This window comes from Clostridium fungisolvens (assembly GCF_014193895.1).
GTDB lineage: Bacteria > Bacillota > Clostridia > Clostridiales > Clostridiaceae > Clostridium_AR > Clostridium_AR fungisolvens.
On the sequence record NZ_BLZR01000003.1, the window covers coordinates 1 to 43425 of the forward strand.

At 31.3% G+C, this 43425-nt stretch carries 31 protein-coding genes, 2 tRNA genes and 1 riboswitch; of the genes, 26 read left to right on the forward strand and 7 right to left on the reverse strand.

Annotated features, from left to right (window positions below; all coding sequences use genetic code 11):
• The first annotated feature begins 24 nt into the window (after positions 1-24).
• The 3 genes from bsdtw1_RS23130 to bsdtw1_RS23140 all read left to right on the forward strand — a co-directional run bounded on the left by bsdtw1_RS23130 (position 25) and on the right by bsdtw1_RS23140 (position 2343).
• Positions 25-99, forward strand: a tRNA-Asn gene (locus bsdtw1_RS23130).
• Between the two features lie 381 nt (positions 100-480).
• Positions 481-897 (forward strand): helix-turn-helix domain-containing protein, encoded by a 417-nt coding sequence (locus bsdtw1_RS23135; protein ID WP_183280016.1) that lies wholly within the window; start codon positions 481-483, stop codon positions 895-897.
• Positions 898-2343, forward strand: coding sequence for an MFS transporter (locus bsdtw1_RS23140; protein ID WP_183280017.1), 1446 nt, complete (start codon positions 898-900; stop codon positions 2341-2343). It begins immediately after the preceding gene.
• A 94-nt stretch (positions 2344-2437) separates the two neighbouring features.
• On the opposite strand, the gene bsdtw1_RS23145 is transcribed toward bsdtw1_RS23140, so the two are convergent.
• Complete coding sequence (locus tag bsdtw1_RS23145; RefSeq protein WP_183280018.1) at positions 2438-3976, reverse strand: methyl-accepting chemotaxis protein; 1539 nt, start codon at positions 3974-3976, stop codon at positions 2438-2440.
• A 27-nt stretch (positions 3977-4003) separates the two neighbouring features.
• On the reverse strand, positions 4004-5008 hold the full coding sequence (locus bsdtw1_RS23150; protein WP_183280019.1) for a ketoacyl-ACP synthase III: 1005 nt from the start codon (positions 5006-5008) through the stop codon (positions 4004-4006).
• 94 nt (positions 5009-5102) lie between these two features.
• Positions 5103-5186: riboswitch (cyclic di-GMP riboswitch) on the reverse strand.
• Between the two features lie 844 nt (positions 5187-6030).
• On the opposite strand from bsdtw1_RS23150, the gene fusA reads away from it, so the two are divergent.
• The 8 genes from fusA to bsdtw1_RS23190 all read left to right on the forward strand — a co-directional run bounded on the left by fusA (position 6031) and on the right by bsdtw1_RS23190 (position 19089).
• On the forward strand, positions 6031-8127 hold the full coding sequence (gene fusA / locus bsdtw1_RS23155; protein ID WP_183280020.1) for an elongation factor G: 2097 nt from the start codon (positions 6031-6033) through the stop codon (positions 8125-8127).
• A 176-nt stretch (positions 8128-8303) separates the two neighbouring features.
• Positions 8304-8540, forward strand: a complete 237-nt coding sequence (locus bsdtw1_RS23160) for a hypothetical protein (protein ID WP_183280021.1) — start codon at positions 8304-8306, stop codon at positions 8538-8540.
• A gap of 189 nt (positions 8541-8729) precedes the next feature.
• The gene (locus bsdtw1_RS23165) at positions 8730-9677 is read left to right on the forward strand and encodes an ROK family protein (protein WP_183280022.1); all 948 of its coding nucleotides are present in this window, start codon (positions 8730-8732) and stop codon (positions 9675-9677) included.
• A 206-nt stretch (positions 9678-9883) separates the two neighbouring features.
• Complete coding sequence (locus tag bsdtw1_RS23170) at positions 9884-10024, forward strand: hypothetical protein (RefSeq protein ID WP_183280023.1); 141 nt, start codon at positions 9884-9886, stop codon at positions 10022-10024.
• A gap of 634 nt (positions 10025-10658) precedes the next feature.
• Positions 10659-14324 (forward strand): methionine synthase, encoded by a 3666-nt coding sequence (metH, locus tag bsdtw1_RS23175; protein ID WP_183280024.1) that lies wholly within the window; start codon positions 10659-10661, stop codon positions 14322-14324.
• A 61-nt stretch (positions 14325-14385) separates the two neighbouring features.
• Positions 14386-15630: a competence/damage-inducible protein A gene (locus bsdtw1_RS23180; protein WP_183280025.1), complete on the forward strand. Its 1245-nt coding sequence runs from the start codon at positions 14386-14388 to the stop codon at positions 15628-15630.
• Between the two features lie 403 nt (positions 15631-16033).
• Positions 16034-16987 carry a CPBP family intramembrane glutamic endopeptidase gene (locus bsdtw1_RS23185; RefSeq protein ID WP_183280026.1) on the forward strand — a complete coding sequence of 318 codons (954 nt, stop codon included), beginning with the start codon at positions 16034-16036 and terminating at the stop codon, positions 16985-16987.
• A 545-nt stretch (positions 16988-17532) separates the two neighbouring features.
• A complete protein-coding gene (locus tag bsdtw1_RS23190; RefSeq protein ID WP_183280027.1) occupies positions 17533-19089 on the forward strand; it encodes an ABC-F family ATP-binding cassette domain-containing protein in 1557 nt (518 codons plus the stop codon).
• Between the two features lie 95 nt (positions 19090-19184).
• Here bsdtw1_RS23190 and bsdtw1_RS23195 read toward each other — a convergent pair whose 3' ends face one another.
• Positions 19185-20108 carry a metallophosphoesterase gene (locus bsdtw1_RS23195; RefSeq protein WP_183280028.1) on the reverse strand — a complete coding sequence of 308 codons (924 nt, stop codon included), beginning with the start codon at positions 20106-20108 and terminating at the stop codon, positions 19185-19187.
• Between the two features lie 274 nt (positions 20109-20382).
• Positions 20383-20859, reverse strand: coding sequence for a CBO0543 family protein (locus bsdtw1_RS23200; protein ID WP_183280029.1), 477 nt, complete (start codon positions 20857-20859; stop codon positions 20383-20385).
• A gap of 229 nt (positions 20860-21088) precedes the next feature.
• Between bsdtw1_RS23200 and bsdtw1_RS23205 the strand changes: the two genes are divergently transcribed.
• The 3 genes from bsdtw1_RS23205 to bsdtw1_RS23215 all read left to right on the forward strand — a co-directional run bounded on the left by bsdtw1_RS23205 (position 21089) and on the right by bsdtw1_RS23215 (position 24186).
• Positions 21089-22780, forward strand: a complete 1692-nt coding sequence (locus tag bsdtw1_RS23205; RefSeq protein ID WP_183280030.1) for a methyl-accepting chemotaxis protein — start codon at positions 21089-21091, stop codon at positions 22778-22780.
• Positions 22781-23015: 235 nt separating this feature from the next.
• Positions 23016-23441: a hypothetical protein gene (locus tag bsdtw1_RS23210; RefSeq protein ID WP_183280031.1), complete on the forward strand. Its 426-nt coding sequence runs from the start codon at positions 23016-23018 to the stop codon at positions 23439-23441.
• A 322-nt stretch (positions 23442-23763) separates the two neighbouring features.
• Complete coding sequence (locus bsdtw1_RS23215; protein ID WP_183280032.1) at positions 23764-24186, forward strand: YjdF family protein; 423 nt, start codon at positions 23764-23766, stop codon at positions 24184-24186.
• A 156-nt stretch (positions 24187-24342) separates the two neighbouring features.
• Here bsdtw1_RS23215 and bsdtw1_RS23220 read toward each other — a convergent pair whose 3' ends face one another.
• Both bsdtw1_RS23220 and bsdtw1_RS23225 read right to left on the reverse strand, forming a co-directional pair.
• On the reverse strand, positions 24343-24774 hold the full coding sequence (locus bsdtw1_RS23220; protein WP_183280033.1) for a hypothetical protein: 432 nt from the start codon (positions 24772-24774) through the stop codon (positions 24343-24345).
• A gap of 191 nt (positions 24775-24965) precedes the next feature.
• Positions 24966-25688: an NAD-dependent protein deacylase gene (locus tag bsdtw1_RS23225; protein ID WP_183280034.1), complete on the reverse strand. Its 723-nt coding sequence runs from the start codon at positions 25686-25688 to the stop codon at positions 24966-24968.
• A gap of 165 nt (positions 25689-25853) precedes the next feature.
• On the opposite strand from bsdtw1_RS23225, the gene bsdtw1_RS23230 reads away from it, so the two are divergent.
• From bsdtw1_RS23230 to bsdtw1_RS23280, 11 genes are all read left to right on the forward strand, one after another.
• The gene (locus bsdtw1_RS23230; protein ID WP_183280035.1) at positions 25854-26912 is read left to right on the forward strand and encodes a L,D-transpeptidase; all 1059 of its coding nucleotides are present in this window, start codon (positions 25854-25856) and stop codon (positions 26910-26912) included.
• Positions 26913-27336: 424 nt separating this feature from the next.
• On the forward strand, positions 27337-29709 hold the full coding sequence (locus tag bsdtw1_RS23235) for a DUF8726 domain-containing protein (RefSeq protein WP_183280036.1): 2373 nt from the start codon (positions 27337-27339) through the stop codon (positions 29707-29709).
• A complete protein-coding gene (locus bsdtw1_RS23240; RefSeq protein ID WP_183280037.1) occupies positions 29709-30638 on the forward strand; it encodes an ABC transporter ATP-binding protein in 930 nt (309 codons plus the stop codon). Before bsdtw1_RS23235 ends, bsdtw1_RS23240 begins: the two co-directional genes overlap by 1 nt.
• 2 nt (positions 30639-30640) lie before the next feature.
• Positions 30641-31567 (forward strand): ABC transporter permease, encoded by a 927-nt coding sequence (locus tag bsdtw1_RS23245; RefSeq protein ID WP_183280038.1) that lies wholly within the window; start codon positions 30641-30643, stop codon positions 31565-31567.
• 31 nt (positions 31568-31598) lie between these two features.
• Positions 31599-33197 carry a DUF8809 domain-containing protein gene (locus tag bsdtw1_RS23250; protein ID WP_183280039.1) on the forward strand — a complete coding sequence of 533 codons (1599 nt, stop codon included), beginning with the start codon at positions 31599-31601 and terminating at the stop codon, positions 33195-33197.
• A 122-nt stretch (positions 33198-33319) separates the two neighbouring features.
• Entirely contained in the window at positions 33320-34303 is a 984-nt protein-coding gene (locus tag bsdtw1_RS23255) for an AAA family ATPase (RefSeq protein WP_183280040.1), read from the forward strand.
• Between the two features lie 12 nt (positions 34304-34315).
• Positions 34316-35188: a DUF58 domain-containing protein gene (locus bsdtw1_RS23260; RefSeq protein WP_183280041.1), complete on the forward strand. Its 873-nt coding sequence runs from the start codon at positions 34316-34318 to the stop codon at positions 35186-35188.
• The gene (locus bsdtw1_RS23265) at positions 35185-36984 is read left to right on the forward strand and encodes a vWA domain-containing protein (protein ID WP_183280042.1); all 1800 of its coding nucleotides are present in this window, start codon (positions 35185-35187) and stop codon (positions 36982-36984) included. The genes bsdtw1_RS23260 and bsdtw1_RS23265 overlap by 4 nt, the downstream gene beginning before the upstream one ends.
• 35 nt (positions 36985-37019) lie before the next feature.
• Positions 37020-39920 (forward strand): VWA domain-containing protein, encoded by a 2901-nt coding sequence (locus bsdtw1_RS23270; protein WP_183280043.1) that lies wholly within the window; start codon positions 37020-37022, stop codon positions 39918-39920.
• Between the two features lie 190 nt (positions 39921-40110).
• Positions 40111-40186 (forward strand) — tRNA-Phe (locus bsdtw1_RS23275).
• A 179-nt stretch (positions 40187-40365) separates the two neighbouring features.
• The gene (locus bsdtw1_RS23280; RefSeq protein ID WP_183280044.1) at positions 40366-40593 is read left to right on the forward strand and encodes a hypothetical protein; all 228 of its coding nucleotides are present in this window, start codon (positions 40366-40368) and stop codon (positions 40591-40593) included.
• A gap of 246 nt (positions 40594-40839) precedes the next feature.
• Here bsdtw1_RS23280 and bsdtw1_RS23285 read toward each other — a convergent pair whose 3' ends face one another.
• Positions 40840-41517, reverse strand: a complete 678-nt coding sequence (locus tag bsdtw1_RS23285) for a uracil-DNA glycosylase (protein ID WP_183280045.1) — start codon at positions 41515-41517, stop codon at positions 40840-40842.
• Between the two features lie 325 nt (positions 41518-41842).
• Between bsdtw1_RS23285 and bsdtw1_RS23290 the strand changes: the two genes are divergently transcribed.
• Positions 41843-42796 carry an L-lactate dehydrogenase gene (locus bsdtw1_RS23290; protein WP_183280046.1) on the forward strand — a complete coding sequence of 318 codons (954 nt, stop codon included), beginning with the start codon at positions 41843-41845 and terminating at the stop codon, positions 42794-42796.
• Positions 42797-43425 lie beyond the last annotated feature (629 nt).

A 43425-nucleotide genomic window follows, 5' to 3' on the forward strand; every position in this document is an offset into this window, starting at 1 on the left:
TGTATCTTTAATAAGATACAATATTCCGCGATAGCTCAATGGTGGAGCACTCGGCTGTTAACCGATAGGTTGGAGGTTCGAGCCCTCTTCGCGGAGCCATTTGTACATAACGCCAGTATATCTGGCGTTTTTTTATTGTCTTAAAATTTATATTGAAATATTACATTTTATATCCACATATTTTAAGTGGAATGGCTATAATATGTGGATAATTCAGTGTAGAGCCATTTATTATGGGGATAAATAATTATATATTTAAAATTTAAATGTTAATATATACGATTAAAAGTTTTAGGAATTTTTTCATTAGTAAAATTAGCATATTATAATTGTTTATAAAAGTCTAAATATGAATATGAAAGTAATCTATTAATATTTGAAAGAAGCATCTGAAGTAAACGATTTGTTAAGACATATACACAAACTATAACATTGACGTTAATGTTATAGTTTATTAAAATGATAAACGGAGGCGAAAATATGAATCAAAAGTATTATCAAATAGATGAAGTTTCAAAAATCACTGATCTTACTAAGAGGTCAATAAGGTACTATGAAGATATGGGGTTATTTACGCCTACAGCAAGAACAGATTCAGGATATAGGATGTACAGTGATGAAGATATAAGTACAATCAATGAAATAAAAGAGCTTAGATCTAAGTTAGGGTTAACGATACCAGAGGTAAAGCAGATATTAGGATTAAGGAAAATATTAAATAAGATATGGTCTAAAGATATTACGGATAAAGAGCATATTAATGAAGCACTAGAAAAGGTAAACACTTTAGTAGAGACTATTGATGAAAGAGAAAAGATATTAAGAAGAGTAAAAGATAATTGTAATAATAGTTTAAATAGATTAATAACACTACTAAATGAGAAAGAGGAAGAGTAAATGAAGAAAGATAATTACAAATGGATAGCGTTGTCCTGCACTACAATCGGTGCATTGCTATCAGTTATGAGTGGTAGCACTCTAATGATAGCATTACCTGTGATAATGAAAGATATAAATGCTGGAATGGGTATAGTTACTTGGGTTCTTATGGGATATATGCTAGTTTTAACAATACTAGTTCCTTCAATAGGAAGAGTAGCTGATATGGTTGGTAGAAAAAAGTTGTATGTTAGTGGATTTGCTGTATTCACAATAGCTTCTTTTTTATGTGGATTAGCACATAGTGGTTTAACACTACTTATATTTAGATTAATACAAGGGATAGGCGGTTCACTAATGGTAGCTAATAGTACAGCTATAGTTACAGATGCATTTCCAAAGAAGGAGTTAGGAAAAGCTCTTGGAATTAATACCATGATAATAAGTGTTGCAAGTGTTATAGGGCCTATATTAGGTGGGTTTCTAGTTAACTTTGGATGGAGAAGCATATTTTATATAAATGTACCAATAGGGATTTTAGGAACTATTTGGGCAGCAGCTCAATTAAAGGAAGTAGCTAACTTACCAGAAAAACAAAAGTTTGATTTTAAAGGAACTATAGTGTTTACATTAGGTATGCTATCACTGCTTATTGCATTAACCTTGGGAAGTTTTTCAGGATGGTTTAATCCAAATGTAGTGATTTTAATAGTAGCATCAGTTATATTAATTGCATTGTTTGTTAATATAGAAAGTAAAATTAAATACCCAATGTTAGATATGAGATTATTTAAGAATAGAATATTAGCATTTGCATACGCAAGCAACTTTTTTAATGGGATAGCTAGAGGAGCAGTAACGTTCTTATTAGTATTCTATTTTCAAGGGATAAAGGGAATTGACCCAATAATAGCAGGTATGTTATTAACTCCGCTTGCAATATCAATGATGATAGTATCACCTATAAGTGGAGTATTATCTGATAAGTATGGATCAAGAGCATTAAGTTCAATAGGACTTGCAACTTCTGCAGTAGGACTAATAGGATTTATGTTTATAAAAGAGAATTCATCTATGACAATGTTAGTTATATCAATGCTTATAATGGGGTTAGGGTCTGGATTATTCTTCTCTCCAAATACTAACGCCATAATGGGTTCGGTGCCAGCAGATAAAAGAGGTGTAGCTGCAGGGGTAAGAACTATGCTAAATAATGCTGGAACAGTTTTAAGCATAGCCCTTTCTATGGCTATAATAGCTTCAAGCGTGTCTCCAGAAGCTATGCAGGCCCTATTTGTTGGTACTCAAGTGGGAGCTGAAGGAATAGCTATTGGAAAGTTTATCGGTGGACTCAGATTAGCTTTTACTATATCATTTATATTTAGTGTAGTAGCAGCTCTATTATCTTACTTAAGAGGACCAGAACCAGCATGGGAAGAGAGCGAAGAAGAAAAGGTTGCATAATAAAAACTATAAATAAAGATAGGCTGTCCGTGATAAGTTTAATACTTATAGGGACAGCCTATTGGCTATTATAACTAATTTATAGTTATAAGTTTTAGTTCTTGTTAGTTAATGTATTCATTTCCTTAGCTAAATCTCTTAGGTATTCTGAACTTGCAGCTATCTCTTCACCAACAGCAGCATTTTGGTTTACTGAATCGGACACTTCTTTAAATTTATTTATTGTTTCTTCAGTAAGTTCAGATATCTTAGAATTAAATGAAACAACGTTTTCTGTTTCAGTAATCATTGAGGATGCTAACTCACTGATAGTAGTTATATTAGTATTAGATACCTTCAGTTTATCAACCATAGTGGATACATTATCAACAGCATTAGTCAATATAGTATTACCAGTGGAAATTTGAGCATTATTTTCAGTCATTAGTCCTTCCACTTCTCGTATTTTTTCTTTAAATTCACTTAATATTGAACCTATATCAGTTAGAGAAGTTCTACTATCTTCAGCTAATTTTCTAACCTCATCAGCAACTACGGCAAATCCTTTACCTAATTCGCCAGCTCTAGCAGCTTCTATAGAGGCATTTAAGGCAAGAAGATTTGTTTGCTCTGATATATCACTTATTATCCCTATAATACTATCTATTTCAGCTGATTTTTCTTCAAGAACTTTAGAAGCTTCGAAAGTATTTTTTATTCTTATGCTTATATGGTTTATTATATTTAGAGCCTCTCTTAGAGATTTGTTATTCTCATTAGATAATGAAATAATTTCATTAGAAAATGCTTTAGTACTATCAACCTTACTAGAAACATTCTTATTTATGTCAAGTAAGTTAGATAATATGGTTTCATTCTTTTGAGAGTTATTTAACATGTGGTTTGCATCATTATTAATATCGTTACTTAAAGAGGCTATATATTGAAGAGATTTTGCTTCTTGATCAACAGCTGTTGATAAGGTAGTACTTGAATTTAATAGCATCTCTGAGAACTCACTTATTTGAGAGAATAAATTAAAGATATGTTCATTTTTTTCTTTTATATCTTTTTCATTATTACTTATATCTTTAAGTAATAATGAAGAGAAATATGTAAAAATATATATAGCAAAAGAAGTAAGGGTTATCACAATTATTCTAATAATTATTTCTCTTAAAAAAACTTGGTTTTCAGGCAGTAAATTTGAATTACTAAAGAATATATACACTTGTGATAGTACGCTAGCTCCCACTGAAATAAGAGTTAGCTTGTGATCAAATAAAAGTGCACTTAATAGTATGAAGTAGAATACTACTATCCATAATTCCTTAGATGGAACCATCCAAGCCAAATAAATATAGTTTACATAACATATAATCACTAAGCTAGCTTTTAAAAAAGTTAACCCTCTCTTCCATGATTGGGCATCCTTCATAGCCCATTTGTATCCTAATCTAAAAAGTATAACCTCAAATAAGGTTAGAGCCATTAAAATATATAATGAGCTCCAACTTATTTCAGGATATAAATTCATTGCCTTCATACCTATAAATAATGTTCCTGCCATTAATGCACTAACAGAATATATTATTAATACAAATTTTAATGTTTTTTTCTGAAAGTCAATTATACTACTTGATAAGGCTTCCATTCTTATCCCCCTGTTTCTAAAAATTAATTACCATTTATAGATTAGAGAAGACATAGTGTAACCAGCTGCAACAGAACAAAATATTAGAATATCCCCTGACTTAAAACCTTCAATAGATAATTTATCATCTAGTGCCATGATTGGGCTTGCACAACCAGTATAGCCATATCTATCACCGATAAATATAGCCTTAGATTTATCTACACCCAGTTTTTCAATAGTTTGATACAGATCATATTTAGAGAATTGTGATATAAAATAATGAGAAACTTGCTTTGGAGTAAGCTTATAATCTCTTAGTAAGGAGCTTATAAGTTTAGTCCATTCATCAGAAAGAAAACTAAAATCGAAAGGATCCCATTTTAATCTTCGATCATAATTTGAAGTTTTTTCATCAGTTATTTTTGACAAACCACAATTAGGAAATCTTATATTTTCATTATAACTATCATCAGTGAATACCCTAGAACCTAAAAATCCTCTTTCTTCCTCCTCTTCTACAATTTCAAGTATAATAGCTGCAGCTCCATCTGATATACCTTGATAAACAACTAAATCATCTTCTCTAGAAAATGGTAACATGTTCATTGAACCTAATACAAGAATTCTTTTATATTTATCGTCTAATTTTAAAAATCTTGAAGCAATGTCGATTGCTGTAAGCATACCTATACAATCATTATTTATATCAAAAACATTTGTAGCATTTTCTGCCTTTAGTTCATTTTTTATAATTAGCGCACAACATGGTGTAAGAAATTCAGGAGTATCTGATGCTGATATTATTGCATCAATATCTAATGGGGTAAGATTACTTCTTTCTAAAGCCACTTTTGCAGCTTCCACCGCCATTGTAATGCTTGTTTCGTCTGGAGAAGCTATAGTTCTTCTGTCTCTTCCCATTTTCTCCATAAGTCCTATTGCATGATTTTCCGTTCCAAATCTTTTATAGTGTTCTATATAGTAATCGTTATATAGTGTCTTTTCAGGATGATAACTTCCTACTCCTTTTATTATTACGTTTTTTACCATAATATCTCCTCCGTATAATTAAAATTTTTAATTTAAAATAATATTAAAAATAAAAATGGACAAATTAAAACTTGTCCATTTTTAATCTAACAAACTTAGTAGCCTGGCAATCATAAATCAAATTCTTAGATCCATAGCTTTGCGTCCCAACCTTTCGATAGGTTTGCCTTTATTAAGTAAAAATAGATAACATTATTAATATAAGGATTTGGGTAAAATTACTAATTACGACTATTTTACCAAAGATTACACAAAATGTACATAAATACACAAAAAATTAACATTTAATTCAATGCATGTTATTTTTAAATAAAAAATTTTAAATATAAGGTATAATTTATAGATTTATTCCAATAATTAGTTATATAGAAAATGTTTTCAGAATTTTTTGAAAATAAGAAGGATAATAATTTAAGGAAGAGAATATTATTTATTATAATAATATAAAAAAGGTATGAATACATTTATTAGTAACTAATTCTATTTTATTCTTTATGAATTTATAACTAAATTATATATGAGGATAATTATCCGAATACACTAAGACATAATATAAGTTAAAGAATAAAAAAGAAGAATATGCCGCCTGTAAGATTCTTCACATACGCTTAAGAAAAGGCAGATGCGCAAAAAAATTTACTAAAGAAGATCGCTTTAGCGAATTTTTTACAAGCGATATAAAGGTTGAATACTTTATAGGATTATCCCGTCATATGATACACAACATCTATAAAATTAAATCTATCAATTTAACTTTCAACACATTAATATTAAATCGTTTATATTTACCATTAATACATTCTGTTCAAAAAGAAAATATTTTTAGCTTTGAAAATCTTTAGCTAGTTGATATGAGTTTTTTTAGTTTCGGTAAGATATTAAAAGATAAGTACAGTATCTTGCAAAATAAATCTCAAAAAGATATCAATCAACTACTGCTTTATATACAGCTAAAGTCTAAATTTTAATGGAAGGTAGGTGAATATCTTAACTTTATAGATTATGAAGTTAAGATAAAATGTATGAAAGACTATAAAACTGATAATCTAAGAAATGTAGGTATAATTGGACATAGTTCATCAGGGAAAACAGCCCTAGCAGAAGCTTTATTATATTATACTAAAACCATTGATAGATTAGGAAAGATAGAAGAAGGCACAACTACAAGTGACTATGATGTTGAAGAAAAAAAGAGGGGAATCTCTTTATCTGCTTCTGTTATTCCATTTGAATGGAATGATAAAAAGATAAACCTTGTAGATATTCCTGGTTATTTTGACTTTGTAGGTGAAGAAATACAAGGGATTAGAGCTATAGATGTTTCCATGATTGTAGTTTGTGGTGCCGCCGGAATACAGGTTGGTACGGAAAAGGCATGGGAATATTGCAATAAGATGAAGTTACCTAGAGCATTTTTTATAAACAAGTTAGATAGAGAAAACTCAGATTATGATAAAGTATTAGCTGATCTAAAGAGTAAATTTGGTATAACAGTAGTTCCAATACAATATCCAATTGGAAAAGAAAGCGAATTTACAGGTGTAATAGATGTAATAAAAAGAAAAGTTAAGGTTCATGATAGAAAGAATAATAAAGTTGAATTAAAAGAAGTTCCAGAGGAATATTTAGATAAAGTTCAAGAGTGTAAGCAGATGATTATGGAAGCTGTAGCTGAGACTGATGAAGAGCTTCTAGATAAATATTTTAGTGAGGGAGAATTAACCGATGAAGAGATATATAGAGGGTTAATTAACGGGTGCTGTACTGGAGAGATAGCTCCAGTTATGTGTGGTAGCTCACTAGAAGTAATTGGTATGGGAGCGCTTATTGAAGATATAGTTGGTTGTTTCCCTTCTCCAGATAAGATGGTGAGAAGTGGATATAAAAAGTTAAACGATAACAATAATCCTGTTAAGATAGATGATGAAAAGCCTTTTTCAGCTTTCGTCTTTAAAACTGTAGCTGACCCTTTTGTAGGAAAGTTGTCTATATTTAGAGTGCTGACAGGAAAGGCTGTGGCTGATTCTATAGTATATAATTCCTCTAAGGAAAGAAATGAGAAGATGGGGAATTTATATTTCTTAAGAGGAAAAAATCAGATGCCAACAAAAGAAGTTACTGCTGGGGATATAGGTGCTGTAGCTAAGCTTCAGTATACTGCAACTGGTGATACAATTTGTGATAGCAATAATAAGGTGATATATGAGCCGATGGAATTTCCAGATCCAGTTATATCTATGGCTGTACTTCCTAAGAGTAAGGGTGATGAGGATAAGATATCATCGGCACTTACAAAGTTATTAGAGGAAGATCCTACGTTTAGGGTATCTAGAGATGTAGAAAATGCAGAAACTATAATTTCAGGGGTTGGAGAGACGCATCTTGATGTTATTGCATCTAAATTAAAAAATAAGTTTGGCGCAGAGGTTATTCTTCAAAATCCAAAGGTGCCATATAGAGAAACTATAAAAGGCATTGCTGATGTACAAGGCAAGCATAAAAAACAATCTGGCGGACACGGTCAATACGGCGATGTAAAGATTAAATTTGAACCTAGAAATGATGGCTATGATGAACTTCAATTTGTAGATCAAGTAGTAGGAGGAGTTGTTCCGAGAAATTATATACCAGCTGTAGAAAAAGGGCTTAAAGATTGTATACTGCATGGAGTTTTGGCTGGATATCCAGTTATAAGATTAAGGGCAACCTTACATGATGGTTCTTATCACCCAGTGGATTCTTCAGAAATGGCATTTAAGATTGCAGCATCTTTAGCTTACAAAAAGGGTGTTGAGATGGCAAAGCCAATCTTGCTTGAACCAATAATGCATTTAGAAGTTATGGTTCCAAGTGATTATATGGGTGATGTTATAGGAGATATAAACAAAAAGAGAGGAAGAGTACTCGGTATGGAGCCTGTAGATGGAATGGAAAAAGTTACAGCTGAAGTTCCTATGGCAGAACTTTTCAAGTACGCTACTGATCTTAGATCAATATCTCAAGCTAGAGGAAGTTTTAGATGTAATTTTGAAAGATATGAAGAGGTACCAGCTCTAGAAGCAGATAAAATAATAGAGAATTCTAAAAAGTTAAGAGAACTACGAAGTGAAGCTTTATAATATTAAAAAAATATAAAACTTAATACATGTTAAAAAAAGATTGAGTTAATATTAAGTATTTACTCAGTCTTTTTTACTGCATTAAGTATACTAAAATAAAAATTAATCAAACAAAGGAATATTAATCATATTTTTATCTATACTAATAGTAAAAACTTATATCTAGGGGGTTGCAAATGTCAGATTATAGAATGGATATTAGAGGAAGCATCGGACTTAGCGATTATAGCAATATTTATGATTATATTGGTGTAGTAGATAATAAAGATAACTTTACGATAACAGTAGATAATTGTGGAAATGAGAGCATACAAGTTATATGTAAGATGTTGTCAGATAGTGATTTTTACATAAAAGATCAGGGGTATGACAATCATGGCAGATACTATATTAATGCTTATAAGAATAAATAAGTTTAATTTTATGAATTTAATAGAAAATAATATTTTCAATATATACAATATTCTAATGAAAATTTAGGAATATTGTATAAATATTATAAGGTGATAAAATATACAATAATATTAATTGTATATATGTTATAATATTGTTGTAAAATTTTAAGAAAATTAGGTTTTATCTTAGGATATGGGGGGAAAATAATGAGTAACTATGTTATAGGTATAGACTTAGGTGGAACAAAAATCAGTACTGCCTTGTCTGATTTTAATGGAAACGTTGTAAGTCAATCAATAATCGCAACTGATGCACATGAAGGAGAAGCTGCAGTTTTAGGTAGAATAATTAAGACTGTGGAAGACGTTATAGAAAATGGAAAGGTAGATGTTGTTCAGGTTAAGGCAATTGGAATAGGATCTCCTGGTCCACTAGATGCTAAAACTGGAATAATAATAACTACACCAAACCTTCCTTTTAAGAATTTTGATTTAGTATCACCTATTAGAGAAAAATTTCAAATTCCAGTATACTTAGATAATGATGCTAATGTTGCTGCTATAGGTGAATTCATGTTTGGTGCAGCAAAAGGCACTGAAAATATGGTATACTTCACAGTTAGTACTGGAGTAGGTGGCGGAGCAGTACTTAATGGAAAGATATACAGAGGGAATACAAGCAATGCTCTTGAAATTGGACATGCTACTGTGGCACCAGATGGACCAAGATGTAATTGTGGAAATATAGGCTGTTTAGAAGCTACATCATCAGGTACTGCTATAGGAAAAAGAGCTAAGGAAGCTTTAGAAAGCAAAGTAGATACATCACTTAGAAAGTACAAAAGTGTAACTTCAGCTGAAGTTTTTGCTGAAGCAGCTGCTGGTGATGCAATATCACAAGATATAATAAATAATGCATTAAATTACCTTGGAATAGGTGTAGCTAATGCAATTTCTATATTTGATCCTGAAATGATCATAATAGGTGGAGGGGTATCAAAAGCAGGTAAGATAGTTTTTGATAAAGTTCAAGAAGTAGTAAATAAGAGATGCTTTAAGAATATGGCTGAAGCATGTAAGATAGTTCCTGCAGGTCTAGGAACAGATGCAGGTGTTATAGGTGCAGTAGCTCTAGCTATTATGGAAAGTAAGTAATATTAAACAGAGCCTAATTATTAAAAGAGTTTGAAGCTTATGAAGCTTCAAGCTCTTTTTTGCTGTATAAAAAATTTAGCAAGTTTTTTAATGGTTTCATTTAAGGTAAGTTAAAAATACTATGAATATTTGAAATAGAAAGTACATAAATTAAAGAGTGAAGAGAGGGACAAAGTTCCAGAAAACAAAAGAAGGAGTGATGAACTATGCCAAAGGATAGTCAAGTTGATAACAAGTTAACTAGAAAACTTAAGTCAAATTGGGATACAACTTTAGCAGATGAAGAGCCAAAGAATAGTAATAGAAATGCTAAGAGACAGTCTATAAAGCCAGGCTCTGGGCAATAAATTCTTTTTCCCATACATAGCTTACTTTTGAATATACTTTAAAGGTTTTGTTACTTAACTGATAATCATATCAGTTTTTATTTGTACCCCTTCTCACAAATAAAGACTGTATAATTCCATAAGTAAGCTTTGAGAGAAAGAGTTTTTTTAATACTGCTCACCGTAAATTTATTTTACGGTGAGCAGCTTTATTATATGTGCAAATCTATAAATCATACAATAGTAGTGAATTAAGTTTCGACAGAGGAACTCTTTAGGATTCATAACTCAACTATTAATTTATACGTGCTCGATAATCCCCAGAAGCCGGTATTATCGGACAAGTATAAATTAAGTTTCGATATATGAATCCTTTAGGGTTCCAACTTCAACTATTAAGTTATACATGTCTGATAATCCCCAGAAGCCGCGATTATCAAACATGTATAACTTAAGTTTTCGTAATGGAACCCTTTAGTCACTACATGATAAGTCAGTATTATAGTATAATAAGTATAGATACCCAAACTTTAGTTGTAATTTTATTTTTAAAAATCATAAGAACTATGATTTTTAAAGTATTATAATTTGAGTATACATAGGGGGCGTATCGATATACACATTAAGTGTAAGAATAAATATTTTGGAGGTAGCAATGAGGGGGCACTTATTCGCAGATAACAGATTTATTAGAAGCTTAGAGGAAGGAATTCTAGTTCTTGATGGGGCAATGGGAACTATGATACAGAAATATAAGCTTAAAGAAGAGGACTTTAGAGGAAGTAAAATACAATCACATAAAGAACAAAAAGGAAATAATGATGTGCTTGTACTTACAAAACCTGAAATAATAACGAGTATACATAAAGCGTATTTAGAAGCAGGGGCAGACATAATAGAGACTAATACTTTTAATAGCAATATTATTTCTCAAGAGGATTATGGCCTTCAGGATATGGTTTATGAGCTTAACTATACTGGAGCTAAGCTTGCTAAAGCGGCAGCAGATAGTTTATCTACAAAGGATAAGCCAAGGTATGTAGCTGGATCAATAGGGCCAACAAATAAGACCTTATCTATGTCTCCGGATGTGGAAAATCCAGCTTATAGAAGTGTTACCTTTGATCAGGTTGTAAATTCATATAAGATACAAGTATCGGGATTATTAGACGGTGGAGTAGATGTACTACTTATCGAAACTATTTTTGATCATCTAAATGCAAGAGCGGCATTAATAGCTGCAGAAGAAGTATTTAAGGAAAAGAATAAAGTACTTCCAATAATGTTATCAGGAACTATAAATGATAAAGGTGGAAGACTTCTGTCTGGTCAAACTTTAGGAGCATTTGTTAAGTCAATGAGCAGTGACTATGTTATATCTATAGGACTTAATTGCTCTTTTGGGGCTAAGGATCTTGTACCTTTTGTAAAAGAGTTATCAAAAGAACATGATTTATATATATCTTTATATCCAAATGCAGGTCTGCCTAATATTTTAGGTGAGTATGATGAAACTCCAGAAGTAACCTGTAGTTATCTAAAGGAATTATTTGAAGACAAATGTCTAAATATAGTTGGAGGATGTTGTGGTACAACACCAGAGCATATAAGAGCAATAAAAGCATTGGCAGAAAACTATATGCCAAGAACTTTAAATGAACAAAGAAAGATCAGCACTTATGCAGGTTTAGAGCTACTAGAGGCAAAAGCTGAAAATAATTTTATAAACATAGGTGAAAGACTAAATGTAGCCGGTTCAGCAAAGTTTGCAAGACTAATAAGAGAAAAGAAATATGAAGAAGCACTGGCAATAGCAAGAGAACAAGTAGAAAATGGTGCTCAGATTTTAGATATAAATTTTGATGACGGAATGTTAGATGGAAAAGAAGAAATGGCATATTTTTTAAGGCTTTTGGCTTCTGAACCAGAAATAGCATGCAAACCTATAATGATTGATTCTTCTAGGTGGGAAGTAATTACAGAAGGATTAAAGTCTATTGGAGGAAAGTGCATTGTAAACTCTATTTCCTTAAAAGAAGGAGAAGAGGAGTTTATGAAAAAGGCTTCTATAATAAAAAGTTTTGGAGCTGCTGCTGTCATAATGGCTTTTGATGAAAAAGGTCAAGCTGATAGTTATGAAAGAAAGATTGAAATATGTAAGAGAGCATATGACATATTAACAGAAAAGGTTGGATTCCATTCGGAAGATATAATATTTGATCCCAATATACTAGCTATAGCAACTGGAATTGATGAGCATGACAATTATGCTGTTGATTTTATAAACGCTACAAAGTGGATTAAAGAAAACCTCCCTAATGCAAAGGTTTCTGGAGGAGTATCTAATTTAAGCTTTTCCTTTAGAGGTAATAATTTTATTAGAGAGAGTATGCATGCAGTATTCTTATATCATGCTATAAAGTCAGGAATGGATATGGGAATAGTCAATCCTGGAATGATAAGAATATATGATGATATACCTAAAGATGTTTTAGAATTAGTAGAAGCTGTAGTTCTTAATAAGAGAAGTGGTGCTAAAGAAGATTTATTAGAGCTTGCAGATAAATATAGAAATAATGAAGAAAAGCAAGATGAAAAAGTAAAGCTATGGAGAAATGATGAAGTAGAAAAAAGGCTAAGCTATTCTATTGTAAAAGGCATAAGTGAATACTTGGAGGAAGATTTACAAGAAGCAAGAATAAATACATCACGAGCGCTTAATGTCATTGAAGGTCCACTTATGGATGGAATGAAGGTTGTTGGAGACTTATTTGGTGATGGGAAGATGTTTCTTCCACAGGTAGTAAAATCAGCTAGAGTGATGAAAAAAGCTGTAGAGCTATTGCTACCATTTATAAAAGAAGATAATTCAGATGAGAGCAGCAAGGCTGGAAAGGTGCTTTTAGCAACCGTAAAAGGCGATGTTCATGATATAGGAAAAAACATTGTAGGTGTGGTATTGGCCTGTAATAATTTTGAGATAATAGATTTAGGCGTTATGGTACCCTGTGAAGAAATTCTTAGGGTAGCTAGAGAGGAAAAGGTTGATGTTATAGGACTTAGTGGACTTATTACACCTTCACTTGAGGAAATGGCACATGTTGCTGAAGAAATGGAAAAACAAGGTTTCGATATACCATTGTTAATAGGTGGAGCCACTACCTCAAAGATTCATACTGCTTTAAAAATAGCTCCAAAGTATAGCAAAGGTGTAATTTATGGTGGAGATGCATCTAAAACCGTTGAAATAATGAAAAACCTTATGAAGGATAAGTTAGCTTATTTAGAGAATATAAGTAATGAGTATAAGGATATAAGAGAAAATTATAAGCAGATGGCTACGGCAGATAATATATCAATTGAAGAAGCGAGAGCGAATAAATTTAAAATTCAATGGGATGAAGAAGATATTGATATTCCTGAGTTTATTGGGGTAAAAGAAGTAAAATACTCAGTAAAAGAACTTAGAGACTATATAGATTGGACATTTTTCTTCATAGCTTGGGAGATGAAAAAGACTTATCCTGAGATATTAGATGATGAAATCTATGGAGAAGAAGCGAAGAAGTTATTTGAAGAAGCAAATAATATGCTTGATGAATTAGAGATTAATAATAGAATATCACCAAGGGGAGTATTCGGAATATTTAAATCTAACTCTGTAGAAGATGATGTTGTCTTGTATGATGGTGATTATAAAGTAGAAGTGTTTAATTTTCTTCGTCAACAGAAAAAAGCTAAAGAAGGAAAGCATATGTGCTTATCTGATTTCGTAGCTCCTAAAGAAAGCGGAAAGACAGATTATATAGGAAGTTTTTTAGTTACTGCTGGCAATGAAATCTATGATTATGAAAAAGAACTTAAAGAAGCTGGGGAAGAGTATAAAGCAATTATGCTTAAGCTTTTATGCGATAGATTGGCAGAAGCTGCAGCTGAAAAGCTTCATGAAGACATAAGAAAGACATACTGGGCGTATGATAAGAATGAAAGCATTACTAAGAAAGAATTGTTCCAGGCTAAATACAGAGGTATAAGACCTGCCTTTGGATATCCTTCACTAAAGGATCAGAAGCAAATGGAAAAAGTATTTAAACTTTTAAAAGTTACTGAAAGAACAGGTGCGACACTTACTGAAAGTTACATGATGAACCCAGTTGCATCAGTGTGTGGATTGTATTTTGGGTCTAAGCATGCTAAATATTTTGATTCATTTAAGTTTTCTAAGGATCAACTTATAGATTACTGCAATAGAATTGATGAACCTATAGAAGATGTGGAAAAGAGACTGAATAATTATCTTCATCCAAAATATAACGGGTAATCATATGCCTTAATAAGTATATATAGAGTGGAAATTTACATGAAGAAAGAAGGTAAGGGACATGAGGGCAGAAATAATTTCTGTGGGAACAGAGATACTATTAGGAGATATATTAAATACAAATGCTCAATTTTTAGCTAAAGAGCTGGCAGCAATAGGTATAGATGTTTATAACCAAACAGTAGTTGGAGATAATGAAGAAAGAATGCTTAAAGCTTTTAAAAATGCTTTTGAAAAATGTGATTTAATAGTTGCTACAGGGGGACTTGGGCCAACTCCAGATGACTTGACAAAGGAGACTGCTGCTAAGTTTTTTGAACAGGAACTTGTTGTTCATGAAGAATCATGGAAACATATAGAAAGCTATTTTAATAAAAGTGGAAGAATCATGGAAGGAAGTAATGCTAAGCAGGCATATTTTCCAAAAGATGCAGTAGTACTACCTAATCCTAATGGAACGGCTCCAGGTGCTATATTAAAAAAAGATGAAAAGATGATAGTAGTATTGCCTGGTCCACCTAAAGAAATGAAGCCGATGTTTATTAATCATGTTGTTCCATATCTACAGCAATATTCTGATACAATACTAGTATCAAAGGTGCTTAGGATTTTTGGTATTGGTGAAGGAGTTATGGCAGAAGAAATTTCAGATATAATAAATGGTCAAAGTAATCCCACTGTTGCTCCTTATGCCAAAGAAAGAGATGTAACTCTTAGAATAACTGCTAAAGCAAGAGATGAAGAAGAAGCTAGAAAGCTAATTAAGCCAGTTGAAGATAAAATAAGAGAAAGGCTTAATGATAATATATACGGTGAAGATGATGTAACCTTAGAAGAGGTTGTGGCTAAAATGCTTGTAAGTAATAAACTTACTATAGCTACAGCAGAGTCTTGCACTGGAGGACTTATTGCAGCTACTCTTATAAATTATCCTGGAATATCAGAAGTGTTTATGGAAGGTGCAGTGACTTATTCAAATGATAGTAAAATGCAAAGACTCGGGGTAAAGTCAGATACATTAGAAAAGTATGGTGCTGTAAGTGAAGAAACCGCTGGAGAAATGGCTGAGGGTATAGCTAAAAAAGCTGGTACAAGAGTTGGGATATCTACTACTGGAATTGCAGGACCTGGTGGCGGTTCAACTGATAAGCCAGTGGGACTCGTTTATATGGCAATTCATATAGATGGAACTACATTAGTTAGAAAGTTTAATTTTCAAGGAAGTAGAGAAAGAATTAGACAAAGAGCTACAATGAACGCGCTAGATTGGCTTAGAAGAGAACTTATAAAGAAGTTTAATAACTAGCCTCTTGGCTGAAATTAAGTAATTATGCATCCAATGCTTTAATGAGCTTACGCAAAGAATTAATATGATTTTGTCATGTTTTCAACAATGTTCTTAAACATAGCCTAATATTAAATAAAGACTTATCAGCAAATAGAAATGATAATACTAAGGTGCTAAATAATTAATTGGTAAGATATTTTAATTTTTATAAAATAAAAATTCCTCTTAAAGTGAGGAAAACCACCACTAAAAGAGGAATTTTCTATATTAAATAAAATGGGGGAGAGGCAATTTAATATAAAAGTTATCTACAATAATAATTGTCTCCTAAAAGGAAGAAAATATACATCGGCAGAAAAATAAATGCATAAATAAAAACATAGGTTATGGTATTTATGAGTAAGAGATTAAGGAGAGATTTATGAAACCTGTATTTAAATCAAATTTATATTTTTTAATAGTATTGTTTGTATCAATGATAGGTCCATATATAGTAAGAAGACCGCTTGCACTTTTAGGCTTGAATTATGGAGAACTTCTAATGACTGTGCACGCCATATTTTTTATATTGCCTGCCATAATATATGTTATAGTAACTAAGGCTCCAGTAAAGCAAACCTTCAGGTTTAATAAAGTAAGCTTAAAGGAAATAGGCTATGCAATCCTAATAGCTCTTTTAGCACAACCTATAATGACTTTATTTTCATTAATAACTTCATTTTTCTTTGATAATGATGTTGCAAAAGCCATGGACGTTATGAAAGATCTCCCATATTGGATGATGCTTTTAGTTGTAGCGGTTACACCTGCTATTACTGAAGAGATAACGATGAGAGGTATAGTCTTATCAGGATATAACCACAAGAGTAAGATAAAAGCTTCATTGATGATAGGCTTGCTATTTGGTATCTTTCACTTAAATGGGCAACAGTTTCTTTATGCAGCAGCATTAGGCGCACTCTTTGCTTACATGGTAAGAGTAACCAATAGTATATTTGTATCTATGATATGCCACTTTACAGTAAATGGATTTCAAGTAAGTCTACAGGCTATACTTTCACCATTTACTAAGCTTGTAGGCAATAGACAAGATTACTCTTTAAGAAGTTTACCTATGAATGATAAGATAAATATGGTTCTTACATGGGGGTTTGTAGCAGTTATCTTTGCAGCTTTGGTTGCAATTTTAATTAAGAAACTAAAAGAGGCTGCAGAAGAAAGAGGAGTAGTTGATAGTTATGACTTACTAACTAACTATGGAAGAGAATCTATCAGTGGAGCAGGTGGTGTAGCTTTAGAGAAAGACAATATAATAAATATACCTTTTATAGCTACAGTAGTTATCTACTTAATATATATGATATTTTTTGCGTAGTATTTAAATTAAGTACTGCTCTAAACTAATTATAAGTTTAGAGCAGTTTTTTACTGTACAGAAAAGTCGCTTCAGTGACTTTTTCACTGCAAAGTAAAGAGAAAAGTTTTTATGGCTGTTAAACCTAGAGGTTTTCACTGTCTAGAAGTTTGGGTTATACAGTGAAAAATAAAACTTATTCGCCTGCCAAGTTTTCCTCATATGCATTCAGAAAGGCAGATGCGCAAAAAAAGCTCACTGAAGAAAGTCACTTCAGTGACTTTTTTATATGTAAACAATTTATATATATAATATAGTAAGAATTTCTTTTGACAATAGTCTATTGAATACCTTAAAATATTGATGTTATTATTAAAAATTTAGGCGCATTTAAAGTACTATGTTGAAATTAAGCGATTAGTCATCCGATGCTTTAATGAGCTTACGCAAAGAACAAAATAAAGAATATATGATTATAAAATTAAATAAATATAAAATTATATAAATATATAGTATTTATGCAGGTTTTAGGGAAGAAAGTTTATTATAAGAAGAGGAGAAATATAATGAGTATACTTACAGTAAAAAACCTTAGTCATGGCTTTGGTGATAGAGCTATATTTGAAGATGTATCTTTTAGACTTCTAAAGGGAGAGCACATAGGTTTTATCGGTGCTAATGGTGAAGGTAAATCTACATTCATGAATATAATAACAGGAAAGCTTATGCCTGATGATGGTAAGGTTGAATGGAGCAATAGGGTTAGAGTTGGATATATGGACCAGCACGCTCATCTTGAAAAAGGAAACTCAATTAGAGATGTACTTAGAGGAGCATTTCAATATCTTTTTGACCTAGAAAAAGAGATGCTAGATATGTATGATAAGATGGCTGATGCTACGCCTGAAGAGCTAGATAAAATGATGAATGACATAGGAACAATCCAAGATATGCTTGACCATAATGGATTCTATGTTATAGATGCTAAGATTGATGAAGTTGCTGGTGGACTTGGATTAAAAGATGTAGGTCTAGATAAAGATGTTATGGATTTAAGTGGAGGACAAAGAACTAAGGTTTTATTATCTAAGCTTCTTTTAGAAACTCCAGATATACTTCTTTTAGACGAGCCTACTAACTATTTAGATGAAGCTCATATAGAATGGTTAAAGAGATTCTTACAAAGTTACGAAAATGCATTTATATTAATATCACATGATATTCCATTCTTAAACAGTGTTATAAACTTAATTTATCATGTTGAAAATAGACAGCTTAATAGATATGTTGGGGATTATGATAACTTTAAGAGAGTACATGAAGCAAATAAGAAACAGTTAGAATCTGCTTATGAAAGACAACAACAAGAAATAGCAAAACTTGAAGACTTTATAGCTAGAAACAAAGCTAGAGTAGCTACTACTGGAATGGCAAAAGCTAGACAAAAGAAATTAGATAAGATAGAAAAAATAGAACTTACGGCTGAAAAACCAAAGCCAGAGTTTAATTTTAGAAGCGGAAGAACTTCAGGAAAGCTTATATTTGAGACTAGAGATTTAGTTATTGGATATAATGAACCATTATCAAGACCACTTAATTTAAGAATGGAAAGAGGTCAAAAAATAGCTCTAGTAGGTGCAAATGGACTTGGAAAGACTACTCTTCTAAAGAGCCTTATGGGAGAACTTAAATCCTTAGGCGGAGAAGTTGAGTTAGGTGATTATCTACAAATGGGATACTTTGAACAAGAGATAAAAGATGCTAACTATAACAGTTGTATAGATGAAGTATGGGGTGAGTTTCCTGCATTTACTCAGTATGAAGTAAGAGCTGCTCTTGCTAAGTGTGGTCTTACAACAAAGCATATTGAAAGTAAGGTAGTTGTACTAAGTGGAGGAGAGCAAGCTAAGGTAAGATTATGTAAGCTTATAAATAAAGAAACAAATCTATTAATCCTAGATGAGCCTACTAACCATTTAGATGTAGAGGCTAAGGATGAATTAAAGAGAGCTCTTAAGGCATATAAGGGAAGTATATTAATAGTATGCCATGAGCCTGAATTCTATAGAGATGTGGTTACTGATGTTTGGAACTGTGAAGAGTGGACAACTAAAATTGTTTAATGATTCAATATGGCTTTAGAATTGTATAGAAAATAGTGTTAGAAAAACAGCATTGATACTGAAAAGTATTATTGCTGTTTTTTTATACCATTTGCTTAATCTATTCTATTATTTCTTAAATCAAAGGTTTCTATTGGTTCTGGACCTCTTAATATTCTTCTTTTTATATGAAGGTCACCGGATGAATCAGTGCCGATTTTCCATTCAACTAACATAATCTCTCCATTTATTATTTCAATACCTTGTATTCCACTTGCTCGCACACATGAACCGTCATTGAAATAAGGTAATTCGTTGATTTTTGGAAAGTGTGGTCTATGAGTATGCCCACAAATGAGCATAATTTTATTTTTTTTAATCCAGCTACTATAAATGCGTTCAATTTTGTGAATTTTTTCAGCATTCTTTACAGGGCTTGCAGGATTTATAAAACCTATTGAATGAAGAAACCTCCAAAAATACCTTACTGAAAGCATATTAATATGCCATAAGGTATCATTCATTCTATCTCCTTGATGACCATGAACAGTTAGTATTTCCTGTCCTGTAGTTTTATGCTTAAACACTACTGCTTCATATGGAGTGAGGCCAGGAAATAGCTCTATTTCTTCTTCGTTGTAATCATCGTAGAATTTATAATAATTACTTTCTACAAAATCTTTATATTTTAATTGTATATTGTGATTACCATATAACATGATCAATCTATTTAGGTCAAAGAATCTTTTAAATAAAGAGTATACCTCATCATGGGCCAACCTTATGTGCTTAAAATTAGAGTGCTCCCAAAGCTCATCACCATCTCCAACTTCCACATAAGTATAGCCATTATTAAAATAAAATTCTAATGCAAATAGAAAGATATTTTGATTTTTTGCAAATTCATCTGATGGTGTACAATCTCCTCTATGACAATCGCTGAAAAAGATATACTTAGAATTGTTATCAAAGTATTCAATTTTCGCATTATTATAAGCTTCCGTTAATCTCTTTGCTGCTAACTTCTTCTCTAATATCATTTTGTGCACCTCTTTTAAGACTTATCGAATTAACCTTATATTAACATAAGAACAATTTAAATATATATAGTTAATCTACCCCTTTGAATAAAAATATATTTAAAATGATATTTTCTTAATCTATAGAAATTCATTATTACCTTTACTAACAATAACAAATACTATATCAAAAGATAGTATTATTATGGATATTTAAAGAGGTGCACACCTTGAAAATATAATGATAAGACGTTTAAGATTTAAAGATCAGTGGACTCGATTTTTAGCTAATTATTTATTTATCCTTTTGGTTTAATTTAAAAAACCATGTATAGTATTTTCTAGTTAAATAAAAGGTGAGAAAAAGTGTAATCCATGTTATGTACCAATCCCAATGTATATATTTTATGATACTAGTATGTTTTTCTACAAATATCTCTAGAATTGTTATTGTGGTGCAAAAATAGAAATAATAAAGGAATTGATTAAAAGTATTTTTCTTTTCTGGATAGTTAACATTAAATATGGCACATATAGAAGGATATATGAAATACTCGAAGGTAAAACTTGTTTTATTAGCAGATGGAAAAAGTCTAACCGGATATTCTATAAGCCCCAATTGTACCACTAATAAGCCTAATATCCATGTAAGTAACTGTTTAAAGAAAAAGGCAACATGAGCTTCTCGAATTTTATTTTTGGGAATAAATTTCAACAATAAACCAATTGTTACAAGCCACCCAATGAGTATAAATATATAGTTTTTATCCATTAACAAATCCTCCGATACCATATTGTTTAATATTTACAAACATTAATTATGTTATTCTCATTTTTATTAAGTATGATTAAAGTTTTATTCAAAATCACATAAGCTTCACACAAAGTTTTGATAAAAATTCAGTACTTATGTATTAATATACAAACTATAGTGTTCATAATTAAAAAGGAATGTTGATAGAAATAAAACTATAAAAATTAGTGGTAACTAGGAGGCTTATATGTTAGCAAAATTAAAGAATTTTAAATTGAAAAACTTAATTATATCTCTAACAATTTCAGCAGTTATATCCACAATAGTCGTAGGTGGCTTTGGTTATTTTAATATGAAGAACCTAGATACCCAATTGGGGGTTATGTACTCAGAGTACTTAATTCCAGTGTCCGATATTGGAGAAATAAAGAGTAATTTTTACCAAGTAAAGGCTACAGATATTGAAGCTATGGCGAATAAGACAAGTGGAAGTGAATTTTTAAGTAGTATTAAAACCTTTAGACAAAATATTGATAAATATTTAAATGATTATGAAAATACTAAATTAGATGATCAAGAAACGGTTTATCTAAATAATTTTAAGTCTGCTTACAGCTTTTTCTCCAAGATGTGGGATAGTAAAGCAACTGGTAATTCAAATCAATATACAAGTCAAATTACAGAACAAGAAAGTAAATTGGAAACTAATTTAGATAAATTACTAAGTTATGATGAAAGTATTGCACAAGCAAACAAGGAAACAAGTACAAAAGCAGCAGTTTTAAGCGAAAAGTTAATGATAACTATATTTGCAATATCATTGGCTATATTCACCGTAATTGCATACATAGTAATATTAGTTATTAATAAATCATCAAAAGAAATCATAACAAATTTGCAACAAGTTTCAGAAGGTAATTTTAGCTTAGATATAGAGGGGAATAGTAAGACAGAATTTGGACTTATGAATTCTGCATTAAAAAAGACCATATTAAATATATCTCATATGATAAAAAGTGTAAAAAACACTGCTGGTAATATAAACAATCAAGCAGGGAATTTATCTGCAGTATCAGAGGAGATGGCAACATCCTCTAAAAGTGTAGCAGCATCTATTGAAGAAGTTTCAAGATCAAATGAATATCAGTCAATAGCTTTAACTGATATAAATATAGTACTTGGTGAATTTGGAGGTCGTATTGAAAATATAGTAAATGCTATAAAGACCATAGATAATAATTCGAGAGATATTAATCATATGGCTAACGAAAGTGATGTTCAGTTAGAAACATTAATTGAATCGGTAAATGATTTAGCTGTTTCATTCCAAAGCTTTACTGAGAGAATGAACACTTTGGGGGTTAAAATTGGAAAGATAAATGATATTACTAATTACATAAACAATATTTCAGAACAAACTAATCTTCTAGCGCTTAATGCTGCAATTGAAGCTGCAAGAGCTGGAGAGAATGGAAAAGGATTTTCTGTTGTTGCTGCAGAGATAAGAAAACTGGCGGAGGAAAGTAAGATTTCTACTGAAAATATAAGTAAACTTACTTCAGATATAGGACATGATACTTCGGAAATATTAAATATAACAAATTCTATGAATGATAAACTAAATGAGCAATCAACTGTAGTTGAAACATCTTTAGACTCATTTAAAAAGATTATTTCAAGTGTAGAAATGATAATACCAGAAATTGAACAAGTGACTAAAGCTGCTTTGCATCTAAATGAAGAAAAAGATAATATAACGGAGAAGGTTGGTAGCACCTCTTCATTAGCACAAGAGATAAATGCTGCATCAGAAGAAATGACGGCTTCATCAGAGGAAGTTTATAGTGCAACAGATGAGGTAGCAAAGTCTGCTTCTATCTTAGACAATGCTACAGAAGAAATGATGCTATACGTGAGTAAGTTTAGATTACAGGAATAAATACATAACAGGAAGTAATCATTGAATCAAGTTTTATAAGCAGCCGTGATGTTAAATATCAAGGCTGCTTTTTTATTATTTATTTGATTGGAGAAAATATAGAAAATAGATTCATTACATTATCATAAACTTAAAAATATCAAAACAATAAAAGGATAAATTTTCACCACTTTGACATAATAAAACTGATACTAAAGATGTACTAATTTGAATATTTTTAGAAGGAAGTGGTTAAATGAAAATAGAAGCGTATTTTGATAGTATAAAAACAGCAAAGGAAACTGTTGAAAAGCTTAGAGAAGATGGATTTAGAGGAGCTTTTGTAGATATAAATGAGCATAATAACGATGCGTATTCACAGAGAGGAATGGTAGGATCAGATGAATTACCAACTTTATCATCAGCAGTTTTAGGTGAAGATAACAGCAACTCTCCTATAGCTGCAGCTAGTCCAATGGCAAGTGGTATGGGAGGGTTCGAAGAAATAGCAAATATAAATTGTAAGGTAGTAGTTGAAGCAGACGGCAAAAACGAAGAGGATGCAAGAAATTTAATAAAAAGTATGGGTGGAACCACTAAGGAGCTTAACACTGGAAGAATACCTGGTGGACTTGATAATATAAATGAAGATGCGTTAGTCTTAAAAAATTTAGAGGATTAGAATTTGAAGAGATGGTGTGAGGATACTGTCTCTTCTTCTTTGAAAGTAAATACTCCATGATAGTTGAGTTTAATACTCACAGTTTAATTAAGATGTTAAATAAAGATAGGCTCAATATAAGTGAATACAAATCAAAACTATCTGATGAAGTAGAAGATTGAAAATGCACATTATATATAATAATAATTGAGAGATAAAAACACAGTTTCTGTTGGTAGTCAGAGCCTGCGTATATTGGCTATTAGGTATTTATGCGTAGCAGTAACCTGCCCTCCTGGGGTTGTCCGTTCTCTTTAATAATAAATTACAGGAGGATTTAATTATGGAATCTATAATTAAATTAACAGTTCTTTTTAGCGACCCATTTTGGGTTGGTATTTTTGAAGTTATGGAGGATTATGAGCTTAAGGTGTGTAAGGTTACCTTTGGAGCTGAACCAAAGGACCAAGAAGTTCATGAATTTATACTAATGAATTTCTACAGATTAGATTTTGGTGGTTCAGTAAAACTAGAGAAGAAAGATCTTACCATAAAGAAACAAAATCCTAAGAGACTTCAAAGAAATATAAGAAAAGAGACTGATGCTAAGGAAATTGGCACAAAAGCTCAAATTGCAATGAAGCTACAGCATGACCAATTGAAGCTGGAACATAAAAATAAAACTAAAGAACAAAAGCTGCAGGAAGAGGAAAGAAAGTTTAGTATAAGGCAGAGAAAAAAGCTTGATAAGCATAAAGGACATTAAATTTTCCATAATACTTTTCAAAAGTTTTAATATGTGCTATTATATTAAAGCACTTTATTACCCATGCAGTTGCATAACGGGAAAAGAAAAACATCTACAATTAAGTAGGTGTTTTTCTTTTTTTATTATTTAGATAAATCTGTCTACAATTATATATTATCTATTCATCACATCTTGTGAACTGCTGAAAAGTAGTGAAAAATCTGATTTTCTAAGCCAACCCTTAGAGTTGAAATCAGTATTTAATGGTAGAGATACAAAATACCATATCTGATTACTTACTTCAGCTTCTTCAAGAATTCTAACTTGAAGCTTTTGAGTTATCTTGTTTATAATAGGACCTTTTTCTAAGGGCGAAAGCATTAAAAAAACTCCTTCAAGAGTAACGCCATTAGAGGTTGTGGTATTTAAGTATCTTATTGAAATATTAGTAAGACTTGAGTTTAAGGAATTATATTTTTCTCTTAATGCCTTATGTTGATTAGATAGCAGTAAATACTGTTGCCTAGAAAAACTAAGTTTTCTATCGAAATATAAATACATGCAGGCAATAACTAAAATTAATAAGAAGATTATTATCAGTTTCAAAGATTCCACTCCCACAAAAGAAATATCATTAGATTATATTAATATTTTTCCTAAAAAATGTGGGAAATATATAATACTATATACAGTTACAAAATGTTAATTAAATTTCTGCAGGTTTCTAACTTAAGTTATACATGCTAAAAATAGGAATGATTTAAAACATGCATAACTTAATATTTCATAATTGAAGATTATACAACTGAACTCAAGACTTTGCCAATTGAATCATGAATAACTAAATTAGCTTTGCTATCGGCAGAAGTAGTACTCTTATTTATCAACACTAGATTTTTACCCCTAAAGTAGTTTATAAGTCCAGCAGCAGGATAAACAACAAGAGAAGTTCCCCCTATTATTAAAGTATCTGCTGCTGCAATAGCTTTAACGGCTCCATTAATAATATCCTCATCTAATCCTTCTTCGTATAAAACTACATCAGGTTTAACTGTTCCTCCACACTTAGTACAGGTTGGTATACCCTTAGATTCTAAAATAAACTTTTCATCATAAAAAGCATGACATTTAGTACAATAATTTCTTAGAACTGATCCATGGAGCTCAAAAACATTTTTAGAACCAGCAGCTTGATGAAGTCCATCTATATTTTGAGTGACAATTGCCTTAAGTTTGCCCATCTCTTCTAGTTTTGCTAAGGCCAAGTGTCCAGCATTAGGCTTTGCGTTAGGATATATTAATTTATCTTTATAGAAACTGTAAAAGTCCTCAGGATATCTTATAAAAAATGTATGGGATACTAGTTGTTCAGGTGTGAAAGTCATATTTAACTTTTCGTTGAAAAGTCCATTAGAACTTCTGAAATCAGGTATACCGGACTCAGTACTCATACCAGCACCACCAAAGAAGACAATGTTATTAGAATTATCTATGATTTCTTTTAATTTATCTGAATTCATAAAAATCACCTCATTAAAATTATATCACAAGTATTGAAGTAGTATTAATATATCTGTTATTATTAACTGTAGTGTATAGGTTACATAATGTTTAAAAAAGTTACCTTTCTTAGATTGAAAGGGTTTATCATAGAAAGATAAAATTTATTTCAGGGGGAATAGGCCTTGCGTTTGAAGAAAGTTTTAACAACGGCTGCTTTAGCTACATGCATAATAACAGGATCGCTTTTTTATTACAGCAAAAATGTACAAGCTCAAAAATCAAAGGAAGCGTTTAGTGCTTTAAAAGCTGATTATTTAAATGAACGTATTGATTACAAATTGCTTAGTACTAAAATTAATGACTTAGAAAAGACAGGTTCGTATAAAGCAGATGATAGTGAAATTAAGAGTTTAGAAACACTAGAGAATCAAAGAAACGAATTTAAGAATATAGAAGAACAGTTTGCAAAAAAAGATTATAATCATGTTTTACCTGCAATAGCAAGTTTAGAAAAACAAATTGGAGATAAGGTACTTAAAGATAAGCTGTTAGAGCTCAAGAGTGCGGTAGAAGATTCTATCTCAGATGATTTAAATCAAGATATAACTGATTCTAAATATGATGATGGACTAAAGTTCTTAGATGAAAATAAAGAATATTTATCTAAAGATTTTTTAGATAGCAGTAAAAAGCTTATTGAAGACGCAAAAGTAAAGGCTGAAGAAGAACAGAAGCAGTTAGAAGCAGATAGAAAGGCAGCAGAGGAAAAGGCCAAAAAATCTGTTAGTCCTGCTATTGCTGCATACCTTAATGGATATACACCTAACCCTGATAAGGAAAATGTTGTGAAGAACTATTCAAGTAGATCTAAATTTTTAGTTTGGGTGGATCTTCAAAACCAGAAAACAAATGTATTTGTAGGCAGTAAGGGTGATTGGAAGCTTATAAAAGAACTAGATTGTTCTACTGGTGCAGTAGGAAGCGAGACTCCAAAGGGGATATATAAGGTTTCAGCAAGAGGTGACTGGTTCTATAATGCAAGCATAAATGAAGGAGCAAAAAACTGGGTTCAGTTTTTTGGTAATTACCTTTTCCACTCTTGGCCTATGGACAAAAATAAAAATATCACTGATTATACTTTAGGTAAACCTGTATCTCATGGATGTGTAAGATTAAGTCTAGAAAACTCTAAATGGATATTTAATAATATACCAGGTGGTACTACAGTTTATGTTAATTAAGGTGAGCTTATAAAGTTATAAGTAACATGACCATATAATCTAATAAACATTTTAAAAAGTCTATTGCAGCATTTTAAAAAGCTAGTAATAGACTTTTTTACTGTAAAGAAAAATAAAAAAATTATTGCTACCTAAGCTCAGTAATTTCAGTTATTTATTATAGCTTTTTAGGTAGTGCAGTAAAAAAGAAAATATATTCGCCTGCCAGATTTCCCTCATATACATTCGGAAAGGCAGATTCGTAAAAAACTCACTGAAGAAGATCGCTTAAGTGAGTTTTTTATTTTTTATGAAATAAAATATGAATTTTCAGAAATTTGTAAGCAAGTTGTAATAAAAACTGATACAATACTATGATATAATGGTGGTAAATTTTAACTTATATTGCAATAATGCTTATATATTATAAGAAAGTAGGGGAACTATGAGAAAAGTAGTCAATAGAGTGTTAATTTTTATTCTTGCAATTGCATTAATTATCCCTTTAGTTCTAGTAAAAGGTGAGACTGTTAAAGCCGATACTAAGAAAGGTATAACAGTAAAAACCACTGTGGGGTTTAATGACAAATACAAAATAGGTTACTATACACCTATAAATATATCCATAAAAAATGATTATAAGGATATACAAGGAACTGTTGAAGTTAAGGTTCCTACCTCAGAAAATAAATATGATAGCTATTTAAAAAATATTAGTCTTCAAAAAGGAGCTGAGAAAATTGTTACCATCAATGTTCCTGTAAAGCAAGCCTTTTTGAAATATGAGGTGTCAATAAAAGATGGTAATGATGAAGTGTATAGTGAAGAAATTAAGGTTGGAAACTCTACAAATCAAACTGTAAAGTTTGTAGGAATTTTAAGTGATGATTTTGACAGTTTAACATATCTTAATAAAATTCCAGCACCAAAGGGTGTTACTTTATCAACAGAATTGATAAAGCTAGATGAAAATAAATTTCCGGATTATCTTCAGGTGCTTCAATCTTTTGACATAATAGTAATCAATAATTTTGATAGTTCTAAATTATCTAAAGAAGCTTATGAAAATCTAAAGAGTTGGGTAAAACTCGGTGGAACCTTGGTGATTGGTACTGGTACTAATTATAACAAGACTCTAAGTTTATTTAAGGATGATTTTATAAAGGGACAGCCTGGAGAGATCACAAAGGTAAATACGTCTAAGATATATAGCATAGCTACCAATGGAGATAATAACAATCCAGTTTCAGTAGAAAATTTAAATATACAGCTGGATGGAAGTAACACAAATATACAAGAAGGAAATTCGAAACTTCTTCAGACAATTAATATAGGTTCTGGAAATGTTGCTATAGCAGGTTTTGATTTTGGACTTAAACCTTTTGTTGGCTGGGCAAATAACAGTTCTTTCGGAGAAAAGATTTTTAGTATGATAAATCCAAGTTTTATTAATAATGCTAAATTTGATAATAGTTATATGAACACATATTTCTCTGTAAGCGAACTAGTAAACAATTTAATGACTAAAAAAGCAGATATAAACATGTATCTTTTAGTACTAATAATCTACATTGTTTTAGTAGCTCCAATAAGTTATTTTATACTTAAAAAGTTAGATAAACGTGAATTCATGTGGATAACAGTTCCATGCATTGCTATAGTGTTCGGAGTTATAGTCTACTTTTTAGGGAGTGGGACAAGATTAAGCGATATAGTGGCAAATAACGCTAATATAATAAATATGGATTCAAAAGGAACAGCTACTAAAAACACATACGTAGGGATATTTACACCAAAGAAAATGACTGTTGAGGTATCAAGTAAAGAAGGTCAAAAGCTAGAGTCTGTAGATAATCCTAATTATAATGGAAATCCAGATAATGCAAAGAAAAATGAACTTGATACTTTAATAAGAGAAGATAAAGGAACTCTCGAATTTAAAAATAAAAGTGTTCTTGCTACTAGAACCGTGAAGATACCATCTACTAATATAAGCATTGGAAAGATAGATGCTGATGTATCTATAGACGGAGATGAGATAAAAGGGGATATTAAGAATTCTACTTCTTATGATTTTGAATATTGCTATTTAATAACTCCTAAGTCTTACTATATTCTTGGAGCTGTCAAGAAGGGCGATAGCGTAAAGCTAGATAAAAAAACAGGGGATTATAATGGTGATATAAATCAACTAACCTATGAGAATAAAATTTATAAAATGGGTAGCCCTAATGTTAGTGATGAGGATAGATATAATGCCAGCTTATTTAGAATGTCATATTCTGAATCAATGCAAGCAACAAGAGTTAAAGATATTTCTATCATAGCGATAACAAAAGATAGTATTTCAAAACCATTGGTGGTAAATGGTAAAGATTCAGTAGTTAAGGATAGAACCATAATAAGAATGCCATTACAACTAAATTTCAAGAATGGTGATACAATTCAGTACCCAATGGGATTTGTAAATCATAGAGTAGTTGAAATGTCCACTACAAATTATGATCCATATGGAGAAGCTTTCTATGGTGCTGGAAATCCTGAGATAGTATATGATATAGATAAAAATATCACTGTAACAGACCTAAAATTAGACTCGAGTTCAACTAGCAGTAATATAGGAAGTTCTAATGCAGCTTTAGAAGTGTATGACTATAAGCAAAATAAGTATGTATCTTTGACTTCTAATAGTTTTAGTGGCGATGATGTGAAAAAATATTTGAATAATGATAATGAATTAAAGATTAAATTGAGTGTGAATAATAATGGTGCACCAGCTCAAATACCTGAGATATCTGTAAAAGGGAAGGTGAAATAATGTTAGAGATAAAAGATCTTTATAAAACATACGGAAAGTTTCAAGCTGTAAGAGGTCTAAATCTTGAAATTCCCAAAGGAGAGATATTTGGATTTGTAGGCCCAAATGGTGCTGGAAAGACAACTACAATGAGAATAATATGTGGTTTATTAGATGCTACTTCTGGTAAAGTTACGGTAGATGGGATTAATGCATTGAAGGATACAAGACTCTTAAAAAGTAAAATAGGATATATGCCTGACTTTTTTGGAGTATATGATGATCTTAAGGTTACAGAGTATTTGGAATTCTATGCATCAATATATAATATAACAGGTGCTGAGAGCAAGAAAATCTGTATGGATTTATTGGAACTGGTAGACCTAGTAGACAAGAAAGATTTTTATGTAGATAACTTATCAAGAGGTATGAAACAAAGGCTTTGTTTGGCTAGAAGTTTAGTTCACAATCCAGAGCTTTTAGTACTAGATGAGCCAGCTTCAGGCATGGACCCTAGAGCAAGAATTGAGATGAAGGAAATACTTAGAACATTAAAAGGAATGGGAAAAACAATATTAGTAAGTTCTCATATACTGCCAGAGCTAGCAGAGCTTTGTACTTCTATTGGTATCGTTGAGAGAGGTCAAGTGGTTGTAAATGGTACTGTAGAGGAAATAATGAAAAAGATATACCACACTCAAACCATAAAGATTAAGGTTTTAGATAAGGCAGAAGAGACTTTAAGGATACTAAAAGAATACCCGGATTTAGATAATATAAATGCTGTTGGTGATAATATAGTAGAAGCTTCTTTTAAAGGTGATGACAGGTACATGAATGAGCTGCTAGTAAGGCTTATAAATAATAATATTCCTGTTGTATCTTTTAATCAGCTTGATGGAAATCTTGAGGATATCTTTATGAAAGTAACTGCTACTTTGGAGGAATAGTGATGAAGATGAATATTAATAAAAGCAGTTTTAGAATAAATCCAGTATTACTTAAAGAATTAAGAGTTAAGATGAGAGGTTGGAGGGCGCCTATATTAATAGGGGTTTACAATCTAGTATTAACTTTACTTACCATACTTTTTCTTAAAACCATTATGAACCGCGGTACAATGACTGCAGATCAAGTATTTACAACTTATGGTTTCATGTCTGCAGCTCAATTTGGTCTTATCAGTTTAATTGCTCCGGCTTTAACCGCAGGAGCAATATCTGGGGAGAGAGAAAAACAAACTTTAGATATACTTTTATCTACTACCTTAAAGCATAGATCTATAATCTTAGGGAAGCTATTTGCATCACTAAGTCATATAATTCTTCTGATATTAAGCTCGGTACCGATATTTTCAATAATATTTTTATTTGGAGGAATTGGTATAAGTGAATTGCTACAGACCTTCTTATTTTATATCGTACTTGCAATAACCTTAGGAAGCATTGGACTTTTCTTTTCAACATTTATAAGGAAAAGCACTGCTGCTAATGTATTGTCTTATGCTTTGATTGTATTCTTGTTCATAGGAACGCTGTTAATAACAGTATTCTATGTCCAGCTAGTTATTCAACCTACGCTGCTTAATAAATCGTATGATCAAACCTTTTGGCTCATGTATTTAAATCCAGCAGCTTCATTTATTACGCTTTTAGTAAGTCAGTTTGGTGTAAGTGGTCAATCAATCTTTCCGGGATTTTATATATCAAGTAATAGTCAAAATATGTGGGCTATTAATATAGTTATAGATTTAGTTTTATCAATATTATTGCTTACAGCGTGTTCATATAAACTAAATCCAGCAAGAAGAAAGTTTTCTATAGATAAAAAGTATGATGAGCTTCACAAGGATGATATTAGTGAAGAGGCGGATAAATAAATTTTAGTAAAAATTATAGGGGGGTGGCATATTGGATAGCCCATATAGAGAGATAATAGCTAGATTAAAAAAAGTAAGAAAAAGAGTATATGTAGAAAAGTTTCTCAGAAATTTTTCTATTACATTAGTTATCTCTACCATATTGATAATTGCGGTAGCATTAGCTTCGAGGCTTATACCTATATATGGAGTGTATTTCATATGGCTTCCCTCTATATATTCTATAGGTTTGGTAGGTGCTTTAATTTCTACCATTATATTTATGCCAAAGTTGAAAAAGATTAGTGAAATAGTTGATTCCTTTGGATTAGATCAAAGGGTATCAACTGCTCTTGAACTTATGGATGAAGAAAACATATATAAAAAGGTTCAAGCCGAGGATGCATTAGTGAAATTTAATAGCTTGGATTATGCTAAACATATAAGATTACTGCCTTCAAAATTGATACTTAGAATACTTATAGGAACTATAGTGGTATTTTCGCTTACCTTTCTTATACCAGATACATTAAAGGATGAAGCAAATAGGCTACATGCACTTAATGTAGAAAAGAAAGAAGAAGTGAAAAAGATAGAAAATGCTAAGAAGGAGGTAAGCGAAAATAAGAAGCTTACGGAACAAGAGAAGAAGGAGCTCTTAGCAAAGGTAGATGAATTAAAAAAGGATTTAAAACTAGCAAAAACTGATAAGGAAATAAATAAGGCTAAAGAAAAACTGGCAAAAAAGCTAGATATAGATAAGAACAAAGAATTAGATAAGGATTTAAACAAGCTAGCGGAAGGCTTGAAAAAAAATGATGCTACAAAAAATCTAGCAGATGCTATAAAGAATAATGATGATAAAAAACTTCAAAGCGAGTTAGATAAGTTAAAAAATGATATGAAAAACATGGATAGTAAACAAAAAGAGGAGCTTAAAAATAGCATCTCAAGCACCTCAGCGTCTTTAAGCAGTAGCGATCTTAAAAGTAGTTTAGGTGAACTTTCAGATTCGCTATCATCTGGTGATGAGGCTGCGATAAATAAAGCTGTAAGTTCAGTTAGTAACTCCCTAGCTAAGGCTTCATCTCAAAGAAATAAAAATCAAGCATTAGCTTCGCTTCAGAAAGATTTGGGAGATGAAAATCAGCAGCTAGCTGAAGCTAAAGATCAAAATTCCCAAGGTCAAGGAAGTGGCTCTGGCAACGGCAGTGGTAGTGGAAATGGTAGTGGAGATGGAAGTGGTAGTGGTTCGGGAAACGGATCAGGAGGAAATGGAACAAGTGGTGGAGGAAGTGGAGCTGGAAATGGAACTTCTAATGGATCTAATGGTGTAAATCCTTATTCTGGAGGAGGAGTAGGAAATAAGGCTCCAGGTACTTCAAAAGAAAGGGAATATGAAAAAGTATTTACTCCAAGTAGACTTGGAGGAGATGGTAAAACCTCCTCTTTAAGTGGTAAGGCTGGAACCAATGGAAATAGTGAAAGCGAAATAACAGATAAATCTAACGCTACTCTAGGAGAATTAAAACCTTATGATCAAGTTGTAGGTGAATATAGTAAAGAAGCTATGGAGAATATGGAAAACTATGAGGTTCCTGATGGCATGACAGAGATAATAAAGGGGTACTTTTCATCATTGCAGCAGTAGATACCTTTTCATAAGAATAAATAAATCACTTCTAAGATAATCGCTGATTGAAGTAATTATTAAATAAAATCATTGAGTTAAATCAAGGCATATATAGAGATAAAAACAATAAGGAGAATAACATGAGTATAAATGAAGAAAGCGTAAAAAGTATAATAGAAAAGATAGAGAAGGTCGAAAATGAAATTGGAAAAGCTATAATAGGACAAAAAGATATAGTTAGACAAGTGTTAATAGCTATATTTACTGGTGGAAATGTACTTCTTGAAGGATCACCTGGTCTTGGAAAGACTCAGCTAGTAAAAACTCTATCAAAGGTTTTAGACTTACCATTTTCAAGAATACAATTTACACCTGACCTTATGCCTGCTGATGTGGTTGGTACAAATATTATAATTAAAGATAGTAAGGGGAATAGCGCTTTTCAATTTCAAAAAGGTCCTATTTTTTCTAACTTAGTGTTGGCAGATGAAATAAATAGAGCAACTCCAAAAACTCAATCTGCACTTCTTGAGGCAATGCAAGAGCATACAGTTACTGTAGGAAGCTCCACTTATACTCTTTCCGAACCTTTTATGGTATTAGCAACTCAAAATCCTATTGAAAATGAAGGAACCTATCCTCTTCCAGAGGCACAACTTGATAGATTTTTATTTAAGTTAAATGTACCTTTTCCTAATTTAGAAGAGCTTAAAAGTATAATAGGAGTTACTATAAATAATGAGGCTCAAGAGCTAGGCAAGATGATGGACGGCGAAGAAATACTTGAAGTGAGAAAGCTTTTAAAGGAAGTACCTATTTCTAAGGCTGTGGAAGAATATGCTTTAAAAGTAATTCTTTCAACCCATCCAGATTATGAAAACTCTCCTGAAATATCAAAAAAATATATAAGATATGGCGCTAGCCCAAGAGCCGCGCAAGCAATAATCTCAACATCTAGGGTAAGAGCTATTATGGAAGGTCGATTTAATGTATCTTTTGAAGATATAAAATACGTTGCTTATCCAGCATTAAGACATCGTTTTTTCATGAATTTTGATGCAGTAGCAGATGGTATTACAGCTGAAGATATAATTTCAGAAATATTAGAAAGTCAATTAAAATAAGGGCGTGTTTAGATGAGTGATAAGGTATTTAACGGTGATTTCTTTAAAAACCTTGAAAATATATCTCTAAAGGCTAGAATGACCATAAATAATGGAGCAGCTGGAGGAAGGCGATCTAAAGCAAAAGGTAGTTCTGTAGAGTTTTCTGATTTCAGAGAGTATACCCCAGGAGATGATTTCAGAAGAATAGACTGGAATGCCTATGGAAGATTTGAAAAGCTTTTTTTAAAGCTATTTATGGAAGAAAGAGAAGCATATATAAATATTTTTATTGATTGTAGTAAGTCTATGGATTTTGGAGAAGAGAGCAAGGCGAAAATGGCTCAAAGACTTTCCGCTGTATTTACATACTTAGCCATAAACAATTTAGATAGAGTGTGTATTAACAAAATATCTGGCAATAGCTTAATACCATCTACTTCTTTTATGGGTAAAGGATCTTTTCAGCAAGCGCTTAATTTTATAGAAGGTGTTGATTTTAGTGGAAGTACGAATCTTTGGGAAGCTATAAAAAAGAAACCACTTAAGCCTAGAGCAGTAGCTATCGTAATATCTGATTTCTTTACTAAAGGTTCAATTGAGAGTTTGGTTAAGTATTTTGCATTTAATAAGCAGCAAATAATATTTATTCAGATACTTTCAGAGGAAGAACTTAATCCTAAGATTGATGGACAAGTAAGACTTGTTGATAGTGAGACAATGGAGGAGATAAATATAACTATTACTCCAAAACTCATGAAGGCATATGAATTGAAACTAAAATCATTGACTAGCGGGATGAAAGAGCAGTTGAAAAAGTATGGTGGAAGTCTTATCCAGGTGTCTGCAGAGGAAGATCTACAAAAGGTCGTGTTTGAGAAATTTAGTAAGGAGGGAATCATATGAAGCTTTATTCACCAATGTCTTTATGGTTTCTTCTCCTTATACCTATATTAATTTTAATGTATATATTAAAGCAAAAATATGAAGAGAGAGAGATACCAAGTCTCTTTTTATGGCAGCAGGTATTAGCTGAAACAGAAGCTTCTACACCTTTTGAGAAGTTTAGGAATAATCTATTGTTTTTTCTTCAGCTTTTAGCTTTACTATTAGCTATCTTTGCACTTACCAGTCCTTTTATTAATATAGGAAATAAGAATTTTGAAAATGTAATTATAGTTATCGATAATAGTGGAAGTATGAGTGCTGTAGGTGAGAGAGATACTAGATTAGAAGAAGCTGAAAAAAAAGCAGCAGATATGGTTAAAGGATTGTCTTCAGATAGTAGAATTACATTGGTTTCTGCTTCAAAGAACAGTAAGGTTGAGCTTAGTGGCTCTACTGATAGAAAAGAAGTTATAAATAAGATTAAAGATATTAAACCTACTAATAGTGCAGGTGATATAAATGATACATACTCACTTATAAAGTCTATATGCAATAGCTATAATAGCTACAAGGTAGTATATTATACTGATTCTGACGTTAATTTAAAAGAGATAAATGGAGAAGTAGTCAGTCTATCAATGCAAAAAGAAAATGTAAGTTTAGATTATATATCTCAAAGTAAAGATAATGATTATTTAAGGGTTATGGTGCGAGTTACTAATCATGGAAATGAAACTAATTCTGAAGTCTTACTGTATGGCGAAGAGAAACTTTTAGATATAAAGAATGTAGATATAAAAAGTGGAGAGACGAAGACTATTTATTTTGATAAGGTTCAGACTAAAGATAGATTTTTAAAGTGTGAGTTATCACAAAAGGATGCACTAGATGAGGATAATGTTATTTATTCTATAGTGAAACAAAAGGATGGAGCAAAGGTTCTAATGTCTTCTAACCAGAATGTGTTTCTTGAAAAGGCTATCTCAACAATAAAAGATATAGAATTAATTAAAACTAATCCTGGAGAAGCTGTAAATGGTGATTATGATTTGTATATTTTTGACGGTAAACTTCCAGAGTCCTTACCTAAAAAGGGAAACATATTGATTATTAATCCAGAGAAAAACAATGATTATTTCAATGTCTCATCGGAAAGAGACGGAGGAAAAGGAAACGTGTTATCCCATGCAGTGACAAAGTATATGGATAAGAGCAGCTTTGTTGTTTCCAAGGTTAAGAATATAGAAGTTCCTTCTTGGGGATCAACTATAATAAAGGTTGGAGATAACAATGCAGCATTTTGCGGGGAAGTAAAAGGGCAAAAGGTTGGAGCCATAGCCTTTGATCTACATAACAGTGATATGCCGTTAACTCCAGAATTCCCTATATTTATAAATAACTTAATGTCTTACATGCTAAATAGAGATACTGTATCGGGAACTCAGTATTATACTGGTGAAAATATAGAAGTAATACCACAACCAGAAGCAAATAAGATATGGATGAAGACTCCATATAATGACAACATTGATCTTGGAACAAAATATCCTCTGAAACCTTTTGATGAAGCGTATAAACCTGGTATATATGAGATTCATCAGAAGATAGATAAGAATGAGCAAACTAAGCTCATAGCTGTGAATTTTCCAACCTCTGAAAGCGATACTTCCAAAAATATTGCTTCTAAAAATTCACAAAAGGATGGAGGCGAGCTTTCTAAAAGTGGCATTAATTTGACTAATATTTTGCTAACCTTAGCGCTTTTAGTGTTGCTTATAGAATGGTTTGCTTACGTACGAATTCACGGAAGGTAGGGTTTTGATCAATATAAAGGGAGAGGAGGACAGTTATGGGGGTTAGTTTTATAAGACCATATCTTCTGTTATTTATTCCAATTCTAATAGGAATCATAATGTTTTTATCAAAGTATGCTGTTAGAATAAATAAATCAAAAAGAAAATGGGCTGTAATTTTAAGAAGTGTTGTAATTACATTAATAATGTTATCTATATGTGGTACTAGCTTTTATTGGGAGTTGAATAATAATACAACTATATTTCTAATTGATAACTCTGATTCAGTAAATACTGATAAGGATTCTTTTGAAACATTTGTGAAAGATGCTATAAAACAAAAATCCTCTAAGGATCAGATTGGAGTACTTTCCTTTGGAGGAAATACTCAAGTAGAAAGCTTTATATCTAATGACTCAACTTTTTCAAGAATTGATGGTAGTGTGGATAAAAATTATACCGATATTGAAAGTGCTTTAGCATCAGCAATTGCTCTATTTCCAAATAATTCGAATAAAAGAATTGTATTACTGTCAGATGGAGATGAAAATCAAGGTGACTTAAACAAAATAATGCCATCGATAAAGCAGCAGGGGATAGAACTTGAGTATTATAAAAAAGAAAAAGATAAATCAGAAGAAATAGCTGTTCAAAGTATTTCTGTTCCTGAAAAATTAGTATTAGATGAGGAATTTAATTTATCAGTTACTATACAAAGCACCACAGATACTAATGCAAAATTATCGTTATTCAATGGCAGAGAAAAGGTTGGAGAACAAAGTGTTCATTTAACTAAAGGCATAAATAAATATGTCTTTAGGGATAAGGCCACTAGTGGAGGATTTAAAGGATATAAGGTAACGATAGAAGCAGATAAGGATACGGAGCTAAAAAATAACGAAGCATCAGCGTTTACTATGATTACGTCAAAACCTAAGATTCTTATAATAGAGGGTGGAGAAAATGAGGCTAGTGAACTTGCTAAGATGCTTACAGCATCCTCATTAGATTTCACTGTAGTAAATGCAAAGTCAGCCCCAAGAAGTTTGCAGGAGATGACAACGTATAAGAGTATAATAACCTGCAATGTATCAGCTGACGATCTTAATGAAGGATTTATGAATTCATTAGAAAGTTATGTAAAAGACTTTGGAGGAGGTTTCATAGCTACTGGTGGAGATAACTCTTTTGCTTTAGGGGGATATTCTAAGACATCTCTTGAAAAGGTATTACCGGTATATATGGATATGAGAGGCAAAAAAGAAATTCCTAAAATGGCTATGATGCTTATAATTGATAAGTCGGGAAGCATGACAGAAGGAATGGCTGGAGTAAGCAAGGTTGATATGGCAAAGGAAGCCGCTATTAGAAGTCTTGATTCCTTAAGAACAGGAAAAGATGAAATTGGAGTTCTTACCTTCGATGACCAATATAGTTGGGCGGTAAAAAGAGGAGTTATAAATGATCCTAAAAAAATAGAGGATGATATAGGAAGCATACGTGCTGGAGGGGGTACTAGTATACTACCAGCACTTGAAGCTGGTTATAAGTCCTTAAAAGAAAGCGATGCAAAAATAAAACATATAATTCTTTTAACTGATGGTCAAGCAGAAAGAACAGGATATGATAATTTATTAAAGGATATAAATAAGGATAATATAACTGTTTCAACGGTAGCAGTGGGAAGAGATGCAGATAAGAATCTTCTTAAAGGTATTGCAGACTTTTGCGGAGGTAGATCCTATGTTACTGATGAGTACACCAATATACCTAGAATTTTTTCGAAAGAAACCTTTATGGCTGCAAGAATGTATCTGAATAATAGAGAGTTTACACCTAAGATAAGTACTGAACACAGTATTATAAGTGGAGTAACTGATGGAGGGGTACCATCACTTTTAGGGTATGTAGGTTCATCTCAAAAAGAAACTGCAAGAATCATATTAGAGAGTGATGAGGATGATCCAATTTTGACAGTTTGGCAGTATGGACTTGGAAAAGCTGTAGCGTGGAATTCAGATATATCAGGTAAATGGAGTGCAAACTATATAGGATGGGGAAAAAACTTAAAGTTATGGCAGAACATAATTAATTTTTCTATAGAAAATTATAATGATGAAGATGTATCGATGGAAGTAAGCAGTAACGGCAATGGAGCAAAGGTTGTCTTGAAAGATAAAAAAAATCAAGGTGAAGTTGATACCACTGCAACTATTGTTACTCCACAAGGTGAAAGCAAAGAAATAAAGCTATATCCTACAGCACCAGGGGAATACACCGGAAACTTTCAGACAAAAGAAGATGGTGTATATATGATAAGTGGAAAGCAAAGTAAAAATGGAGAAACATTAAGTTCGGTAAACTCAGGATATGCTAGGCAGTATTCTCCAGAATATAAGATAAGAGAAGAGGGCAATAAAACTGATAAGATTATTACTGAAAATGGTGGTAAGATAATAAAAACCTCTGAAGAAGTTTTTAGCACTGAAATTATAAAGAAAAAAGGACAAAGAGATTTAAGTCCATTTTTGTTAGCATTAGCATTAATAATTTTGATGTTCGATATTGCTTTAAGAAGATTGAATTTGAACTTATCTAAGATTAGGTTGTTTATAGATAAGCTATTTAAAACTTTAACTTCAAGTAAGTTTAAGATTAAGAGATCAAACAAGTTAAGAACGGTGGATTCAGTAGTTAATGATAGCGATAGAAATAGTGATTTAAAAGATTTAAGTTTAAATAAAGGACCTAATAAGAATAGTAAAAGTAATGTTAACGAATCAAGTAAACATGAAACTTATAATAATGAATTCATTGACTTAAGCCCTGTAAAAACTAGTAAAATCAATAAAAAGCTTGAAGACAATAAAGAAAATAAGATCGACAATGAAAAAGAGAATAACGCTGAAACTTTAAATACTTCACAATTATTAAAAAATAAAAGATTTAAAAAATAAGTTGCTTATAAGAAATGAAGCATTATGCATGATAAAAATAATAGACTAGCCACCGTGAAAATAACTTCTAAGGTGGCTAGTTTGCTATAAGAACAGTATTTATTAAATTAATCCATATTTATTTTTCCCAAAGTTTTTATGTTATTGACAAAATATGAGTAAATGTGTATAATTTATAATTGTGAGTTATGGCTCGATAGCTCAGTCGGTAGAGCAGAGGACTGAAAATCCTCGTGTCGCTGGTTCGATTCCTGCTCGAGCCACCAAACCTTTAATAACTTTAGTTATTAAAGGTTTTTTTGTTTTCTACAAACAAATTATTTTAACTAAATCTTAATATTACTTTAAGCTTTTTGAAAGAATTTCTTAATAAATTGGAATTATAATTAGAAATAAGATATAAAACTTTTCGTTATAACCTATAATTTATTAAGGAGTTGCTGTTATGTTAGATAAACTAAGTTTAACTGATAAAGAAAATGATTTGCTTGCAAAAGGGATAGCTATTGGTGCAGGTGTTGGCATATTAGTAGGAGCACTATTAAATTATGTAACTTTAGGATTTGCAGCTGGAGGTGTTGTAGGCATATTGGTTTCCTTAACTTACTCATTTTACTTAAGAATGAGAAAAAAAGCTTTAATAGAAGGTAAACAGACATCTATTAAAAAGTAATTATAAGGCGCTTATACTTAATAGTTGAGTAATGAACTCCATAGGATAAAGACGTAGGATGTTATGAAAAGAAAATAAATAATATATTAGAAATATATAATATGAGAATAAACTTAGTTTTAAATGAAGAAGGAATGAATTATTTAATATAATTCAGTCCTTTTATTTACTGTATAGGAAAGTTTGCAATTTTTATATTAGCCAAATCTATTAATTTCAATTAATTTGAAGGGTCTTTTATGTAAGTTATATGTTTTCTATCTGCCAATCGATAGGAGTTTTACCTATAGACTCAAGAAATCTATTTGTCTTAGAAAAAGGTTTACTACCAAAGAAACCTCTTGAAGCGGATAGTGGACTTGGATGTACTGATTTGATTATATGATGCCAACCGTTTGTTATTAGCTTTTCTTTTGATATGGCATTGTTTCCCCAAAGTATAAAAACTATCGGATCCTTCCTTTCGTTTAATAAAGATATTATTTTGTCAGTGAAGATCTCCCAACCTATACTTTTATGAGAGTTTGCTTCACTAGCTACTACAGTAAGCGAGGTATTCAAAAGCAAAACTCCTTGATCAGCCCACTTTTTCAAGTATCCATTATTAGGTATATAACAACCTAGATCATCCTTTAATTCTTTGTACATATTTAAAAGGGATGGAGGAATCTTAACTCCAGGTTTAACTGAAAAACTTAATCCATGAGCTTGATTAGGTCCATGATAAGGGTCTTGACCAAGTATAACAACCTTAACATCACTATAGGAAGTATAATGCAAAGCGTTAAAGATATCATATTTATCTGGAAAAATAGTTTTCTTCTCATACTCCGAAACTAAAAATCTCCTTAATTTAAGGTAGTATTCTTTTTCAAATTCATCCTTTAATAAACTATCCCATTCATTTTTAAAATTGACAGACATTAAGTTATCACCTCATCTTATAAAATTTCTACGAACATATATATTAATGATTTTTAATAAATACAAATTTAAAAATAGGTTGAAATATCAACTTGTTAAATAAGTATATTTATATTATTATATCAAATTTTCATAAAATAAATAAAAATAATATCTTACAATTAACTTAAGTGCAATATTAATAAAGAATATGAAAAAAAAGATATTTGATTGTAACAATCTCATATTATATTGTCTCTTTGGAAAAAATAAAATGGTTGAAGTGTATTTTATGAAAAAGATATAATTTATATTGAAATGTAAATATTGTTAAGGGGGCTTTAAAATGGCAATTAAACCAAGGAAAGTAGCTATTGTAGGAACAGGTCTTGTAGGTTCGAGCTGTGCATTTAGTTTAGTAAACCAAGGTGTATGTGAAGAGGTACTAATGATAGACCTAAATGAAGAAAAAGCATTAGGTGAAGCTATGGATTTAACTCATGCAGTTGAATATCTTCCTAAGAGAACTAAGATATTTCAAGGTGGATATGATCAATGTGGGGATGCAGATGTAGTAATAATAACAGCAGGGGCACCACCTAAGATAGGGCAAAGTAGAATTGATACTTTAGAAATTAGTGCTAAAATATGTAACAGTATTGTTGAACCTATAATGAAATCAGGGTTTGATGGTTTCTTTATAATAGTATCTAATCCAGTTGATATTATAACTTATCATGTTTGGAAGATATCAGGGCTACCAAGAAATAAAGTTATGGGAACAGGTACTTCTGTAGATAGTGCTAGATTAAAGACCATGATTTCAGAGTATTTAGATGTAGATCCAAGATCAGTACAAGGGTACGCTATGGGAGAGCATGGTGATGCTCAAATGATTCCATGGTCACATGTTTATGTTGGTGGTAAACCATTCCTAAAGATAATGGAAGACCATCCTGATACCTATGGTAAGTTAAACTTAGATGAAATTGAATATAGAGTTTCCCAAGAAGGATGGGCGGTTTTTAATAGAAAAGGTGGAAGTACTTATTATGGTATATCTTCTGCTGCTGTAGGAATAATAAAGTCAATATTATTTGATGAACACAGTATAATACCTGTATCAGCAATATTAGATGGTGAATACGGTGAATATAATGTTGCATCTGGGGTACCAGCTATTATTAATGCTGAAGGCGTAAAAGATATAGTCCAGATAAATATGACAGAGCAAGAAAAGTTAAAATTTAAAAAAGCTAATGAATCTTTAAGAGGATATATAGCAAGACTAGGACACTAGAATATATTAGTGTTATTTAAAGACCTTATGAAGTAATTAATCATATTAATGACTTCATAAGGTTTTGTTATTCTTTAGCAAATTATATCTCAATTATATTTGTAGATAATTATGCGAAGAGACTTAAGACATAATATATGCATATTCTATTTCCATGATTTAAAGATATGACAACAATCATTTTAAGTATTAATGGTGTTTTGCTTGATAACTAGACTTAATTTGATACTGTTATATCTAAAAGACCGAAATTACTTATAATATGAATTATGTTTTTTTAAAATATTAATTGATTTATTAAAATAAATGAATATAATACTTTCATGTAATGCATAATAAACAAGAATAAGTTGCTTTTTGATACATAAACATTACCAAGTGTATCAATATAAGAAAATCAGAGGATTATTAAGAAAGAGTTATATAATCATGGTTAAAGTTTGTTTACCTAATATTTACGAAAGCTATTAGGTATATGAGCATGATATTATAAAACACGTCGCTGAAACACACAGCAAGTAACACGAAAGTTAAAACTGATGAATACAAAAAAAGTTTTAAAAAAGTGTTGACAATAACATCTCAGAAATGTTAAGATGTAAAAGTCGCTGATGAGTGACAAAAACAAC

Coding starts and splice junctions, on each gene's coding strand:
- bsdtw1_RS23280 (WP_183280044.1), top strand. CDS start 40,366: ATGTTAGATAAACTAAGTTTAACTGATAAAGAAAATGATTTGCTTGCA.
- bsdtw1_RS23145 (WP_183280018.1), bottom strand. CDS start 3,976: ATGGAAGCCTTATCAAGTAGTATAATTGACTTTCAGAAAAAAACATTA.
- bsdtw1_RS23265 (WP_183280042.1), top strand. CDS start 35,185: ATGAAGCTTTATTCACCAATGTCTTTATGGTTTCTTCTCCTTATACCT.
- bsdtw1_RS23210 (WP_183280031.1), top strand. CDS start 23,016: ATGAAAATAGAAGCGTATTTTGATAGTATAAAAACAGCAAAGGAAACT.
- bsdtw1_RS23245 (WP_183280038.1), top strand. CDS start 30,641: ATGAAGATGAATATTAATAAAAGCAGTTTTAGAATAAATCCAGTATTA.
- bsdtw1_RS23135 (WP_183280016.1), top strand. CDS start 481: ATGAATCAAAAGTATTATCAAATAGATGAAGTTTCAAAAATCACTGAT.
- bsdtw1_RS23165 (WP_183280022.1), top strand. CDS start 8,730: ATGAGTAACTATGTTATAGGTATAGACTTAGGTGGAACAAAAATCAGT.
- bsdtw1_RS23215 (WP_183280032.1), top strand. CDS start 23,764: ATGGAATCTATAATTAAATTAACAGTTCTTTTTAGCGACCCATTTTGG.
- bsdtw1_RS23140 (WP_183280017.1), top strand. CDS start 898: ATGAAGAAAGATAATTACAAATGGATAGCGTTGTCCTGCACTACAATC.
- bsdtw1_RS23205 (WP_183280030.1), top strand. CDS start 21,089: ATGTTAGCAAAATTAAAGAATTTTAAATTGAAAAACTTAATTATATCT.
- bsdtw1_RS23290 (WP_183280046.1), top strand. CDS start 41,843: ATGGCAATTAAACCAAGGAAAGTAGCTATTGTAGGAACAGGTCTTGTA.
- bsdtw1_RS23270 (WP_183280043.1), top strand. CDS start 37,020: ATGGGGGTTAGTTTTATAAGACCATATCTTCTGTTATTTATTCCAATT.
- bsdtw1_RS23260 (WP_183280041.1), top strand. CDS start 34,316: ATGAGTGATAAGGTATTTAACGGTGATTTCTTTAAAAACCTTGAAAAT.
- fusA (WP_183280020.1), top strand. CDS start 6,031: ATGAAAGACTATAAAACTGATAATCTAAGAAATGTAGGTATAATTGGA.
- bsdtw1_RS23185 (WP_183280026.1), top strand. CDS start 16,034: ATGAAACCTGTATTTAAATCAAATTTATATTTTTTAATAGTATTGTTT.
- bsdtw1_RS23195 (WP_183280028.1), bottom strand. CDS start 20,108: ATGATATTAGAGAAGAAGTTAGCAGCAAAGAGATTAACGGAAGCTTAT.
- bsdtw1_RS23240 (WP_183280037.1), top strand. CDS start 29,709: ATGTTAGAGATAAAAGATCTTTATAAAACATACGGAAAGTTTCAAGCT.
- bsdtw1_RS23235 (WP_183280036.1), top strand. CDS start 27,337: ATGAGAAAAGTAGTCAATAGAGTGTTAATTTTTATTCTTGCAATTGCA.
- bsdtw1_RS23225 (WP_183280034.1), bottom strand. CDS start 25,688: ATGAATTCAGATAAATTAAAAGAAATCATAGATAATTCTAATAACATT.
- bsdtw1_RS23150 (WP_183280019.1), bottom strand. CDS start 5,008: ATGGTAAAAAACGTAATAATAAAAGGAGTAGGAAGTTATCATCCTGAA.
- bsdtw1_RS23190 (WP_183280027.1), top strand. CDS start 17,533: ATGAGTATACTTACAGTAAAAAACCTTAGTCATGGCTTTGGTGATAGA.
- bsdtw1_RS23180 (WP_183280025.1), top strand. CDS start 14,386: ATGAGGGCAGAAATAATTTCTGTGGGAACAGAGATACTATTAGGAGAT.
- bsdtw1_RS23200 (WP_183280029.1), bottom strand. CDS start 20,859: ATGGATAAAAACTATATATTTATACTCATTGGGTGGCTTGTAACAATT.
- bsdtw1_RS23170 (WP_183280023.1), top strand. CDS start 9,884: ATGCCAAAGGATAGTCAAGTTGATAACAAGTTAACTAGAAAACTTAAG.
- bsdtw1_RS23285 (WP_183280045.1), bottom strand. CDS start 41,517: ATGTCTGTCAATTTTAAAAATGAATGGGATAGTTTATTAAAGGATGAA.
- bsdtw1_RS23255 (WP_183280040.1), top strand. CDS start 33,320: ATGAGTATAAATGAAGAAAGCGTAAAAAGTATAATAGAAAAGATAGAG.
- bsdtw1_RS23160 (WP_183280021.1), top strand. CDS start 8,304: ATGTCAGATTATAGAATGGATATTAGAGGAAGCATCGGACTTAGCGAT.
- metH (WP_183280024.1), top strand. CDS start 10,659: ATGAGGGGGCACTTATTCGCAGATAACAGATTTATTAGAAGCTTAGAG.